General features: G+C 65.1%; 54 protein-coding genes (1 of these 54 cut by a window edge). 29 read left to right on the top strand and 25 right to left on the bottom strand.

Annotated features, from left to right (window positions below; all coding sequences use genetic code 11):
* The 5 genes from CEY08_RS12810 to CEY08_RS12790 form a co-directional block, all read left to right on the top strand.
* A protein-coding gene (locus CEY08_RS12810) for a CaiB/BaiF CoA transferase family protein (RefSeq protein WP_076813306.1) crosses the window boundary here: on the top strand, positions 1–449 show its final stretch. Its footprint begins 742 nt before the window's first position; the window shows 449 of its 1,191 coding nt (coding positions 743–1,191); its start codon lies beyond the left edge, outside the window; the stop codon is at positions 447–449.
* A 52-nt stretch (positions 450–501) separates the two neighbouring features.
* Complete coding sequence (locus tag CEY08_RS12805; protein ID WP_076813308.1) at positions 502–1,461, top strand: Bug family tripartite tricarboxylate transporter substrate binding protein; 960 nt, start codon at positions 502–504, stop codon at positions 1,459–1,461.
* Positions 1,462–1,514: 53 nt separating this feature from the next.
* Positions 1,515–2,720: a 3-sulfinopropanoyl-CoA desulfinase gene (gene acdA, locus CEY08_RS12800; protein ID WP_076813310.1), complete on the top strand. Its 1,206-nt coding sequence runs from the start codon at positions 1,515–1,517 to the stop codon at positions 2,718–2,720.
* 494 nt (positions 2,721–3,214) lie between these two features.
* The gene (locus CEY08_RS12795) at positions 3,215–4,669 is read left to right on the top strand and encodes a DUF1254 domain-containing protein (RefSeq protein ID WP_084738533.1); all 1,455 of its coding nucleotides are present in this window, start codon (positions 3,215–3,217) and stop codon (positions 4,667–4,669) included.
* A gap of 119 nt (positions 4,670–4,788) precedes the next feature.
* Positions 4,789–5,568: a hypothetical protein gene (locus CEY08_RS12790; protein ID WP_088607687.1), complete on the top strand. Its 780-nt coding sequence runs from the start codon at positions 4,789–4,791 to the stop codon at positions 5,566–5,568.
* Positions 5,569–5,572: 4 nt separating this feature from the next.
* Here the strand turns inward: CEY08_RS12790 and CEY08_RS12785 are convergent, their stop codons facing one another.
* Together CEY08_RS12785 and CEY08_RS12780 are read right to left on the bottom strand one after the other, a co-directional pair.
* Complete coding sequence (locus tag CEY08_RS12785; protein ID WP_076813316.1) at positions 5,573–6,520, bottom strand: sensor domain-containing diguanylate cyclase; 948 nt, start codon at positions 6,518–6,520, stop codon at positions 5,573–5,575.
* Between the two features lie 139 nt (positions 6,521–6,659).
* Positions 6,660–7,433, bottom strand: coding sequence for an APH(3')-II family aminoglycoside O-phosphotransferase (locus CEY08_RS12780; RefSeq protein ID WP_076813318.1), 774 nt, complete (start codon positions 7,431–7,433; stop codon positions 6,660–6,662).
* A gap of 173 nt (positions 7,434–7,606) precedes the next feature.
* Between CEY08_RS12780 and CEY08_RS12775 the strand changes: the two genes are divergently transcribed.
* Positions 7,607–8,146 (top strand): O-acetyl-ADP-ribose deacetylase, encoded by a 540-nt coding sequence (locus tag CEY08_RS12775; protein WP_042793470.1) that lies wholly within the window; start codon positions 7,607–7,609, stop codon positions 8,144–8,146.
* Here the strand turns inward: CEY08_RS12775 and CEY08_RS12770 are convergent.
* A complete protein-coding gene (locus CEY08_RS12770) occupies positions 8,140–8,778 on the bottom strand; it encodes a hypothetical protein (protein ID WP_197723186.1) in 639 nt (212 codons plus the stop codon). The two genes, CEY08_RS12775 and CEY08_RS12770, sit on opposite strands and share 7 nt — an antisense overlap.
* A 363-nt stretch (positions 8,779–9,141) precedes the next feature.
* Between CEY08_RS12770 and CEY08_RS12765 the strand changes: the two genes are divergently transcribed.
* Together CEY08_RS12765 and CEY08_RS12760 are read left to right on the top strand one after the other, a co-directional pair.
* Positions 9,142–10,584, top strand: a complete 1,443-nt coding sequence (locus CEY08_RS12765; protein WP_076813322.1) for a DUF1254 domain-containing protein — start codon at positions 9,142–9,144, stop codon at positions 10,582–10,584.
* Between the two features lie 87 nt (positions 10,585–10,671).
* Complete coding sequence (locus tag CEY08_RS12760) at positions 10,672–11,463, top strand: hypothetical protein (RefSeq protein ID WP_076813325.1); 792 nt, start codon at positions 10,672–10,674, stop codon at positions 11,461–11,463.
* A gap of 23 nt (positions 11,464–11,486) precedes the next feature.
* Here CEY08_RS12760 and CEY08_RS12755 read toward each other — a convergent pair whose 3' ends face one another.
* Positions 11,487–12,404, bottom strand: coding sequence for a helix-turn-helix transcriptional regulator (locus CEY08_RS12755; RefSeq protein ID WP_076813327.1), 918 nt, complete (start codon positions 12,402–12,404; stop codon positions 11,487–11,489).
* A 312-nt stretch (positions 12,405–12,716) separates the two neighbouring features.
* On the opposite strand from CEY08_RS12755, the gene CEY08_RS12750 reads away from it, so the two are divergent.
* On the top strand, positions 12,717–13,268 hold the full coding sequence (locus CEY08_RS12750) for an OmpA/MotB family protein (RefSeq protein WP_076813329.1): 552 nt from the start codon (positions 12,717–12,719) through the stop codon (positions 13,266–13,268).
* A gap of 46 nt (positions 13,269–13,314) precedes the next feature.
* On the opposite strand, the gene CEY08_RS12745 is transcribed toward CEY08_RS12750, so the two are convergent.
* On the bottom strand, positions 13,315–14,259 hold the full coding sequence (locus CEY08_RS12745) for a LysR family transcriptional regulator (protein ID WP_076813331.1): 945 nt from the start codon (positions 14,257–14,259) through the stop codon (positions 13,315–13,317).
* A 156-nt stretch (positions 14,260–14,415) separates the two neighbouring features.
* On the opposite strand from CEY08_RS12745, the gene CEY08_RS12740 reads away from it, so the two are divergent.
* The 6 genes from CEY08_RS12740 to CEY08_RS12715 all read left to right on the top strand — a co-directional run bounded on the left by CEY08_RS12740 (position 14,416) and on the right by CEY08_RS12715 (position 20,476).
* Entirely contained in the window at positions 14,416–15,324 is a 909-nt protein-coding gene (locus CEY08_RS12740; RefSeq protein WP_076813334.1) for a dioxygenase family protein, read from the top strand.
* A 26-nt stretch (positions 15,325–15,350) separates the two neighbouring features.
* A complete protein-coding gene (locus tag CEY08_RS12735; RefSeq protein WP_076813337.1) occupies positions 15,351–15,653 on the top strand; it encodes a YciI family protein in 303 nt (100 codons plus the stop codon).
* A gap of 70 nt (positions 15,654–15,723) precedes the next feature.
* Positions 15,724–17,412 (top strand): GMC family oxidoreductase, encoded by a 1,689-nt coding sequence (locus tag CEY08_RS12730; protein ID WP_076813339.1) that lies wholly within the window; start codon positions 15,724–15,726, stop codon positions 17,410–17,412.
* Between the two features lie 56 nt (positions 17,413–17,468).
* A complete protein-coding gene (locus CEY08_RS12725) occupies positions 17,469–18,611 on the top strand; it encodes an alpha/beta hydrolase family protein (protein WP_076813342.1) in 1,143 nt (380 codons plus the stop codon).
* Positions 18,612–18,638: 27 nt separating this feature from the next.
* Complete coding sequence (locus tag CEY08_RS12720; protein ID WP_076813344.1) at positions 18,639–19,598, top strand: Bug family tripartite tricarboxylate transporter substrate binding protein; 960 nt, start codon at positions 18,639–18,641, stop codon at positions 19,596–19,598.
* 14 nt (positions 19,599–19,612) lie between these two features.
* On the top strand, positions 19,613–20,476 hold the full coding sequence (locus CEY08_RS12715) for an NAD(P)-dependent oxidoreductase (RefSeq protein ID WP_076813346.1): 864 nt from the start codon (positions 19,613–19,615) through the stop codon (positions 20,474–20,476).
* 29 nt (positions 20,477–20,505) lie between these two features.
* Here the strand turns inward: CEY08_RS12715 and CEY08_RS12710 are convergent, their stop codons facing one another.
* The 10 genes from CEY08_RS12710 to CEY08_RS12665 form a co-directional block, all read right to left on the bottom strand.
* Complete coding sequence (locus CEY08_RS12710) at positions 20,506–21,246, bottom strand: TetR/AcrR family transcriptional regulator (protein ID WP_232033886.1); 741 nt, start codon at positions 21,244–21,246, stop codon at positions 20,506–20,508.
* A gap of 131 nt (positions 21,247–21,377) precedes the next feature.
* A complete protein-coding gene (locus CEY08_RS12705; RefSeq protein ID WP_076813349.1) occupies positions 21,378–22,157 on the bottom strand; it encodes an SDR family oxidoreductase in 780 nt (259 codons plus the stop codon).
* On the bottom strand, positions 22,154–23,698 hold the full coding sequence (locus CEY08_RS12700; RefSeq protein WP_076813351.1) for a class I adenylate-forming enzyme family protein: 1,545 nt from the start codon (positions 23,696–23,698) through the stop codon (positions 22,154–22,156). Before CEY08_RS12700 ends, CEY08_RS12705 begins: the two co-directional genes overlap by 4 nt.
* 23 nt (positions 23,699–23,721) lie before the next feature.
* Positions 23,722–24,609 carry an ABC transporter permease gene (locus CEY08_RS12695; protein ID WP_076813353.1) on the bottom strand — a complete coding sequence of 296 codons (888 nt, stop codon included), beginning with the start codon at positions 24,607–24,609 and terminating at the stop codon, positions 23,722–23,724.
* Between the two features lies 1 nt (position 24,610).
* Positions 24,611–25,582: an ABC transporter permease gene (locus CEY08_RS12690; RefSeq protein ID WP_076813355.1), complete on the bottom strand. Its 972-nt coding sequence runs from the start codon at positions 25,580–25,582 to the stop codon at positions 24,611–24,613.
* Positions 25,583–25,591: 9 nt separating this feature from the next.
* Positions 25,592–27,235 (bottom strand): ABC transporter substrate-binding protein, encoded by a 1,644-nt coding sequence (locus CEY08_RS12685; RefSeq protein WP_042793480.1) that lies wholly within the window; start codon positions 27,233–27,235, stop codon positions 25,592–25,594.
* Positions 27,236–27,268: 33 nt separating this feature from the next.
* Positions 27,269–27,715, bottom strand: a complete 447-nt coding sequence (locus CEY08_RS12680; protein WP_042793481.1) for a PaaI family thioesterase — start codon at positions 27,713–27,715, stop codon at positions 27,269–27,271.
* The gene (locus CEY08_RS12675; protein ID WP_042793482.1) at positions 27,712–28,725 is read right to left on the bottom strand and encodes a quinone oxidoreductase family protein; all 1,014 of its coding nucleotides are present in this window, start codon (positions 28,723–28,725) and stop codon (positions 27,712–27,714) included. Before CEY08_RS12675 ends, CEY08_RS12680 begins: the two co-directional genes overlap by 4 nt.
* A 31-nt stretch (positions 28,726–28,756) precedes the next feature.
* Positions 28,757–29,866, bottom strand: a complete 1,110-nt coding sequence (locus CEY08_RS12670; RefSeq protein WP_076813357.1) for a M14 family metallopeptidase — start codon at positions 29,864–29,866, stop codon at positions 28,757–28,759.
* Positions 29,866–30,735, bottom strand: coding sequence for a VOC family protein (locus CEY08_RS12665; protein WP_076813359.1), 870 nt, complete (start codon positions 30,733–30,735; stop codon positions 29,866–29,868). The genes CEY08_RS12670 and CEY08_RS12665 overlap by 1 nt, the downstream gene beginning before the upstream one ends.
* A 210-nt stretch (positions 30,736–30,945) precedes the next feature.
* On the opposite strand from CEY08_RS12665, the gene CEY08_RS12660 reads away from it, so the two are divergent.
* The 8 genes from CEY08_RS12660 to CEY08_RS12625 all read left to right on the top strand — a co-directional run bounded on the left by CEY08_RS12660 (position 30,946) and on the right by CEY08_RS12625 (position 39,206).
* Positions 30,946–31,782, top strand: a complete 837-nt coding sequence (locus tag CEY08_RS12660; protein WP_042793485.1) for a transporter substrate-binding domain-containing protein — start codon at positions 30,946–30,948, stop codon at positions 31,780–31,782.
* A gap of 13 nt (positions 31,783–31,795) precedes the next feature.
* On the top strand, positions 31,796–32,533 hold the full coding sequence (locus tag CEY08_RS12655; protein ID WP_076813361.1) for an amino acid ABC transporter permease: 738 nt from the start codon (positions 31,796–31,798) through the stop codon (positions 32,531–32,533).
* Complete coding sequence (locus tag CEY08_RS12650; RefSeq protein ID WP_076813363.1) at positions 32,523–33,341, top strand: amino acid ABC transporter permease; 819 nt, start codon at positions 32,523–32,525, stop codon at positions 33,339–33,341. Before CEY08_RS12655 ends, CEY08_RS12650 begins: the two co-directional genes overlap by 11 nt.
* Positions 33,328–34,194: an amino acid ABC transporter ATP-binding protein gene (locus CEY08_RS12645; protein WP_076813366.1), complete on the top strand. Its 867-nt coding sequence runs from the start codon at positions 33,328–33,330 to the stop codon at positions 34,192–34,194. The genes CEY08_RS12650 and CEY08_RS12645 overlap by 14 nt, the downstream gene beginning before the upstream one ends.
* A 62-nt stretch (positions 34,195–34,256) precedes the next feature.
* Positions 34,257–35,471, top strand: a complete 1,215-nt coding sequence (gene metC, locus CEY08_RS12640; protein ID WP_042793489.1) for a cystathionine beta-lyase — start codon at positions 34,257–34,259, stop codon at positions 35,469–35,471.
* Between the two features lie 122 nt (positions 35,472–35,593).
* Entirely contained in the window at positions 35,594–35,944 is a 351-nt protein-coding gene (locus tag CEY08_RS12635) for a VOC family protein (protein WP_042793490.1), read from the top strand.
* A gap of 8 nt (positions 35,945–35,952) precedes the next feature.
* Positions 35,953–36,882: a CysB family HTH-type transcriptional regulator gene (locus CEY08_RS12630; protein ID WP_042793491.1), complete on the top strand. Its 930-nt coding sequence runs from the start codon at positions 35,953–35,955 to the stop codon at positions 36,880–36,882.
* 119 nt (positions 36,883–37,001) lie between these two features.
* Complete coding sequence (locus tag CEY08_RS12625; RefSeq protein WP_076813369.1) at positions 37,002–39,206, top strand: rhodanese-like domain-containing protein; 2,205 nt, start codon at positions 37,002–37,004, stop codon at positions 39,204–39,206.
* A 43-nt stretch (positions 39,207–39,249) separates the two neighbouring features.
* Here the strand turns inward: CEY08_RS12625 and CEY08_RS12620 are convergent, their stop codons facing one another.
* From CEY08_RS12620 to CEY08_RS12595, 6 genes are all read right to left on the bottom strand, one after another.
* A complete protein-coding gene (locus CEY08_RS12620) occupies positions 39,250–40,626 on the bottom strand; it encodes a 3-deoxy-D-arabino-heptulosonate 7-phosphate synthase (protein ID WP_076813374.1) in 1,377 nt (458 codons plus the stop codon).
* Positions 40,627–40,689: 63 nt separating this feature from the next.
* The gene (locus CEY08_RS12615) at positions 40,690–41,175 is read right to left on the bottom strand and encodes a GlcG/HbpS family heme-binding protein (RefSeq protein WP_042793494.1); all 486 of its coding nucleotides are present in this window, start codon (positions 41,173–41,175) and stop codon (positions 40,690–40,692) included.
* Between the two features lie 117 nt (positions 41,176–41,292).
* Positions 41,293–41,910: a response regulator transcription factor gene (locus CEY08_RS12610; RefSeq protein WP_376785069.1), complete on the bottom strand. Its 618-nt coding sequence runs from the start codon at positions 41,908–41,910 to the stop codon at positions 41,293–41,295.
* Between the two features lie 17 nt (positions 41,911–41,927).
* Entirely contained in the window at positions 41,928–43,367 is a 1,440-nt protein-coding gene (locus CEY08_RS12605; RefSeq protein ID WP_088607685.1) for a sensor histidine kinase, read from the bottom strand.
* Between the two features lie 60 nt (positions 43,368–43,427).
* Positions 43,428–44,588 (bottom strand): HPP family protein, encoded by a 1,161-nt coding sequence (locus CEY08_RS12600; protein WP_408609551.1) that lies wholly within the window; start codon positions 44,586–44,588, stop codon positions 43,428–43,430.
* A 94-nt stretch (positions 44,589–44,682) separates the two neighbouring features.
* The gene (locus CEY08_RS12595) at positions 44,683–45,135 is read right to left on the bottom strand and encodes a MarR family winged helix-turn-helix transcriptional regulator (protein WP_063640701.1); all 453 of its coding nucleotides are present in this window, start codon (positions 45,133–45,135) and stop codon (positions 44,683–44,685) included.
* An 80-nt stretch (positions 45,136–45,215) separates the two neighbouring features.
* Between CEY08_RS12595 and CEY08_RS12590 the strand changes: the two genes are divergently transcribed.
* Complete coding sequence (locus tag CEY08_RS12590) at positions 45,216–47,003, top strand: chloride channel protein (protein WP_076813379.1); 1,788 nt, start codon at positions 45,216–45,218, stop codon at positions 47,001–47,003.
* On the opposite strand, the gene CEY08_RS12585 is transcribed toward CEY08_RS12590, so the two are convergent.
* On the bottom strand, positions 46,989–47,882 hold the full coding sequence (locus CEY08_RS12585) for a LysR family transcriptional regulator (protein WP_042793497.1): 894 nt from the start codon (positions 47,880–47,882) through the stop codon (positions 46,989–46,991). The two genes, CEY08_RS12590 and CEY08_RS12585, sit on opposite strands and share 15 nt — an antisense overlap.
* A gap of 128 nt (positions 47,883–48,010) precedes the next feature.
* On the opposite strand from CEY08_RS12585, the gene argC reads away from it, so the two are divergent.
* Positions 48,011–48,943, top strand: a complete 933-nt coding sequence (gene argC / locus CEY08_RS12580; protein ID WP_063640911.1) for an N-acetyl-gamma-glutamyl-phosphate reductase — start codon at positions 48,011–48,013, stop codon at positions 48,941–48,943.
* A gap of 49 nt (positions 48,944–48,992) precedes the next feature.
* On the opposite strand, the gene CEY08_RS12575 is transcribed toward argC, so the two are convergent.
* Positions 48,993–49,898: a LysR family transcriptional regulator gene (locus tag CEY08_RS12575; RefSeq protein ID WP_042793498.1), complete on the bottom strand. Its 906-nt coding sequence runs from the start codon at positions 49,896–49,898 to the stop codon at positions 48,993–48,995.
* Positions 49,899–50,029: 131 nt separating this feature from the next.
* Here CEY08_RS12575 and CEY08_RS12570 point away from each other — a divergent pair, with 131 nt between their 5' ends.
* The 4 genes from CEY08_RS12570 to CEY08_RS12555 are packed head-to-tail and all read left to right on the top strand — an operon-like array spanning position 50,030 to position 54,422.
* Positions 50,030–51,607 (top strand): ATP-dependent acyl-CoA ligase, encoded by a 1,578-nt coding sequence (locus tag CEY08_RS12570; protein WP_279627150.1) that lies wholly within the window; start codon positions 50,030–50,032, stop codon positions 51,605–51,607.
* Between the two features lie 36 nt (positions 51,608–51,643).
* Positions 51,644–52,957: an MFS transporter gene (locus CEY08_RS12565; RefSeq protein ID WP_063640698.1), complete on the top strand. Its 1,314-nt coding sequence runs from the start codon at positions 51,644–51,646 to the stop codon at positions 52,955–52,957.
* Entirely contained in the window at positions 52,954–54,102 is a 1,149-nt protein-coding gene (locus tag CEY08_RS12560) for a thiolase family protein (RefSeq protein ID WP_076813385.1), read from the top strand. The genes CEY08_RS12565 and CEY08_RS12560 overlap by 4 nt, the downstream gene beginning before the upstream one ends.
* Positions 54,099–54,422 carry a PhlB family protein gene (locus tag CEY08_RS12555; RefSeq protein WP_042793501.1) on the top strand — a complete coding sequence of 108 codons (324 nt, stop codon included), beginning with the start codon at positions 54,099–54,101 and terminating at the stop codon, positions 54,420–54,422. Before CEY08_RS12560 ends, CEY08_RS12555 begins: the two co-directional genes overlap by 4 nt.
* Before the next feature lie 12 nt (positions 54,423–54,434).
* Here the strand turns inward: CEY08_RS12555 and CEY08_RS12550 are convergent, their stop codons facing one another.
* A complete protein-coding gene (locus CEY08_RS12550; RefSeq protein WP_076813387.1) occupies positions 54,435–55,277 on the bottom strand; it encodes a TlpA disulfide reductase family protein in 843 nt (280 codons plus the stop codon).
* Positions 55,278–55,304: 27 nt separating this feature from the next.
* On the bottom strand, positions 55,305–56,069 hold the full coding sequence (locus CEY08_RS12545) for an IclR family transcriptional regulator (RefSeq protein WP_042793504.1): 765 nt from the start codon (positions 56,067–56,069) through the stop codon (positions 55,305–55,307).
* Positions 56,070–56,158: the final 89 nt, after the last annotated feature.

Raw genomic sequence — 56,158 nt, 5'->3', positions numbered from 1 at the left:
TGTTCGACGCCGCCGACGGTCCCATGATTCTTGCCGTGGGCAACGACGCCCAATTCCGGCGCTTTTGCGAAGTCGCGGGCCTGGACGGCCTGGCGCAGGATGAGCGCTACGCCTGCAATGCCGCACGTGTCGCCCATCGCGACGAACTCTGCGGGCGGATACAGGAAGCCCTGGGCCAGCGTCACAGAAGGACATGGCTGGAGCAGCTGGAAGCCGTGGGCGTGCCTTGCGGCCCGGTCAACGATCTGCGCGACGTATTCAATGACCCGCACGTCCAGGCGCGTGGCGCGCACTTGCGGATGCCCTGCGCCTGGGCCCAGGGTGGCGAGGTGAACCTGCTGGCCAATCCGCTGAAGCTGTCCGCCACACCCGTCACTTACCGCATGCCGCCGCCCCGCCTGGACGAGCATGCGCAGCAGATCCTGGCCGATTGGGCCGGGTCGCATTGAAGACCTTAGACAACACCGCCCCGCACGAGGGCGGATTCACCAGGAGAGAGGCATGGATAGGAGACAGCTTTTAATGCTTGCGGCGTTGACGCCGCTGAGCCCGGCGTTCGCCCAGACCAGGTATCCGTCGCAGAGCATCAGATTGATTGCGCCCTATGCGCCGGGTGGCACCGTGGACATCCTGTCGCGGCAACTGGCCGAGCCCATGCGCGCCAGCCTGGCCCAATCGGTCATCGTGGAAAACCGCGGCGGAGCGGGAGGCACCCTGGGCGCGGACGCGGTGGCCAAGGCGCGCCCGGACGGCTACGCGGTCCTGTTCGGGGCGGTGCACCACGCTATCGCGCAGTCCGTCTATCCGAAGCTGGGATACGACATCCGGGACATGACCGCAGTGGGCTTCCTGGGCCGCGTCAACCATGCGCTGATCGTCAACAAGGACTTGCCTGCGGGCAACGTGCAGGAGCTGGTGGCTTTGTTGAAGGCCAATCCTGACAAGTACAGCTATGCCACGCCCGGAGCCGGCACCATGCAGCACCTGATGGCCGAGTACTTCAAGAACGTCACCGGCACCCAGATGACGCACGTGCCTTATCGCGGGTCGGCGCCGGCGATCGTGGACATCATCGCCGGCAACGTCCACATGATGTTCGAGACCATGCCGTCGGCCATCCAGCACATCCGGGCGGGCAGCGTGCGCGCGATCGCCGTGACGTCCAAGGTGCGTTCGCCCAGCCTGCCCGAGGTGCCGACCGCCGCGGAGAGCGGAGCAGCCAACTACGACGCGACCAGCTGGTATGGCATTTATGCGCCTCCCGCCACGCCTGCGGAAGTGGTGCGCGTGCTGAACGCTGCGGTCAACGACGCGTTTGCGGACCCGCGTTTCGTGGAAAGGTGGATCGCGCTGGGCGCCGATGCGGGTGGCGGAACGCCAGAGGAACTGGCCGCGCTGACGCGCAGTGAAGTCTCGCGCTGGGCCGAGGTAGCACGGCGCGCGGACATCAAGGTGGGTTGACGCCGGCAGGCCTGATGGCCGAGCCGGAGGCTTGTACGTAGCAAGGATGAACGATGACTGAACTTTCCCAAGAACAAGCGGCGCTGCAGCAACGGGCGCGCGAGCTGGCGCAGGCCACATTCAAACCGACGGCCGCGGCCACCGACCTGTCCGAACAGTATCCCTGGGACAACGTCCGCCTGCTGCAGGAGGGCGGTTTCATGGGCATGACGATTCCGCGCGAGTACGGCGGACGCGGGTTGGGGTATCTCGACACCGTGCTGGTAGTGGAAGAAATGGCCAAGGCCTGCGCCACCATGGGGCGCATTACGGTCGAAGCCAATATGGGCGCCATCGGGGCCATCATGCAATACGGCACCCATGAACAGAAGACGCTTGCCGCCCAGTGCGTGCTCGCGGGCGACAAACCCGCCATCTGCATTTCGGAGCCCCAGGCCGGCAGCGCGGCCAGCGAGATGGGCACCCGGGCGGTTCGCCACGGCGATGACTACATCATCAATGGCGAGAAGTACTGGATCACTGGGGGAGGCGTCTCGCGCCTGCACCTGATCTTTGCGCGCGTTTTCGACGAAGACGTGGATCTGGGCATCGGCGCCTTCATCCACGTGCGCGAGCCGGGCGCCACGGATGATGGCCTGGAAATCGCCAAGCGCTCTTATGCCATGGGCGTGCGGGGCATTCCCGAGACCTATCTCAGGTTCCACGACCTGAAGGTGCACAAGTCCATGCTGGTGGTGCCGCCGGAAGGATTGAAGCGTGGTTTTGCCGGCCTGATGCAGGCTTACAACGCCCAGCGCGTCGGCGCGGGCACCGTGGCGCTGGGCATCGCGCAGGGCGCCTTCGAGGAGGCGGTGGACTATGTCAAGCAACGCCAGCAGTTCGGCCGGCCCATCGCCGAGTTCCAAGGCCTGCAGTGGATGGTTGCCGACATGGCCATCCAGCTGAACGCCGCGAGGCACATGCTGCATGCCGCCGCGCGCAGCGGCACGCCACGGACCTTTGGCTTTCCGGACCTGTCGCTGGCCGCGCAAGCCAAGATCTTTGCGGCCGAGACGGCGCAGCGCGTGACCAACGACGCCCTGCAAATGCATGGCTCGTCCGGCTACGGGCGCGACTTGCCGATGGAGCGCCATGTCCGCGATGCGCGCATGTTCACCATCGCGGGAGGCACGGCCCAGATCCTGCGCACGCAGGTGGCCTCGGCGGTGCTGGGGATGAAGCTGCCGCAGACGCGCGACGGTTATCTGCGGGGGCGGTGAGGATAGGGGGGCGCGGCGCAGGGTGGGGCGCCCCGTTCACGCCACGATCTCCTGGGCGACCCATGTGGACGTGAAGCACTCGTCGTGCCTGTCGGTCTGCACGGGCCTCAGGCCGATCTTGCATGCAGAATATTCCGCTACTTTTGTGTATAGCCGTGATAATCTAGTTCGCGAATTTATCGCTGCGTTGACGATTGGGACGTTCAAGTTGCTTATCAATTTATTGTTAAGGAACCCGCATGGCGCTCAAGGCGGTTTGCTCGATATTCGTTGCAGTCTTGCTAGTTTCGGGTTGGGGCTCTGCCCCTGCTCAACAATCCTCCCGCTACGGCCAACCCTCGCAAATCCCATTGCGTGAAGGGTATCTTTCCCAGGCCGATTTCTCACTGCTCAAAAGCGAGTTGCTCTACCAACGGCGTACTTCGACCCAAGCCGGAAGCCCGGCGACGTCGAGAAGCTGAAGCAGGCTGTTCCAGTCAAACCGGGATGAAACGATGAAACGCACCTATTTGGCAGCTTTGGGCCTGAGCTTTGCCATGGGCTTGCCCGCACTGGCTGCGGAACCGTCCGCCCCGCCGTCTTATTCATTCAATAAGGGCTTTCCAACCGCTAAGGCCAGTCAGCTCGCTCGCGACGACGCCACTTTTCAGCGCGCAATCGTTGCCTACCGGTTCTGGTATCCCACGGTATCGATGGAGGGCATATTCAATGGCAATCGGTCCGTGGGTATCGAGGATGGCAAGCAGTGGGGCATCGCTGCAACCGGACCACGGCAGGTCGGCTTTACGCTTAATTCCGACACACCCTACGGTTCCGGGGTGTTGGATTTGAAAGATGGCCCGATGGTGATCGAGCTGCCGCCAGGCCCATTTATCGGCCTGGTGGATGACCACAACCAAGGGTGGGTGCTGGATATGGGCCTGCCGGGCCCGGATGCAGGTAAGGGCGGCAAGCATTTGGTCCTGCCTCCCGGGTACACGGAAAAGATTCCGGAGGGCTACCACGTCGGCCACTCCAAATCCTTCAAGAATCTGGTCGCCGTACGGGCGCTACCCGCCGAAGGCGATCTGCAGAAAGCACTGGAGGGCCTGCGCGCGATCAAGATCTATCCTTTGGCCGACGCCGACAAACCCCAACCGCTTACCGCGGTGGATACTTCCAAGAAGGCGATGGACAGCACTTCCTTGCGCTGGGAAGACAACTTCCAGTTCTGGGAACGGCTCCATGCCATCATCCAGACCGAAGCCTTGGTGCCTGAGTTTCTGCCCATGTATGGCCTGTTGGCGGAGCTGGGTATTGAAAAGGGGAAACCGTTGCAACCCGATGCGCGCACCAAAGGCATCCTGTCGCGCGCCGCGCGCGATGGCCGCGATCAGATGCTGGTAAGCGCCTTCGCCAGCACGAGACCGGACCGAAAGAACTGGCCGGATCGACAATGGGAATGGGCGGGTCTGGTGCCTTCCAATGCGCAGTTCGACACGCCTGGGGGTATCGATCTGGACGCGCGTGATCGCTGGTTTGCGCAGGCCATTGTGACGTCTCCGGCAATGTTCCGTCGCGATGCCGGCGCCGGGTCGCTGTATTGGCTGGGCGCGCGCGATGGCACAGGGGCGTATCTGGACGGCAGCAAGAATTACAAGCTGACAATTCCTCAACCTGTACCGGGCAAACTGTTCTGGTCGATCACGGTATATGACGCCGCGACGCGCTCGCAGGTCCAGACGGACCAGGACATGGCGGCCCTTCGTTCGTTGTTCGAACTGAAGGATGTGGACAAGACCAAACCTCTCGATCTCTACTTTGGGCCGAAGGCGCCCAAGGGGCGTGAAAACCGCTGGATCAAAACGCCTGCGGGAAAGGGCTGGTTTGCTTATATCCGCATTTACGGCCCTGAGCCGGCCGCCTTCGACAAAAGTTGGAAGCCGGGAGATATCCAGCTCGTAAAGTGAGGCAATGCGCGCCGCGGAACATGCCAACCGGGCGACTTGCCAGGAGGTTTAGCGGCTAAGCGTAGCCAGATTTCCCAATCGGCGGTTTAAGCACGGCGTCGTCTTCCGGGGATGCATGCATGTTGAAAAAAATGGTTGTGGCGGCGTTGGTATGCGGGGTCAGCCAGATTGCCAACGCACAGTCGGCCGACGACACGAACAAGAGCAATAATCCGCTCAACCTGGCGCCTTCGCTCAATTTCCAGAACTACTACACCCCGAAACTGTTTGGCACCGGGGCACACACCAATGATTTTCTGGTGCGCCCGACATTGCCCATAGCTCCTGGCGATTGGGTAGGGGTTCCACAGATTTTGCGCACGACATTGCCTGTCAGTACCCGGCCGCAAGCCGATGGCAGCTATAAAACCGGCCTGGGCGACCTGAATGTGTTTGATATTTTCCTGCTCAAGCAGGGAGAGATAGATGTCGGGATTGGGCCCTTGCTTACCTTGCCAACGGCCACCAGCCAGGAGCTCGGGGCGGGGAAATGGTCGGGCGGATTGGCCGCAGTGGCAGTGCAGACCAGCAAAGAAGGGCTGCTCGGCGGTTTGGTGCAGTGGCAACATTCGTTTGCCGGCCAGAGTCAGCGCGATACTGTGCACACGGCAACGCTGCAACCATTCATCATCCGCAACCTGCCACAAGGATGGTACTTGCGGTCCACCGGAATATGGACTTTCGACTTGCAGAGGAACGACTATTACATTCCGCTAGGGCTGGGGGCGGGCAAAGCGTGGCGGGTTGGAAACAAAATCTTCAACGCATTTGTCGAGCCGCAGTGGACCATTGCGCACCGAGGAGAGGGGCTGCCTCAGTTCACGGTGTTCGCGGGAATCAATATTACTTTTGGCAGGTGAGGAACTAGCCTTCGAGCTGCACATGCTCTGTGCGATTACGTCCATTGTTCTTGGCGGCATAGAGTTGCTGGTCCACGGCCTTGATGAAACTTGCGGGTTCGACCTGTCCGCCCGGCACCACGGTGCCCGCTCCTATGCTGACGGTGACGCGCCTGCCATGCGGCGAGAGCGCATGCACGATGGACTTCTTCTGTAGCAGCCGCTGGCAGCGTTCCGCGACTTTCCGGGCCACGTCGGCGTCGGCTTCGGGTAGCAGGACGACAAACTCTTCGCCGCCGTAGCGCGCGACCAGATCTCGAGGGCCGTCCAGTGCCAGGGCCAGCGTCTGGGCGATTTCCACCAGGCACTTGTCACCCTGCGTGTGGCCGTATAAGTCGTTGTACTGCTTGAAATAGTCGACATCGAACAACAGCACGGACAAAGGCCGGCGTTCGCTACGCGCCTGCTGCCATTCCAGGTCGAAACTACTGTCGAAGCGACGCCGGTTGGCGATATTCGTCAGGCCATCCTTGAAGGACAGGGCCTCCAGCTCTTTCTGGAGGCTAAGCAGCTTTTCCTCGGTCTTCTTGCGTTCGGTAATGTCGAACATGAACCCGATCAGTGCTTCGGCTTCGCCTTGGTCATTACGGACCACATGCACGACGTCGCGAATCCACACGTAGCCGTTGTCCTTGGTCAGCGCGCGGTAGTCCGCCTCATGGTCCAGGCCCGCCTGGGATTGCGTGACGCAGAAATTCACCACATGTTCGCGATCATCCGGGTGCATGCGCATGGCCCAGTCTTCCACGCTGACCCAGCTTTCCGGGCTCCAGCCCAGCAACTCTTCGATCTGGGGGCCGATATAGGCGAATTTCATCGTTGCCCAATCGATCTTCCAGGGAATCGCCTTGGTCGACTCCAACAAGGTTCTGTATACGGCGTTGTCGTCAAAAAGCGTGCTTGCGTCGGCCATGCCACCCCGTCCTCGATTTTTATAGACGAGCCACTTTAGCCTGTAGCGGCCGACTGCGGTAGCGCCGGCTGCTTCGAGCGCAATCGGGCGCGGAAATGGTGTGCGGCGGTAGCGGTGGCCGGAGCTTCGGACGAGCTGCTCAGAAGAACTCGTCCAGCAGACAATAAAACGCAATGCGCCGCTCGTCGGGCAAGACTCCATATTCCCGAAAGAATGGGGCGACCCATGCGGCCCCAAGATTGCGCTCGATGCTGCGGGCAGCAAGCGCCAGGTCCTGGAAACGATCACTGATTCCGAGGCGGCCGCAGTCCAGAAAGCCGGTGAACTCACCGGCGTCAGCCATGAAGTTGGGCAGGCAGGCATCGCCGTGGGTCACCACCAGATCGTCCGCGCCCATTGGCCTGGAAGACAACAGTTCTTGGAGCAGGTCCATGGCGGTTTGCCCCTGGCGCTGTTCATCGAAATTCGTCTCATCGACCAGGCCGGCGCGTGCGCGGTCCTGGGCGGCCGCGATGCGTGCGTCTAATCGGTGGTCGAAGGGACATTCCGCAACAGGCGTCTGATGCAGCCTGCGTAGCGCCGCGGCCATGATGCCCACGATTTGCTCCGGGGCGAGGTCGGTTGCGCTGGCCAGGTCATGGCCGGGCAGCGCGGTCATGAGCAGCCAGTGGCGGTGGTTTTCCGTTGCCGTGTCCAGCACTGAAGGGGCGGGCAGGCCATGCTGATTCAGCCAACGAAGACGAGCAATCTCGTCGGGAAGCTCGTTGAGCATGCCTACCGGCTCGGACTTCAAAAACAGATCCTGTCCCTTGCCCGGGCGGATGCGGAAGACGTCGGCGCCTGACTCTCCTATGTTCTGGCGTTCGATAGTTGCGTCTGTGTAGCGGTCGCGCCATTTGGCGGGAGTATTCATTTCCTCGTTTGTCCTTAGAACAGCGGGATGCGCGCGACACCGGCGGTAGCTATCGTGGCAGACGCTGTTTCACATACAGTTGAAGCGGCCAGACTACAATTTTGGAGTCACCAGCAGGCGAAATTGTAGTCTGATAGTGTTACGCCTTCGGTCGCGCTTGCAAGGAGAAAAATATGCCTACAACCCTGCGTGCCATCCAGTCGGATATTACGAAGCTGCATGTGGATGCGATTGTCAATGCAGCGAACTCTTCCTTGCTAGGCGGCGGTGGAGTCGACGGCGCCATCCATCGTGCCGCAGGCCCGGACTTGGTGCAGGAATGCAGGCTGCTTGGCGGCTGCAAGACGGGCGACGCAAAGGTGACCAAAGCGTATCGGCTTTCCGCTCAATACATTATTCATACGGTGGGGCCGGTGTGGCGGGGCGGGGATAGCGGGGAACCGGCATTGCTGGCCAGCTGCTATCGCCGATGCATTGAGCTGGCGGAAGAACGAGCCATTGCTTCGATTGCGTTTCCCTGTGTCAGCACGGGTATATATGGCTATCCCATTGAGTTGGCGGCGGAAACCGCTATCAGGAGCGTCCGGGAAAGTTTGTCCAGGGACTCATCTCTCAAGGAGGTGATCTTTTGCTGCTATTCGTCGGAAGACCTGCGGCAGTATGAAAATGTCTTCGCGCAACCGGCATTTAGAGAGCCCGGGGGGAATCAATAGCAAGGAGGAAGGGGATAGTAGCCGCAGCGTGGGTGCGCATAATAGGAGGCCGAGGCAGCTGCCGCGCCTGCGTACCAGGCGCTACGGTAAGCCGTGCGCCGGGCCACGCCAGCGAACGACAAGGGCGTAAACGGCAGGCCGATAATATCAATGAACACCGATGCCGGGCCTTCCGCGTCGGTCAGGTTGCCTTCCAGAATTTCCACTGCGAAAACCAGATTGTCGCCGTCGAGCTTCGGGGACTTCAACGTGACGACTGCGTCCGTCACCGCCGAGCCGCTTCTGTTCAGGACCGAGATGGTGGCGTTGGGAGGATCGATTGCAAAATTGTTCGATCCGACCGCCCATTCATCAAGCAGATGTGCGGTTTGCACATGGCCCGCCGCTCGTACAGGCCGGTCCGCGAACATGATGGAATTCGGCGCAACGCCCGAAAGCACGAGTTTCCCATTTTCCAGCCGAGCGGCGCGAGCATTAAGCACGATGAGCGCCGGTTCGATCTGGGGCTTGCCGACGCCTATCTGCTTGGCAGCCGGCGATGTAATGGCATCCTGCGCGAGGCCCGTGTCCGTGACCGCGAGGCTGACGCTGCACAGCACCATTATCGACACAAATAGCTTTTTGACATGCATGGCGTTCAGCCCTCTGGTTACGAAACCGGGATGTCCGAGCAACGATCGGATTGGCGCTGGCCGAAACGTGATCGTTGAACCGTCGCGCAAAGCTTAGCGAGGGGGCTCTGGGCCTTGCCACTCATTTCGCGCCAAGCAGGCTTCGGTCGTAGGACGCTTGGCGCAAAATGAGTGGCGTCGCGTTTTGCTCGTCATTAGTCTCTGTGTCCAGAGATTTGCCACTCAAGTCGGCATTGCTGTCGGCGCAAGGCGTACTGGCTTCCCTGAGGATGGGCGACGCGGCCCGTTCGAATCAGCTGCCTGGCAATACTTTCTGAAGCGTATCCCGATTGGCTTTACAACTTTATTTGTTGGAGCATTCGAATGAAGCTATCACGTCGGAAGTTCAATACCGCTGGAGTTGCTCTGCTGGCGGCTGGCTCATTGCCGGGCTCGGCGCGCGCCGCAGGAGGGTTTGTTGCGGATTTTCCCGAGGCGGAAGACCAGTTCTCCGCGGCGATTGACGCCTATGTTTATGCCTACCCGCTCGTCACGATGGAAATGACCCGACGGGTTATCACCAATGTGGAGGCGCCGAAAGGCACGCGGGCGCCTATGGGGCATCTCATCAAATTGCGTCATTACCCCGACGCCAAGTTTCGCGACGTCACCGCGCCCAATGCCGACACCTTGTACACAACGGCGTTCTTCGACGTGGGCGATGAGCCGTGGGTTGTAAGCCTGCCGGACTTGCAAGATCGATACGCGCTGTTTCCGATGCTGGACGGATGGACCACCGTTTTCGACGTACCAGGAAAGCGCACCACCGGTACGGGCGCGCAGACCTTTGTGGTCACCGGGCCGCGGTGGGAGGGAACCGTGCCGCAGGGCATGGTCCAGTACAAGTCTCCCACGAGCATCGTCTGGCTGCTCGGTCGAATCTACTGTTCGGGAACCCCGGAAGACTACGCGAAGGTCCACAAGCTTCAGGATGAAGTGAAGCTGTGCCCGCTGAGCGCCTGGGGGAAGGACTGGCAAGCGCCCAAAGGGAAGGTGGACCCAGCGATCGATATGAAGATGTCGGTGCGCGAGCAGGTCAACAGAATGGATGCGGTGGAGTATTTTTCGCTATTTGCGGAACTGCTTAAGCGCAATCCCCCATCTACCGTGGATGGTCCGATACTGGAGAGACTGGCATCGATCGGCATCGTGCCCGGCAAGGACTTCGACAAACGGAAGCTTGACGCGGACTTTGCCAAACGTCTGCCCGCCGCTGCATTCGGGCAGATCATGGCGCATTTCAAAAACAGCAAAGGCGATATCCAGGAAATTGACGGTTGGGGCTTTACCACCAAGACGGGTATTTACGGCACTGATTACATCCAGCGCGCCCTGATCGCTGCCATCGGGCTGGGCGCGAACCGTCCGCAGGACGCGGTCTATCCCACTTCTTTACGGTCTGACAATGGGGCGATAAAGCGGGCTTACGACGGAGCGGAAAGGTACGTGCTGACGTTCAAGAAGGGCCTGACTCCGCCCGTGTCTGGATTCTGGTCCCTCACGATGTACGACGCGGACTATTTCTTCGTGGACAATCCGCTGAACCGTTACTCCATCAGCGCCCGTCAGCCCTTGAAGGCCAAGGCGGATGGCTCGATTGATTTGCTCATACAGAACGAGTCGCCCGGTCCGGATCTGGAATCGAATTGGCTGCCCGCGCCCAAGGGAAAGTTCATTCTGATGTTGCGGCTCTATTGGCCCAATGAAAGCGATCCCTCGATCATCAACGGATCATGGTCCGTCCCGCCGGTAAGAAGAGTGACCTGAATAGTGGCTTAGGACCACGCCCCAATGGCTGGTGTTCCTGCACGGCGGATGGCATCCGCCGTGTCTTGCTTGTCGGATTAAGTGCGAATGAGAAAAAAAATCATGAGTTGGCTGGCTTGCGGCCTGGTATATGCGGGGCCCGGCACGGCAGCTGAAGGAGGGCAGGGCGACGGAAGACCTGAGGCCACTGTCATGGCGGCTCCGGCGCAAGAGTGGAAGTTATCGATGACGCCTTACTTCTGGGCGGCAGGACTATCCGGAAAGCTCTCTGGAGCACGATCTCCGGTCATCGACGTCCACGCGGATTTTGGCAAACTGTTTGATGATCTCGACTTCGGTGCGATGCTTATTGGCGACGCTCGCAAGGGCCGCTATAGCATTTTTGGCGATCTTATTTATACGAAGATTGGTTCTCAAGGAGATACGCCACACGGCGTCCTGGCTACCAGCGCGGATGTGAAGACGTCGACTTTTGCAGGCTTGCTTGGAATGGGCTACTCCGTCCTGGAGGACTCTCCCCATCAGTTGGACGTGGTCGCCGGCTTGCGCGTCTGGTCAGTGGACATGGACGTTACGCTCAAGGGTTCATTGCTGGACGGCAGGAAGCGCAGCGACGGCGCCACCTGGGTCGATGCCCTGGTGGGTGTGCGGGGAAACTACATTCTGAGCCAGAAGCTCTACCTCACTGGCTGGGGGCTGATAGGCGCCGGGGGGGCGGAAGCGGATTGGGACGTTGGCCTGGGGCTAGGCTACAACCTGACAAAAACCGTCTCGGCGGCCATTGGCTATCGTGCGGTTGGCGTGGATTACAGCAAAGGGGATTTCAAGTTCGACGCGGTACTGCAAGGCCCGATGGCCGGCATCACCATACGCTTTTAAGATCCGGCGCCTTGTCAGTATGGCTATTTCGCGAGCAGTCTTTGACGATATTCGTGCGGGGCCAGGCCGCTTGCCTTCCTGAACGCACGGGAAAAGTTGGCGGGCGATGAATAGCCGAAATCCATCGCAATCTGCGTGATGGAAACGTTGGTGCCGCGCAGGAGCTCTTCGGCCCGCCTCAGGCGAACGACATTGGCCAGCTCGCGAAAGTCCACGCCATTATCGCGGCGTAGTACGCGTTGCAGCGTGCGCACGCTGGTGTCCATGGCCTTTGCCGTGCTTTCTATGGATAAGGTGCCGGCTTGGACTTGGGCTCGGATGTACGAGACTACAACTCCCAGGTAATTGTCCACGCCGGCGGGTTCGGCAAGGGCTCGACCCACATCTTCGATGGTGATTAGCGTGGTCCTGGCTGGTCCGCGGCTCACTCGATTCAGTTTGTCGGCCTCGATGCAGACCGATATCTCCGGCGCATCGAAGACGACCGGACAAAGAAACGTATCGCCGAAAAGTGTATCGCTTTGCGGGCGCGGAACATCCAGTTCGATTCGATGCGGAAAGTAATCCGTGCCCAAGTAGGACTGTAGGATGCTGAGCACCACGGCAATGGTGCCACTGGCAACGTGCGAATATCCCCGCCGTCCTCGCGTGGCGTGGGTATAGCTGATCCTGGCCATTGCGCCTTCTAGCCGAAGTTGCATCCTGTCGCCTGTACCGTGGTAGTTCAGCGACGCCGCCGCCCTCACAAGCGCTTCACCCAGCGTTTCAGCCGCCAGCACATACTTGCCCCAGTGGCCGAAATTCGTCAGTGACAGGATGGGCGCGGCAAGCAGGCCTATGTTTATTTCCTTGGCACGCCTTTCGATTTCCCAAAGGTATTCCGTCACGACGATCTGCGGAATAAAGCACTCCTGCTGCTCGATGACTTCGATATCGAGCATGATGGATTGCTTGGCAAGCTGCAGGATTCTTTCCCCATAAACCTCCCGCACTAGTCCAGACACCCCAGCCAAAACTCTGACCGACTTCACTGGGGGAGCACCTGCGCCGAAATTCCTGCCCATGCGCCCGGATATTGGCGTCATATGAGTGGTGAGGTTCTTCACTTGTGCCTATTGTCCACGTGTAGTTGCGGGAACCTATTGGCGCCTCCGGGCAGGCAGAAATCGGATAAGAGGCGCCCAGGAATAATACCTAAGCTGGCGCCATGCGTGGTGTCGTTCGATCGATTTTGACCCAGGTGGAGAATGGAAATGAGGCTTCACAAAACTACTTTGGCCCTGTGCGCGGTGTTGGCGATTTCCGGTTGTGTAACCAAGAAGGCCTATGACAATGAGGCCCGGATGGCGGCGGAGTATGCGGCTTTGAATCAAAAGCTCTCGGCCGAACTGAGTGGCGATCGTGCGGAGATCACGCAACTGCAGGGCGAGCTGAAGGTGACGATGGTCAATGAAATACTGTTTCCGGAAGGCGGATGGAGGCTTAGTGCAAAGGGCGAGCAGACGCTGGCCAAGATCGCTCCCACGCTCTCCGACCTGCCGGGCAAGCAGGTCGTGGTCCAAGGTTTCACTGACAATGAACCGATCGGGCCGCAACTCAGGGGGCAATTCCCGTCCAATCTGGAGCTGTCTTCGGCCCGCGCGGACAACGTGGCCCATTTCCTGACTGAAAAAGGAGTGCCGCCCAACTCGATTTCCGCGCAAGGGTTTGGCGAAGCTCGACCCGTTGCAAGCAATTCGACGCCAGAGGGCAGGGCCAAGAATCGACGTGTGGAGATTGTCATTACGGCGGCTGGGCGTCCCTGACCCGGTTGGATATGTTCTTTACAACCGCTGTCCCCCCGGTCGTTGGCTAGCCAGATGCGACCGGGAGAACGCCATCGAATGCCGTCCATTTGCGGTGATAGTCCATCCGGTCGAAGTGCGCGACCAGGAAGTCGATGAATGTCCGTACCTTGGCTGACATGTGACGCCGGCTCTGGAAGGCAATGTTGACGCTGAGCTGCGGCAGGTCCCAGTCATCCAATACCGAGACCAGCCGCCCGGCCACCAGGTCTTCGTAGAGTATGTACTTGGGTTGGACGAGGATGCCCAGGCCGCTGAGTGCGGCCGCGCGCAACACCTGGCCGTCGTTCGACTCCAGCAATCCCTGGACCCGAAGGCTGCGCGTCTCGTCGCCGCGGCGGAACTTGAGTTCATTTGGGCAATTGGCGTAGGTATAGAGGAGGAGCGGACGCTGCGCCAGGTCTTCGACGCTTTGCGGCGCGCCGTGGACATTGAGGTAGCCGGGCGAGGCTGCGAGAATGCGGCGCGTGGCCGCCAGGCGCCGGATGGTGGTGTTGGAGTCGCGCTCGAACTCGCGTGTGCGGATCGCGACGTCGATGTTGTTGTCGATCAGGTCATGGTACCGGTTGGAAACCTCGACATACACGCGCACGTTCGGGTAGCGGGCTGTGTACTCCTTCAGCAGGGGGGCGATGTGTTGCATCGAAAAGGATAGAGAGGCCGTGACACGCAGCGTGCCCGTGGGGTTGAGAGCGGTAGCGCTGGCCGCCGCCTCGGCGTCCTTGATATCGGACAGTACGCTTTTGCAACTCTGATAGAAACTCTCGCCGGCCTCCGTCAAGGTGAGGCCGCGCGTGCTGCGCTGCATGAGACGGGCGCCAACCCTGGCCTCCAGCGCCGCCAAATGCCGGCTCGCCGCCGCGTTGGACATATTCAACGCTTCCGCCGCGCGCGACATGCTGCCGAGCTCCGTGGTCTGCACCAGCAATTCCATTTCGGTCCAACGGTCCATTACGTCTCCTGTCGCCGCTCGTATGGCGGCGTTACTCATGCGCGTATAGGGGAAACCCTGGCTTTTCCGCCTCGCGGAAAACGCATTTACGGCAAATTGATTGCGTTAAGTTGATCAAGTGTACAAAATTGATGGCATAACTCAACGGAGACGAGAGTGATCAACCTCGACGAAGACAACATCACTCGGGCAGTCATTGGCATGCACGCTGACGCAGCCCCGCGGCTGCGCGAAATCATGACCAGTCTGGTGCAGCACCTGCACGCCTTTGGGCGCGATGTGGCGCTGACTGAAGCGGAATGGTTCGAAGGCATTCGCTTTCTTACCGAAGTCGGGCATATCACGACCGAAACGCGCCAGGAATTCATCCTGCTGTCGGACACGCTGGGCTTGTCCATGCTGGTGACGGCATTGAACAATCGGAAGCCCAAGGGGTGCACGGAGGCAACTGTATTCGGGCCCTTCCATGTCGAAGACTCCCGACGGGTGGATTTAGGGGGCGACGTGGCCAATGGCGCGCCGGGCGAGCCCTGCCATGTGCGTGGCGTGGTCGTGGGCCTGGACGATCGCCCAGTTTCCAATGCCGAGCTGCAAGTATGGCAGGCGGACGAGGCCGGCTTCTACGACGTGCAGTACGGGGAAGACGCGCCGCAGCGCGCGCGCGCGACGTTGGTGGCCGACGAGCTTGGACGTTTTCACTTCCGGACCATCCGCGCCGAAGCCTATCCGATTCCGCATGACGGGCCGGTCGGCAAGATGCTGCAGGCACTGGGGCGCCATCCTTGGCGGCCGGCACATCTGCATTTCATGATTACCGCGCCTGGCTACGAGCGCCTGATCACGCACGTGTTCCGCAACGGAGATCGCTATCTCGATTCGGACGCCGTGTTTGGCGTGCGTTCTTCGCTTATCGCGGACTGGGTGGAACACCCGCCCGGGTTGGCGCCTGACGGATCGCACTGCGACACGCCGTTCTACACGCTGGATTTCCGTTTTGTGCTGAATCCCGCCTCGGCGGCAACGGCTTCCGACGAGCTTGCGCGCGACGGCTACGTCAACCCCTGAAATTCCTTCAGACAAGGAGAGTTTCTTTGCTATTCGCCTTCCACTTGATCGACCGTCCTGATGCCGGGGACTTGCGTCAACGCATCCGGCCTGAGCACAAGATCTATCTGTCGGCCGTGGCGGACAAGATCGCCTTTGCCGGACCGCTGACTCGGGACGATGGGCACACGATGCTGGGTAGCCTGCTCGTCATTGACTTTGAAAACCGGGCAGCAGCCGAACGCTGGATGGCGGACGAACCCTTTACCAAGGCCGGACTGTATGAGAAGGCGTCAGTCTTGCCGTTCGTCAACCTTTGGCCACAAATGGCGGGCTTTCCTCCGGCCTGAAGATCATGGCAATCAAGCTTATCGTGATGTGGAAGGTGGACGACGCCAGGATTGGTGCGAGGCCGGAACAATGAGCGCGGGCAAGGAGTACGACTTTCTGATCGTCGGGGGAGGCACGGCCGGTTCGGTGTTGGCGGCTCGCCTGTCGGAGAACCCCGCGCACCGGGTCCTGTTGGTGGAAGCGGGGGCCGATGTCACGCCGGGGCGGGTGCCGGCGGATATCCGGGACCCCTTTCCAACGGCCACGCTCAATCCGGACTACTTTTGGGGCGGCCTGACAGCACGAGGCGTGGACAGCGGCATGGCCGCGCCTTATCCGCAGGCCCGAGTACTGGGAGGCGGGTCAAGCATCAACGGTTTGTTCGCGCTACGCGGTGTGCCTTCGGACTATGAGGGTTGGGCGCGCGCGGGAGCCGGGGATCTTTCCTGGGATGCGGTATTGCCGTATTTCCGCCGGATCGAAAACGATCGTGACCGCCCGGGTCGGCAAACAGGGGCCCATACCATCGAACGCACGCCACAGGCGCTGTGGCCCCCGTTCGCGCGCGCCATGGGGCGGGTCGCGCAGGATGACGGACTTCCGTTCGTGCACGATATCAACGAGCAGCCGCACGATGGTTTTTTTGCCATGCCGAACGCGATAGACGGGGAACAAAGGGTCGGCGCCGCAAGCTGCTATCTGTCCCAGTCGGTCCGCGCCCGGCCAAACCTGGAGATCATGGCGGACACGCAAGTGGCGCGACTTCGCCTGACAAACGGCCGGGTGAGCGGCGTGGAAGCGCTGCGCGGCGGTCGGCCTGTAGCGTTGCAGGCGCATAAGGTGATTGTGTCGGCCGGAGGGATATACTCGCCCGCCATCCTCTTGCGTTCCGGCATCGGTCCGGCGGCAGATCTGGAAAGCCTGGGCATCCCCGTTGCGCTGGACCGCCCGGGTGTAGGGCGCAATCTGCAGAACCACCCGTATATGTTCTTCGCGCTGAGCCTGCCGCGGGGCAAGCGCGTGGCGCAGAACTGCAGGCGCTTCGCGATCGCGGGGCTGCGCTCGTCCTCGGGCTTGCCTGGCACGGACGGGGGGGATCTCTTTAACTTCGTGATAGGCCGCGTCAGCGGCGAGTCATTCGGGCCGAGTTTCGCTTTAGTGGGCAGTGCGCTTTATGGCCCCCGGTCGCGTGGTTTCGTGCGGCTCAGTAGCGGCGATCCGCAAGTACAGCCGGAGGTGAACTTCCGTTTCCTGTCCGATCCCACGGATCCGCCCCGCCTGGTGCTGGCGGCACGCCGGGCGGAACGGCTACTGCGCGCGCCGGAAGTCGCTGCGCATTATCACGAGGCGTTCCTGCTGCCGGGAGCCCTGGCGGTGAAACAGTTCAATCGTCCGGGACTTGCCGGCAAAGCGTTGTCGATTGCCGCGCAAGCGGCCGCCAGTGCGCCGGGACGGATCCGGCGCGCGATTTTCAAAAGGGCGTTTGGTAGCGGCGCGCCGGTAGCGTACGCCGGCGGCGGGCGGGACATTACGGAAGGCGAAATCCTGTCGTCAATCTCGCCGATGGGACATCCGGTCGGTACCTGCGCCATGGGTGGCGAGACGGATGCGATGTCGGTCGTGGATCCGGGTTTCCGAGTGCACGGCGTTCGCAATCTGTACGTGGTCGATGCGTCGGTCATGCCACGCATCCCCAGTGCCAACACCAATCTACCCACGCTGATGCTGGCCGAGATGGCCGCCGAGCGCATAGGAATGCTGGAACCGCCGCATGCGTGATCCCGTCAGGCAGCCCGTGCCCATCCCTCCCGCTATTCATACACAAGGACTTTCAGATGCTTGAATACTTCAAGGTTTACTCATGGAATCTTGCGCTGTCGATGGCGCTTGACGCTGGCGCCAACATGGACGAAGTCGATCGCGCCTGTCGCGCGTTACGGCATGTCGACGATGACCAGAAGCACGCCAACGATTTCTTCCAGGCTTGGGCCGACGGCGGGGCCAGGCTGGCGCGTGCGGCAGAGAAAGATGAACGAGCCGGGAATCTGCTGTCGGCGGGTGAAAAATACCGGCGGGCCTGCGTCATGTACATCACGGGCGAGCGCATCCCTGCGCACGATTACCCGCCGCGCCTGGCGGCATACGACGAGCTTCTGCGGACCTTCGGTAAATACGTCGAGTGCACGGGGGTGACTTGCGTAAGGGTGGAGATCCCGTTTGAGGGCTCGTTCTTGCCTGCGTTGATGGTGTCCGCGGGGAGTAACGAGTCGCCCGCGCCGTGCATCGTGCACTTCAATGGCCTAGATGGCGTGAAGGAGTATCTGTATCTATGCGGCTTGCCTGCCATGCTGGCGCAGCGCGGCGTGTCCATCCTGCTGGTCGATAACCCCGGCGTGGGCGAAGCGCTGCGCAAGAACAATCTGTACAACGGGCCGGAGGCCGAGCTACCCGCTGGCGCCTGCGTCGACTATCTGGAGTCCCGCCCGGACGTGGACAAGGAGCGCATCGGCATGATGGCGCTGAGCCTGGGCGGCTACCACGCGCCACGCGCGGCCGCTTTCGAGCCGCGCTTTTCGTGCTGCGTGGCCTGGGGCGCCAACTATGACTGGGGCAAGCGCTTTCGCGCCCGCATCGAGGGCAGCTATTCGGCGCAGAAATCGGTTCCGCACTACTTCGACCACGTGAAGTGGGTATTGGGGCAGCAGAGCATCGAGGACTGCCTGACTATCACCGACCGCTACACCCTGGAAGGCGTGCTGGAGCGTGTTCGCGTGCCGGTCTACATCACCCATGGTGCCGACGACCGACAGATTCCCGTGGCAGATGCCATCCGGACCTTTGATGAGTGCGTGAACGCACCCGAGCGGGAGCTGCGCATTTTTTCGGCTGAAGAGGGCGGCGAGCAGCATTGCAGCATCGGCAACATGAGTTTGGCGACCAACGCCATGGCCGACTGGATTGCCGGCGTCCTGAAGTAAGTTTGTGATCAAGAGAGGAGACATACCATGTTGAAGACTATTTCCCGACTGCTTGCGCCGCTGGCGCTGGCCGCCGCGGTCCTGCCCCTGGCGGCGATTGCCGAGCCCAGTCTGACCCGCATCATCGTGCCTGTGGGCGCAGGCAACCCTTTCGACTCTTCGGCGCGTGCACTGGCGGAGGGGCTGGCCAAGATCAGCGGCAAGAGCGTGATCGTCGAGAACAAGGCAGGAGCGGGAGGGCGTATCGCCACGACCGAAGTTGCCCGCGCCGCACCCGATGGCGCAACCTTGTTGTTCACCACCGCTGGCCATGCTACCAACGCCGGGCTGTATAAGAACCTGCCGTACGACGCCGTCAAGGACTTCACGCCCATCACCATCGTGAGCCGGTCGTCCGGCTTCGTCCTGCTCGTGCAGGCCGACTCGCCCTATAAGACGGTCCAGGACCTGATCGCAGCGGCCAAGGCGCGTCCCAACCAGATCAGCTATGGGTCATTCGGCATCGGCAATACCACCCACGTGATCGGGGCCTTGTTTGCCCGCGCGGCCGATCTGAAGCTCTTGCACGTGCCGTACAAATCGCCGGTGTCCGACTTCCTGGGCGGACACGTGAACATGGTGTTCATGGGGGCATCGACGGCGTTGCCGCTGATCAAGGACGGACGCGTGCGGGCGCTGGCGATATCGTCGGAGGCGTCCGATCCGAACTTTCCTGGCGTGCCCACTTTCCGTGAGTTGGGCTATGAGGACGTAGACGTGCCCGCCTGGTCTGGTGTACTGGCACCACGGGGCATGCCGGCCGAGCAAGCCCAAGCCCTATTCAAGCAGATCGCGGAAGCGGCAAGGCAACCTGTATTCCAGGACTATCTGAAACTCAGCCAGGCCCAATTGGTATTGATGACCCCCGAGCAGTTCGCGAAGGCATTGGAAGCCGATGTTGCACGCTTCCGCAAAGTGCTGCCCGAGCTGGGCATCGAGGCTGAGTGAGGGAGAGTCAGACCATGAGGATACATTTGATCGGGGCCGGAAAAATGGGTCTGCCCATGGGCAGGCATCTGTTGGCCGCGGGCCATGCGGTGAGTGCCGAAGACCTGGACGCGACGCGTCTGCAGGCCGCCGTCGCGTCGGGCATGAAGGCGGCGCAAGGTGCCACCGGGATGGCGGAGGCGGAGGTGTTGCTGTCCTCGCTGCCTCATGACGGCGCGTTGTGGCAGGTTGCCGGGGAAGTGGCGCGGCACGCGCGGCCGGGGACGCTCTACGTCGACACAAGCACTGTCTCGCCGGAGATGTCCGCCCGCGTGGCTGAACTGCTGCAGGGCAGCCGGATCGTCTACTTGCGGGGTACCGTGTCTGGAAACAACGTCATGGCTGAAGCGGCAAATTTGACATTGCTGGTGTCTGGCCCGAGGGATGCCTACGAACGCTTGCTACCGCTGTTCAAGCTGTTCGGACCCAGCCAATATTGGCTGGGCGAGGGCGAAGAGGCGCGCCTCATGAAGCTGGTCGTCAACCTGATGATTGCGCAGACCAGCGCCATGCTGGCGGAGTCTCTCGCGCTTGGCGCCAAGGGCGGTCTGCGTTGGGAAGACATGTGGGAAGTGCTGACTCACAGCGCGGTAGCGTCGCCGATCGTCAAAGCGAAGTCCGCGCAATTGGTGTTGCGGGACTATACGCCCACATTCACCGTGTCCCAGATGGTCAAGGATGTGAAACTGATTCTGGCTGAGGCCGAGCGCTTGCAGGTCGCGTTGCCGCAGACTGCGTTGACCCTGCAGTCGCTGCACGCCGCGGCGGCGCATGGCGACGCCGACGCAGACTACGCGGCCATCATCCGTTGCGCGGAGCGGGCCGCTGGCTTGGCATAGGCGGCTGCCGGCATGGCCCAGAGGGCCGGTCAGGGGGAAGGCGGCAACAACGCCCGGAAACCCGCGCTGAAGAAAGGCAGCATTCTTTGGAAAGCGGCCTCGACGTCGCTGGCCTTGATCAGGCCGGAAGACAGGTTTTCCACGCGTCCCGGCTCCGCGACGATTGAAACCATGGCGCCCACCATGAGACTGAACGCGTAGTAGAGATCTACCTGCGGCATGCTGGGAAAGGTTCGCTCGAGTTCGTTCAAGTACTGGCGTGCGACCGGATCGTAGTGCTGGTCGATGACCTTTGCAAACTCGGGAGAGTTCGCATGGCGGGCGATGAACAGGGAGTAGTTTTTCCAGCCTCTGCCGCCCGCCGCGCTGCGTTCGACGAAGGGCCATACGTATCCCGTCACTATGTCTTCCACCGGTACCGGCTTGCCCTTGGCCTTGGCGCGCGCCTGATCCAGGGCAAGAATGCGCTCGTGCGCCATATAGGCCGCGCGTCGCTTGATGACGGTGCTGAAAAGCACGTCCTTGGTGCCGAAATGGTAGGTCACCAGCGCGATGCCGCAGCCCATGGCAACGGCCACATCCCGCATGGATGTTCCGTGAAAACCATGGGCGGCGAACAGCTCCTCCGCGGCGTCCAACATGCGCTCGCGGGTCTCATCGCCATCCCGCCGCGCGTTTACCCGGGCAACGCCGGGTTGGCGCGCCGGGGTGGTCTTCTTGCGAGAGGATGTGCGTGGTGCAGGATTCGCCGTCATTGCGGGGCGGAACACCAAAAAGCCTGGTGCATATTCAACGCCAGTATTTTGTTATTCAAATGTCTCCGGGAGAGTCTACTGGACTATGCACTAAAAATCTCGCATGGGCGACAAGCCCGAGCAACGCGGCGGCGTGTGCCGCAACCCTACAACCGCTGTCCCCCCGTCGCGTCTATGCTCTGACCGGTAATCCAACGGCCCTCATTCGACGCCAGAAAGGCCACGATATCCGCGATATCGTCTGGCTGCCCCACGCGGCCCAGCGCGATGGTCTTTGCGATCAGTTTGCTCTGCTCAGGGTCGCGGGCGCGCGCGTTGAGGTCGGTGGCGGTGGCGCCGGGCAGGACGGCGTTGATGGTGATGCCGCGCTCGCCCAGTTCGCCCGCCAGCAGGAGGGTGAGCGCTTCCAGGCCTGCCTTGGCTGGCGCGTAGACGCTCATTTCGGGGTAGGCGGCACGTGTGCCCATGGACGAGATGTTCACGATACGGCCGTGGTCGCGCAGGAAGGGCAGGGTCTGCTGTATGAGGAAGAAGGGAGTCTTCAGATTCACTTGCAGCACCCGGTCGAACGCTTCCGGCGTGACCTCGGCCAGGCGGGCGCGCAGGCCCACGCCCGCGTTGTTGACCAGGATGTCCAGGCCGTCGTCATCGTAGCGTTCCTTGAGCGCGGCGCGCAGATCGCGGGCCAGTGTGGCGGCGGCATCGGGCTGCGCCAGGTCGGCCTGCAAGCTCCAGGCCTCGCCGCCGGCGTCCCGGATCTGGCGCACAACGTCCTCGGCCGCATCGCTGGCGGCGTTGTAATGCACCGCGACACGCGCGCCGCGCCGCCCCAGGGTGAACGCGATGGCGCGGCCGATGCCGCGGCTGGCGCCGGTGACCAATGCGGTCTTGCCGGCCAGGCTGTCGAGGGAAGGGTTGTTGCTCATGCGGTTTCCGTTTCGGGTTGGGTCCATGCTTGCTGCGCCTCGAGCTGGCGCGCCGCGATCAGCAGCGCGTTGCGGTCGACCTTGTTGGTGCCGGCCCATGGCAGTTCGTCCACGAAGCGGATACGCCGGGGGTGCTGGTAGGCCGGGCCGTGCGCCAGCGCATGGCGCTTCAATGCGTCGGCGTGCAGTTGGCTGCCGTCGCGACGCACGACGAAGGCGACAGGAATGTGGCCGCGCTCCTCGTCCGGCAGCGGCACCACGCAGCTCTGGCGCACGTCGGGATGGGATTCCAGCAGCTTTTCGACCTCCACGGGATAGATGTTCTCCCCGGAGCACACGAACATGTCGTCGGCGCGGCCCACGAAGTAATAGAAGCCGTCTGCATCGCGCCGCAGCACGTCGCCGCTGTTGTACCAGCCGTCCTTGAGCACCTGGGCGCTCTTTTCGGGCAGGTTGTGATAGCCGCTGAGTACGGCGGGGTTTTTTATGAGGAGCACGCCCTGGTCCGGGCTGGGGCCGTCCGCCAGGCGCACTTGCGCGGGGTCCAGCGGATAGCCCAGCGACAGCGCCGGTGTGGGCAGGCCGTCGGGATGCGGCCCGAACACCGCGGGGCCGGCCTCGGTGGTGCCGTAGCCATGTGTCACGCGTACGCCGGGCAGGGCACGCTGGATCCGCTCGAGCAGTGCCACGGTCATGGGGGCGGAACCCAGCATTACGCGGGTGAGCGCCGACAAGTCGCGCCCTTGCAGCAGCACCGGGTCTTTCACCAGCCGCGCGAACATCGTGGGTACCGCGGTGAGGACGGAGATGCGGTAGCGCTCGAGCGCGTCGGCGTAGGCGGCGGCATCGAAGGCAGGCTGGACCACGAGCAGGCTGTTGCTGGCGAAGGCGCGCTTGGCCATGAACAGGCCGTTCATGTGAAAGAGCGGCTGCGCCAGCAGATAGCGTTCCTGGGTGTCGGCGCGCGCGACCACGGCGGCCGAGGTGGCGGCCAGCGCCCATAGCTGGCCACGGTGTGTCAGGGGCACGCCCTTGGGCTTGCCGGTCGAGCCGGACGTGTACAGCATCTGGGCGATATCGTCGGCTTGCGGGGTGACGAAGCCGAAGTCCGTGGGGGCAATCTGCGCGGCATAGCCTTGCGGACCGGTATCGTCGAAGTCCAGCACCGGCACCTTGGCTTCGAAGGCGGCGCGGCGTGGGCCATCCACGAATGCGAGCGCGATGTCTGCATCGCGCAACACGTAGTCGATGTTCTCTTGCGACTGCTTGATGTTCACGGGCACGGCCATGTATCCCGCCCGCATGATGCCAAAGTAGGCGATCAGGTACTCGGCGCGGTTGAGCGAGGCGATGGCGATGCGGGTGCCCTGCGGCAGGCCGCGAGCGGACAGCCAGGCGGCGACGCCGCCGGCCAGGTGGCGGACTTGCTCGTGGGTGTAGCGCTGGGGGGCGTCGGGCTGGCGGAGGTCGATGATGGCGGGCAGGTCGCCGGGCAGCGCCGGATCGGCCAGATGGCCCAGGTTGAGCAGGGAGTGCGTCATGGTAATTTCCGAAAAAGGGCAGATCAGCGCTTTTGCAGCTTGGGATTGAGCGCATCGTTCAGGCCGTCGCCGACCAGGTTCAACGACAGCACGGCAAGCATGATGGCCACGCCGGGCACGGCGCAGATGTACCAGGAGGACCGGATCAGGCTGCGGCCTTCGCCGACCAGCCGACCCCAGCTGGCGATGTTGGGATCACCCAGGCCCAGAAAGGACACGACCGATTCGTACAGGATGGCGCCGGCCACCACGAGCGAGGACATCACGATGACGGGCGGCAGGGCGTTGGGCAGGATCTCGGCCGCGACGATGCGCACAGGGCTCATCCCGAGCGCGCGGCAGGCCTGCACGAATTCCCGCTCCTTGAAGGACAGGAACTCGGCACGCGTCAGGCGCGCGATCGGCGGCCAGGACACCAAGCCCACCGCCAGCGTGATGTGTTCGATGCGGGGGCCCAGGATGGACACGACCGTCAGCACGAACACAACGTTCGGGATGATCTGGAACAACTCGGCCACGCGCATCAGCCCTTCGTCCACCCAGCCGCCAGCCCAGGCTGCGGCGGCGCCCACGCTGACTCCGATCAGCGTGGCGGTGGCCGCGGCCACCAGGCCGATCAGCAATGTTGCGCGCGCGCCGTGCGCGATCATGGCGGCGATGTCGCGCCCCATGGAATCGGTGCCCAGCGGATAACGCCAGGATTCGAAAGGCCAGATTTCCGGCGCGCCGACGATGCGCAGCGGATCGGCGGGATACAGCCAACCGGCGCCTGCCGCCAGGAAAGCCACTAGCGCAAGCAGCACCGCGCCGGCGACGGCGCCACGGTTGCGGGCAAAGCGCGCGGCGAACGAGGCGTGGCGAGAGGAGGGCGCCGCAGGCGGGGCGGGAGCAAGAACGGGGGAGGTGGACATGTCAGGCAGCCTTGATGCGCGGGTCCAGCCGCGTGTAGAGCAGGTCGACGGCGATGTTGGCGATGATCACCACGAAGGAGCTGAGCACCAGGATGCCCAGGACGACGGGATAGTTGCGGCTCATGACGCTGTCGAACAGTACGGCGCCGATGCCGGGCCAGCTGAACACCGCTTCGACGACGATGCTGCCGCCCAGCACCGCGCCCAGTTGCAGCCCCAGCAGCGTCACGATGGGAAGGAAGGCGTTGCGCAGCACGTGACGCAGCACCACGGCGCGGCGCGTCAGGCCTTTTGCATAGGCGGTGCGGACGAAGTCCATGCGGCTGACTTCCAGCATCGATGCGCGCATGACGCGAGCGTAGGCAGCGGAGTAGAACAATCCCAGCGCCAGCGCCGGAAGCGCCAGGTGGTGCAGCACGTCGAGCGTCTGGCGCCACGCGCCGCCCGCCAGCCCGATGGTGACCATGCCGCCCACCGGGAACCAGCCGAGCTTTACCGAGAACAGCACGATCAACATGATGCCCAGCCAGAAACTCGGCGCGGCAAAGCACAACACCGCGAAGACGGATACCGCGCTATCCCACCACGTGTTGACCTTGACGGCCGACACGATGCCGGCGGCCATGCCGACGAGGACGGCAATGGCCAGGCTGGCGCACATGAGCAACAGCGTGGCCGGCAGATGCGCCAGGATCACGTCCAGCACCGGCAGATTGTGGCGGTAGGAATAGCCCAGGTCGCCGCGCGCCACCGAGCCGATGTACTTCAGCAGCTGCACGGCGGGCGGCTGGTCCATGCCATAGGTCACGCGCAGGCGCTCGATGAGCGCCGGATCGGTGACTTGCTGCTCGGCCGTCATTACGTCCAGGAAGGTGCCAGGCACGGATTGGATAAGCGCGAAGTTCAGCACCACCACGCCCAGCAGCAGCGGGAGAGCCTGGGCGAGCCGGCGCAGGATCAGTCGGATCGGCATGCGCGCGCCTCAGCCCTGCAGCCAGACGTCGGCCAGGGTCTCGCCCTGGACGTTCGCGCCGGTGGTGAAGTTGCGCACATTCTTGCCGGCCAGAGTGAAGGATTGAATCTCCACCAGCGGAACGTGAGGCACGTCGGTGGATGCCAGCCGCGCGAACTGATGCGCCAGCGCGCGGCGGGCGTCCGGGGCGGTCTCCTGGGTCAGCTTGGCAACCAGGGCATCCATCTCGGGGTTGGAATAACCGGTCGCATTGCGGAAGGCGGCGCCCTTGACGATGCCGTCCGTGGTGTAGAACTGGGTGACGGTGGGCACCAGTTCCAAGGGCGAGGTGAAGTTGGAGACCGCGATGTCGTAGTCATAGTCGCCGTAGATGCGCTTGAGCGCCGTGGCGCGGTCCACGGAATCCAGCTTGACCTCGATGCCCACGTCCTGGAGCGCCTGCTTCAGGTATTGCCCGAGCTTGGCGTTTTCTTCGAACCAGGCGGCGGCCACCAGGTTTACGGTGAAACGCTTGCCGTCCTTTACGGGCAGGCCGGCAGCGTCCAGCAGTGCCGCGGCCTTCTTGGGATCGAAGGGATAACGGGGAACGTCCTCGGTGTAGAACAGCGGGTTGCTGCTGAACACCGGCGCGATGGCGGGTTTGCCGCGGCCGTAGTAGATGGTGTCGACGATGAACTGGCGGTCGATGGCATGCAGGATCGCCTGGCGCACCTCACGGCGGTTGACGATATCGCGGCGCTGGTTGAACTCGGCGGTTACCGTCCAGGCCGAATTCTGGTAGCCGCGCGTGTCGACCACCACCTTGCCGGTCTTGAGCAGGCGATCGATGTCGCGGGCCGGGACGGGGTTGGAGTAGGCCAGGCCCAGCTCGCCCGTTTCAAGGGCGGCGCCGCGCGTGGCGGGGTCGCTCCACCAGCGGATGATGAGACGGTCCAGGTTGGGCTGGCCCGCGTTCCAGTAGCTGTCGTTACGCAGGTATTCGACGTGGCTGCCGCGCACCCACTTGCCGTACTTCCAGGGACCGGTCCCGACCGGCGTATTGTTCAGCGGATTGGTGATGATGTCCCGTCCGTCGTACAAGTGCTTCGGCACCAGCAGCTGGAACTGGCCCGCCAGCGTGGACTTCAGGAAGAAGTCCGGCACGGGCGCATCAAAGCTCAGCACCACGGTCAGCGGGTCGGTCGCGGTGGCGCCGGTCAGCGACTTGAGCGCGATCCCCGCGGAGATCGGCTTCCAGTGCTGCAGCACGTTGTAGACGACGTCGGCTGACGTGAATGGCGCGCCGTCGTGCCAGGTGACCCCGTCGCGCAGCTTGATGGTGTAGCTGCGGAAGTCCGGGGCGGGGGTGACGGACAGGGCGAGCGCGGGCTGGAACTTCAGGTCGGCGTCCAGCTTGAGCAGGCGCTCGAGGATCTTGGTGGCCGTCTGGAAAGGACTGGACCCTCCACCGCCCGGCACGAACAGGGCTTGGGGTTCCAGGCCGCCCCAGCTGGCGACCAGCGTGCCGCCCTTGCGGGCGGGACCTGCGTCCGCGCCGGGCTGGGCGGTGGCGGCAAGCAGCGCCTGGGGCGCGAAACCCAGGCCGGCGGCCAGGCCGCCGGCGGCGCTGCGGGTGAGGAAGGCGCGCCGTCCGGGGCGCTGCGCAGTCGTCATGATGTATGTCCTTTAAGTCCTATGGAAGCCGGCTCAGCCCTGGCTGAGCGTGGCGTAGGTGGCGCGTCCGATGGCTACCAGCGCGCCCTGGTCGTTGTAGAGATCGACGTCCGCCACCCCAACGCTGCGGCCGTTGCGCCGAACCCGGGCCACGGCGGTCAGCGAGGTGTTCACGGCAGGGCGCAGATAGTCGACGCGGAAGTTGATGGTGGGCAGGCCGCGGCCCAGCAACATGCCTACGGCGAAGTCGCCCACGGTATCGATTACGGCGGCGAGCGGTCCGCCATGCCATTGGCCGCTGGCCGCGCCGCGTTCGAACTCCGGGCGCATGGGAGCCAGCACGGTCAGTTCGCCCTGTTCGTGCTTGACGTCACGCACGGACAGGCCGAGCCAGGCGATGAAAGGCGAGCCGTCGAACTTCGCCTGGATGGCGGCGGCATCGAGCGTGCCGGGGGGCAAGGTGTTGGGATTGGCGCTCATGCCGTCACCAGCACTTTGCCGACGATCTTGCGGTCCTCCAGCGAGGCCAGCGCTTGCGCGCCCTGTTCCAACGGCCATTTGCGGTCCACATGGACATGCAACCGTCCGTCGCGCACCAAGGCCAGCAGTTCGTGCAGGTCTTCGCGCTCCCAGCCGTTGGAGCCGCGGATCTGCAGCTCGAAGGTCCAGATGTAGCGCAGGTCTTCCTTGGGATCGAATCCCGCCGTGGCGCCGCAAGTCAGCAGGCGTCCGCCCAGACGCAGGCAGCGCAGCGATTTGACCCAGGTGTCGCCGCCAGTGAAGTTCACCACCACGTCCACGCCGCCGGGTTTGCCGCTGCGGCGGCGTGATGGCTTGCCGAAGCGTTCCTGCACGGCCTTGAGGAAGTCTTCCTCCGTGTAGAGAATGATGTGATCTGCGCCCAGGGCGCGCAGCGCCTCGGCCTTTTCGGGGCTGCCGGCGCAGGCGATGACTTCCGCTCCCGCGAGCTTGGCAAGTTGCACCGCGCACACACCGACGCCGCCGCTTGCGCCGAGGATCAGGACTTTCTCGCCGGGCTGTACCTGGCCGATCCGGTTCATCATGCGCAGGGCGGTGCCGTAGGCCACGGGCAGCGCGGCCGCCTGGTCGAAGCTCACTTCGTCGGGCAGGCGCAGCAGCTGGTGTGCCGGCACGCGGCACAGTTCGGCCAGGCCGCCGTGGATGGTCTCGCCCACCAGTCCGCCGTCGACGCGATCTATCGGGTCGACGAGGACACGATCACCCGGCTTCCAGTCGCGCACGTTGGCGCCCGTCTGTTCCACGATTCCCGCCACGTCCAGGCCGATGATTACGGGAAAGGGCAGCTTGATGCCGGGCATGCCGCGGCGCGTAAACACGTCGTGATAGTTCAATGAGGAGGCCTGGACGCGGATGACTACGTCATCGGGACCGGCGACGGGATCGGGGAATTCGGTTTCCAGGCGCAGCTTGTCGGTGCCGCCGTGTTCACGCAAAACAATGGCTTTCATGGGTGTATTGAGGTTGGGGTAGAGAATGGAATCACCACGCCGCCAGGCCGCTTATCGCCTGGCGCGTGATCTGCAGGCCGTGGGCCACGACATTGCGGCGCCAGACGCTGGAAACAGGGACGAACGCATCGATCAGGTCGGCGCGCAGTTGGGCGTCGCGCGCGGCATCGGGGGCTGCGCAGGCCTGGAAGCGCAGCCATTGGTCCAGCCGCAAGGCCGGACGCATCTGCGGCCCGCGGGTGCCGAATTCGACGACGGCTCCCGCCAGCGGTCGATCGCCGAGCGCTTGCTGCACGCCGCGGAACACCAGCCCCTGGTAGTCGGGCCGGGCCAGGCCGTGCGGGCGCTGCCCAAGCACGCGGTCCGCGCCCCACCATGCGGCGGCCTGTGCCTGTTCCGCGCTGCCGTCGGGGTTGAAGCACAGAAAGAAGGGCTCGCCATACTCGCCGATGCCGGTATGCCAGTCGATGAACGCCACCCGCTCGCTAGCGCCCAGGTGTTCGTCGACGATGCGGCGCAGCGTGCGGTTGGACCATTCGGGCCCGCGGCCGCCGTAGACCAGGCCGTCCGGATGCGTGTACTGGCCGCTGGCCGTCACGTTGAAGAGCGCGTCCGCGCCGTGTTCCTGGCGAAAGCGTTCCAGCGCCTGCGCACCGGCGTCCAGTTCGGCTTCGGTCCAGTGCCGTGGGATCAGGTGCGGGTGCAGGGTGGCGTAATGCGGATTGGCCGGCGCCGGCTGAGTGTGATCGATGAAGTTGCGGTTCAGGTCGACATTGTTTTCGGTGGTGCGTGTGTCATGGGCGTAGCCATAGGGGTTCAACGCGTGCACCAGCACCACGTTGACGTCGTCCGGCAGCGGCAGGCCGCCATCCACCTGTAGCCAAGCCAGCTGCACGGCCGAACCGGCAGCGCCTTCCAGACCATGCGTGCCGCTGATGGCCAGGTGGGTGCGGGCGGCGTCGGGCCGCCCCAGCACCGCGACGTCCACCGTCAGCGGCCGGCCTTGCGGGTCCCTGGCCGTGGGATGCTCATGGCGTGACAGCGCTGCGCCGCGCGCGGCGGCCGCCGCGACGAAGGCTGCGCGCGCCGCAGCATAGTCGGCGCAAAAGCAGGACCAGTAGTCTGGCAGGGGCTGGCCCATCATGCCTCCTGCACAAAGACTTGAAGCGCGCCGGCGGCATGCTCGGGCGCCACCGCCAGTTCGCCTTGCGCATTGGCGCGGAAAGGGACCTTCCTGGCGTCGAACCAGGCCCGCGTCTGCTGGATGTCGCGCACGCCGATGATGGACCCGGCAAACCAGCCGCCCTGGCTGCTGGCGGGCAGACCGACGGGCACGCGCACGTGCGGGAAGCGCTGCTCGAAAGCTGCGGGCGTGAGGAAGTCGATGCGCAGGCTGCCGCGCCGCACTTGCAGGCCGTTGTCAGGCAACTCGCTGATCGCGATGGCCCCGAGGGCGCGCTCGTAGGCGGGGCGGAGGGTGCGCGGGTCCGGGTGCACGGCGATCAGGGCTTCGATGCGGCGCGCGCCGTTGGCGTGATCCTGCCATTCGGGGCGGTACACAAGATGGCGCGTGAGATGGCCGCAGGTGAAGAAGTCGGGCACGGCGAAAAGACCGGCCGGAAACTGGGTGTTGTTCCAGGCGGCGTCTTCGCTGCCTTCTGGCAGGTGCACGGGCCGGCCCCCGCGCTGAGGCGGCTCGGCGTCTATGCCCAGGCGGGCAAGCTCGGCGTGCACGGCGCTGCTATCGGTGGTTTGCAGCGCGACCGACACCGGGCCCTCGTAGGCGTCATCGAAGCCGGCGAAGCGGGACTGGTCCCGTAACTCGGGCGGGAAGGCCAGCAGCTCCAGGTAGTTGGCGTCCAGGATCAGGGTCTGGTTGCGCGTGCCGCGATGGTGCCGGCCCTGCGGCGCCAGAGAGAAGCCCAACTGCTGGTATTGCTCGGTGGCGGCCTGAAGATCATGCACCCGGATGATGTAGTGGTCCAGTCCGGTGACTGAGGGTATGGACATCGCGTTTCCTGATTTTGCTTGACGGAGACGGGCAGTCTGGCCGATGCGGGCGGCTGCCAGAACGATTGAATTCGCATGTGGATATTTGTTTTCTGGTGGCGCGCGGGCGTGGCGTCCGTTCGCATATTCATATCTGAAAGTCTTCTTTGTCCTGGACTGCGCCGGCACGCAGCATGGAGGTCCGTTCAATGCACACCTATCGATAAAGACATGGCAACTCGCAATACACCGGGCCGCGCCCGCATCGCAATCACCCTCGCGCTGGCCTTGGCCGCCGCAGCGGCGCAGGCCGACGCTACCCTGGACAAGGTCAAGGAACGAGGCACGGTCACCATAGGCGTGCTGGCCAATGGCGGCGTGTTCGGCTCGCTGGATCCCGCCACGCAACAATTGGTGGGTTGGAATCCCGAACTGGCGCGTGAGCTGGCCAAGGGCTTGGGCGTGAAAGCGGAATTGGTGCAGGTGCAGACCGCCACGCGCACGCAGTTCCTGATTTCGGGCAAGGTCGATCTGCTGATCGCATCCATGGAGCTCAACCCCGAGCGCGCCGAGATACTGGGTTACGCGCCGACCCCATTCTTCCGCGTGGGAGGCACGGCCGCCACGCTGAAGACCAGCGGTATCGCCAAGTGGGAGGACTTGCGAGGCAAGCCCGTGTGCGTGTCGCAAGGCAGCAGTTTTGCGCGGCCTTTGTCGGCCGACTACGGCGCGGTGGTCAAGGGCTACAAGAGCTCTTCGGATTCGCTGCTGGCGCTGCGCGGCGGCCAGTGCGTGGCGGCGGTGCATGACTCGACGCTGATCCAGCCCTTGCTGCGCAGCAATCCCGAATGGAAGGACTATCACGCGCCCATCGCCTCGGAAGTGCTGCCCGCGAACTCAGTGGTCTGGACGCGCAAGGGCGAGACGGACACCATCGCCGCCGTGGACAAGGTGATCCAGGACTGGCATCGCACGGGCTGGCTGATCGCAACGGAAAAGCGCCTGGGCATCGCTCCGCCGCAGCCGCTGCTGCAGGAGCTGAACGCGAAGTACAAGCAGGGAAGCTGAGGCGGGCGCGGGCATGTTCGAATCGGCATTGCAAGCCTGGGTCGGCTTTTTCAAGCCGCTGGGCCTGAACTATGGCTTTGTGCTAGACGCGGGCGAGTTGTCCGCGTTTGGCCGGGGGCTATGGGTAACGCTGCAACTGTGTGCATGGACCATCCCGGTCAGCCTGTTGTTCGGCGTTCTCATCGCAGCGGGCCTCACCAGTGGCAGAGCCTGGCTGGCCAGGCCGCTGCAAGCGTTCGTGGAAGTCACTCGCAATACGCCCACGCTGGTGCAGCTGTACTGCGCCTTCCTGGTGCTGAACATGCTGATCACGCAAAAGCTGGGCGGCGGCAGTCCGATAGCGCCGTTCGCGTGGGTCGTGATCGTGGTGGCGCTGCACAAAGGGGTATTCCACGCAGAGGCGCTGCGCGCGGGGATCGAAGCGGTGCCCGAGGTAACGATGGAAGCGGCGCGCTCGCTGGCGTTCTCGCGCCGCCAGATACTGACGCAGGTGCAGTTGCCGCTGGCCGTGCGCTTTGCGCTGCCGGCACTGGTCAATAACCTGGTGGACCTGGTGAAGATGACCGCCATCGCCTCGGCCATCGCAGTGGGCGACGTGACCTATGAGTCCATCATGATCTGGTCCTACCGCGACAACGTGCTGGAACTATTGCTGCTCATCCTGCTGTATTTCGGCCTGCTGACCTGGTTGGTCGGCTTGGTCGGGAAATGGCTGGAAGAACGCTTGAGGATGCCTGGCTATGGCCAATGATCTTGTGTTGCTGACGCGCCGGTCTGGGGCAACGGGCCTTTGGCTGCCGGCGGTGTTGCGCGATCCCTGGCTTGCGCTGCTGTTGGCGCTGGCGGCGCTGAACCTGGCCTGGGCGGCCACGGGGACGGCGCCCGCCGCCGTGCTGGCGTTGTGGCATTGGTGGCCGGCCTTGTTGCGGGGCTTGGCGATGAACATCCAGATCAGCGTGCTGGCGATGGCGCTGGGCACGCTGGCTGGCTTGGTGGTAGGCGCGGTTTCGCTGTCGCCATCGCCGTTGTTGCGTCGATTGACGCGCGCCTACGTGTTGCTGTTTCGCAATGCGCCCATCCTCGTGCTGGTTTACTTCACCACCTATGTGTTTCCCTTCGAGTTGGCGCTGGGAGGGTGGCGGCTGCCATTTCCCGACTGGCTCAAGGTGGTCATCGGCCTCGGGCTGCCAGCCAGCGCGAATGTGGCGGAAATCTTCCGGGGCGCGATCCAGTCCATTCCCAGCGCCCAATGGGAGGCGGCCCAATCCCTGGCGTTTCGGCGCGCGCAGATCTTCCGGATGATCGTCCTGCCGCAGTGCCTGCGGCGGATGCTGCCGTCCTGGATGAACCTGTATGCCAGCATCACCATGAGCACGTCGCTGGCCTCGCTGGTGGGCGTGCACGACCTGGTCGATGCCGCCACGGTAGCCAGCAATACCGTGTCGCGCACCGATTTCACGATATTGGTGTATTTCACGCTATTGGCGCTTTTCTTCGCCTATTGCTATCCCATCGCGCGCTGGACGCGGTATCTGGAACGACGCCATGAGCATTATTGAATTCGAGGCGCGCGCCGCCGCTTTCCCTTCCGCGGCCGAGACATCGCTAGTGAGCCTGCATGACGTGCATCTGGCGTTTGGCCAGACCGAGGTGCTCAAGGGCATAGACGTCGAAGTCAAGCAGGGCCAGGCGGTGTCCATCATCGGACCTTCGGGCTCCGGCAAGTCCACCATCCTGCGCTGCATGACGGGACTATTGCGCCCGCAACGCGGGCGGATCCAGGTGGGCGGAGTGCGCGTCGATGCCCTGAAGACCGAGTCCGAACTTATCGCGTTGCGCAAGCGTGTGGGCTTTGTGTTCCAGCAGTACAACCTGTTCCCGCACTTGAGCGTGCTGGAGAACCTGACAATCTCGCCCATCAAAGTGGGCGGGCTGCCTCGGGCCGAAGCCGAGGCGCGGGCTCGCGAGTTGCTGGCCAAGGTGCGGATGGAGCACAAGCAAAACGCCTATCCCGGCGAGTTGTCGGGCGGCCAGCAGCAGCGTGTCGCGATCGCGCGCGCGCTGGCGCTGCGGCCCGAGCTGATTCTGTTCGATGAAGTGACGTCGGCGCTGGACCCGGAAATGGTAGGGGAAGTCCTGACGGTGATCCGTGAGTTGGTGCAGGACGGTCTGACCTGCGTGTTGGTGACACACGAAATGCGCTTTGCGGAAGAGATCAGCGACGTCGTGTACTTCACGGAGGCCGGCCGCATCGTGGAGTCAGGGCCGCCGGCGCGGCTGTTCGGGGCCCCCGCCAGTGAACGCACGCGCGCTTTCCTGCAACGCGCGGTCGGTGCAACGCCGCTGCGCGATGCCGCGCCCGATCCCATACAGACCTATTTGCATATCGATCCGCTGCGCCTGGCGGTGTGAACCTTGATGGAGTTGCGCATGACTTTTGCATACCTTGTGCCTGCATATCCGGAGGCGCGCTCATGAGCCTGTCAGATGCCCGCATCCAGACCCGGCTGGTGCATGCCGGCTTGCCTGAACTGACTCAGGGCTCGGGACCGGTGAATGTGCCGGTGGTACGTACCAGTACCGTGCGCTTTGCGGATACGGCTACGCAGGCTGCCCTGGGCCGGCAGCGCGCTGCCGGCGAGCGGATAGCCACCTATGGCCGCCACGGGCTGGACACTCATCAGGCGCTGGAAGAGGCAGTGGCATCGCTTGAGGGAGGCTACCGGACGGTGCTGGCGCCCTCAGGCCTGTCCGCCATCGTGCTGGTGTTGCTGGCGACGTTGGCGCCGGGCGAACACGCGCTGGTGGCCGACAGCGTCTATTCGCCGGTGCGCAAGGTGGATCGCGCGCTGCTCCAGCGCTACGGGATAGAGGTGGAGTACTTCTCCGCCACGCGGGACGCCCTGGAGCCGCTTATCCGTCCGAATACGCGCCTGCTGTATCTGGAATCGCCCAGCTCGCTCTTGTACGAAGTGCAGGACCTGCCGGCGTTGGCTGCGGTCGCGCGGCGCCACGGCGTGCTGGTGGCGGCGGACAATACCTGGAGCGGTGGTCTCTACTATCAGCCGCTTGCCCTGGGCGCGCACCTGTCCATCCAGGCGGCGACCAAGTACCTGGCGGGCCATTCCGACGTGATGATGGGCGTGGTGACCGTGGACAGCGCTGAATTGGCCGCGCGCTTGGGCGCGACCCACGACGCGCTAGGCCTGTCGGTGGGGGCGGATGATGCCTATCTGACCTTGCGCGGCCTGCGCACGCTGGATGTGCGGCTGGCCCGGCATTATGAAAACGCGCTGGCCGTGGCTGAATACCTGGCGCGGCACGACGATGTGGCAAACGTCTATTACCCCGCGCTGGCGCAAGACCCCGGCCACGCGGTGTGGCGGCGGGACTTCAGCGGCGCCAGCGGCCTGGTGTCGTTCGCATTCCGTCATCCCGATGCGTCGGCTGCCTCGCGTTTCATTGATGCCTTGCGCTATTTCTCCATCGGCGCGTCCTGGGGCGGCTACGAAAGCCTGGCGCTGGAGGCCGCGCCGGAACGCCTGGCCGAGCATCGTTATTGGCGGGATGGCCTGCCCGCGTCGTCCGTGGTGCGGCTGCACTTAGGCCTGGAAAGTCCGCTGGATCTGATCGGTGACCTGGAGCGCGCGTTCGCGGCCACGCGCGAGGCCTTGCGGCGCAGCGCCTGATGCATATGCAAATGAGCGGTTTTCTTTAGGGTTTCCGGCTATGTAGAAGCAACGTTTACCTCTTTGTCCGTCAGTACCCGCGGCCACTAGAATTTGCCTTGTTCCATGATTGGCGGCAGGGCATGTCTACTATTGTTTCCATCGGATCGGTGCAGCTTCCTTTTCTTGCTCAACGGCAGGAGGCGGTACGCGAGTTCTATCGGCATATCATCGGCCTGGACGAGGTGGCCGGCACCGGAGGCCAGCGCTTGTTGTTCGCGCTGGGCGAAGCGACCTTGTCGCTGTCGCCGGTGGAAGAGGTCAGCCGTGAAGTGAAGCCCGACTACCTCGCCCTCAGGACCCGCGCCTATGACGACATCCTGGCGCGCCTGCGGCGGGCGGGGCACCATCCTGTGTGTTCCTTGCCCAATGCCGAGCCGCGCGTGATGTACGTGAAAGACCCCTCCGGCAATCAGCTGGCTTTCCTGGGCTGAGGCGCGCAATGAACTTCCAGCAATTGCGCTCCGTGCGCGAAGCCGTCCGGCAGGATTTCAACCTGACGGACGTTTCCGAGAGCCTGCATACCTCTCAACCCGGGGTCAGCCGCCAGATCCGCGAGCTCGAGGAAGAGGTGGGCGTGGACATCTTCGTGCGCTCGGGCAAGCGGCTTATCGGCTTGACTCCGCCCGGCGAACTGATCCTGCCCCTGGTCGAGCAGATCCTGCAATGCGCGGACAACATCCGCCACGCTGGCGCGGAGTATGCCGACAGCCGCAGCGGTGTGTTGTCCATCGCGGCGACCCATTCGCAGGCGCGCTACGCCTTGCCTCCCGTCATCAAGGAGTTCCGCGAACGCTATCCCGAGGTGGTACTGCATCTGCACCAGGGTTCGCCCAAGCAGGTGTCCGAAATGCTGCTGGAAGGCGAAGCCGATATTGGCGTGGCCACGGAAGCCGTGGCCGACTATCCGGGGCTGGTAAACCTGCCGTGCTACCGCTGGAGCCACAGCATCATCGTGCCTCGCGGCCATCCGCTGGAGCGCCAGGAGGACGGTGTCAGCCTGTCACAGCTTTCGCGCTATCCCATCATCACATACGGACGCGGCTACACCGGCCGGGCGCATATCGACGAGGCCTTCGCGCGGGCGGGCATCACCCCGGATATCGTCATGACGGCGATGGACGCGGACGTGATCAAAACCTATGTGGAACTGGAGCTGGGGGTCGGCATCGTCGCCTCGGTGGCTTGGGACGCCGAACGCGACACGCGCCTGCGCGCCATCGACGCGCGCCATCTGTTCGAGATCAACCTGACGCGGCTGGCGATACGTCGTGGCGCATGGCTGCGGGGCTACGCGTTTCATTTCGTGGAGATGTTCGTCCCCACGCTGACCCGTGAAATCGTGGAGCGCGAGTTGAAAGGCGAAGCCTGAAGCGCAAGCCGCAGGCGAACCACCGCTCGGCGCATATCCATAGTTGCATCCCTTCGTTCCCGCCGAAACCTGGCGCACGTAGGCTGATCCTTTCTTCTCCTTGGATATCGGGTCAGCACATGAGCACATCTATTCATCCGTCCGCGGCAGCGCACATTCACGCCGAACGGGCGCAGGCCGTGCGGGAATTCATCGCGCAGGCGCGCAGGCTCGCGCCTGACGCGGCCAGCGCCACGCGCGCGCAGCTGGCGGAGGTCGCAACATTGCTGGAGGCCTTGGGAAGGCGCCGCGAGCTCTTTCCGGAAGACGCGTTCGCGGTGGTGCCGGGCAGGCCGACCGCCATCTACCGGCTGTCCGAAGACCTGGACGGCGGCTACGCGCTATACCTTTCCCTGGGCGCGCCGGGCAAGGCGCAACCGCCGCACGACCATACGACCTGGGCCATCATTGCCGGCGTGCACGGCAATGAGCGCAACGAGGTGTATGCGCGTGAACGCAGCGCGGACCCGTTGCGCGACGTGCTGACTCACGTAGGGCGCGTGGACGTGCAGCCGGGCAGCTCCATTGTGCTGGGGCCGCAGGACGTGCACACCATCGAGCTGGTGGGGGATCAGCCAGGCGCGCATTTGCACTTCTATGGGCTGGCGCTTGATCGCCTGCATGGCCGTGTCGTGTTCGAAAGCACGGCGGGGGGCACCTACCGCAGGTTTTCACCGCCCGCCGCCATCTATCACGCGCGCATTTCGGGCCAGGCCTTGCAGGATGAACTGCGCGGTGCAGCCGAGATCGCGGTGCTGGACGTGCGCGAAGCCGGCCGCCATGCCCGGCGCCACCTCTTGCATGCCGTGCCCGCGCCCTTATGGCGGCTGGAGCTGCTGGCCGACCGGCTGGTGCCACGGCGCGATACCCACGTCGTGTTGGTGGACGATGACGAGACGCTGGCGCACCAGGCCGCGGCGAAGTTGGCGCGGCTGGGCTGGACGGACATTTCGGTGCTGGCGGGCGGCACCGACGCCTGGGAACGGGAGGGGCGGGAACTGTTCTCGGGGACCAATGTGCCCAGCAAGGCATTCGGTGAAGTCATCGAGCACGAAAAGCGCACACCCTGGATAGACGTGGACGAACTGGACGAGCGGGTGGCGCGCGGCGAGGACATCGTCGTGGTCGACAGTCGCACGCCCGAGGAATTCCAGAACTTCACCCTGCCTTTCGCCCACAGCCTGCCCGGCGCGGAGCTGGTGTACCGCATCGGCGAGCTGGCACCCGATCCCAACACCTTTGTCGTGGTGAACTGCGCCGGACGTACCCGCAGCATCGTCGGCGCGCAGACGCTGATCGACGCGGGCATACCCAATCGCGTCGCGTCCCTGCGCAACGGCACCATGGAGTGGCTGCTGTCGGGCCGCGACCTGGCCTATGGACGGCGCGCCACGCTGCCAGAGCCGGCGGAGCAGACGCAGGCCGCGGCCCGCCAGCGGGCGGAGGGCGTGGCGCGCCGCGCGGGCATCGCGCATATCGACAGCGCCACGCTGCGGGCATTCGAAGCGGAGCAGGGCGCGCGCACGCTCTATAAATTCGACGTGCGCACCCGGGAGGAATACGAAGCCGGCCATCTGGAGGGCTGGCGCTGGGCGCCGGGCGGCCAGTTGGTGCAGGCCACGGACGAGTACCTGGCCACGCGCCGCGCCCGGGTGGTGCTGGCGGACTGGGACGGGGTGCGGGCCTTGACCACTGGCGCCTGGTTGGCGCAGCTGGGCGCGGTGGAGGTGTACCTGTATCAGCCGCCCGCCTTGGCTGCGCGGCAAAGCGGACCCGAACCGCGCCGGGTGTTGCGGTATCGCCCCGACGTGCCCGGGCTGCGGCCGGATGCGCTGCGATCCGCGTTGGAGGACGGCGCGGCCGTGCTGTTCGATGTGGATTCGCGGCTAGCGTATGAGCGCGGTCACGTACCCGGTTGCCGCTACGCAGTGCCCGATCGTCTGAGCGAGTTCCTGCCTGAAAACCCGGAGCTGACCATCGTGCTGACCTCCGCCGACGGCATATTGGCGAGCGTGGTCGCCGCCGAACTGGCGTGGCGCAGCCAACGGCCGGTGCGCTATCTGCTGGGCGGCACGCGCGCCTGGGCGGCGCAGGGCCTGGAGCTGTCCCGCGGCGCGGCAGGCGTGCTGACCGCGGACGACGACCAAAGCATCAGCCCCTATCTGTTCGACGACCTGGCTGCGCGGGACCAAGGCTTTCGCGAGTACCTGGATTGGGAACTCGGCCTGGTGGAGCAACTGGAGCGGGACGGCAGCAAGGATATCCGGCTGATCGGGCAGGCCTGAAGTGCCTGGTCAATTGGCCGACTGCCTGCGGTCGGCGCCTGCGTCAAGCCGCGATGGCGTTGATCGCGTCCGTCAGGTCGTCGGCGTGCACCATCAGCTCGCGCGCCTGGCACAGCGTCGGGTATTGGTGCAGCACGCTTGCCCACTGCGGCGACTCCAGCAGCAGTTGCCAGACGGGCGCGAGAGCCTGGGCGGCGTTCTGGTCTTGCGCCGCGCGGCTGGCGTATTCCAGGCTGGGCGGCGCGGAGAGCAGCTGCATGCGGCTGGCGGCGCTGAGCAGGCGCGGGATGGATTCGGCCGGGCCGTCGCAGAAGTAAAGCACGGTCGCGTCGAGCCGCGGGCCGTCGACGGGCAGCCCGCGCAGCGACGCGCCGCGCAAGGCAAACCGGCCCTGGCGAGTGCTGAATGCGTAATCCGTCTGGGGATCTGCGTGCGCCAGCAGGCGCAGCCCACGCAGCAAGCGCGGGAAGTCGGTGGCGGCGGCGTCGGCCGAAGCCTTGGCTTCCAGCAGCAGGCAGAGGTCCCAGGCGGGCGGCGCGTTTTCGTCCGCGCAGCGGCGCAACAAGGCGGCATCCCATTCACTCTTGGCTCGTTCGGCGTTGGCGGGGATGGTTGGCGGAACACGCATCGAGGACACGGCCTGGTATGCCTGCCGGCCTTCCGCGTCGTTGAGCCGGCGGGCCAGGGCTTGCAGCGCCTGCAGGGCCAGCGCCTCGACGGCGTCGCCGCGCCGCCGCGACGCGTTGTCCTCGGCCAGGGCGCCGGCGCTGCCGGGACGCGGGCCTTGCTGCTCCCAAAGCGCGCGGTAGCGGCGAACTTCGTCCTCGGCGGCCAGTTCGTCCAGGCGCCGCAAACGTTCGAGGGCGGGGCTGGCGGGCAGTCTGTCCAGCGCCGCCGCGGCGGACGGCTGGCCGGTGGCCGAGCTCAGGGCGAGCAGATGGCGCGCTGCGGCGGGCAGCGTCGTCCATGATTCGGACACCGCTGCCGCGTGCAGGGCTGCCATTGCTTCGCGAGCTGGGCCGGCGGGCATGCGCTCCACCTTGGCGGGATGGGCTATAGCGTTGGCGGCGGCGATGATCTCCCGTCGATCCTGGGCGGCGCGGGCGGACAGGGAAGCGTACTCGCGCACGGACGCAAGGCGATGCCGCAGCAGCATGGCCTGGAACACCGGATCGCCGTCCGGTTCGCGCAGGGCGTCGCGGATCAGGCGCTCAAGGGCGTCGAGAAAGGCGTGCTTGAGCGCGGGCGGTGGCGTGCCGCCGGCTTCGAGCGACAGGCGGGCCCGTTCGATGGCGACAGCCAGCGCGGTCGCGGGCGAGGCGCCCTCGGTGGGAATACGGGAGATGGCCGGCACGCTGTAGCGCCGGGCGGTCCGGCGCAGCGTGGCGTCGAGCAGGGACTGGGAGGGCGGCTGGGGCATGGCGCCCCAAGGCTACCGCGATGCCGCCGGCGCGGCAAATGCGCCGCCCTGTCCGGCCGGCGCTTACTTGAACAGCGCGGCGTTTTCTTGCAAAGCGGTGTCGGCGCATTGCGCGTCCAGGTTGCCTCCCGGCGCGCCGGCCACGCCGATGGCGCCGATCACGGCCGAGCCGGCCTTGACCGGTACGCCGCCGCCCAGCACCAGGAAACCCGGAATGTCCGTCAGGGTGGCCGCCGCGGGGTTCTTCTGGACGTTTTCCAGCATGGTCAGCGTGGGCGTCTTGGCCGATGCAGCGGTGAACGCCTTCGCGCGGCTGGCTTCGATGGTGTGCGGGCCGGCATTGTCGGAACGGGCGAAAGCCTTGAGCAGGCCGGCGCGGTCCACGACCGAAGCGCTGACGTTGTAGCCTTTGGCCTGGCAGGCGGCGACGGTGGCCGTCGCCAACTTCTGCGCGTCGGCCATGGACAGGTTGCTTTCGTTGAGCACGGCGGCGTTGGCGGCGCCGGCGCAGGCGAACAGCGTGGCGAGGGCGATGAATTTGGGCGACATGTCTGTGTCCTTTGTGGAGTCGATGACAGGAGCAGACAGATTAAAGACGGGGGCCGATCCGCGGTATTCGGTCGGCTACGCTGGGGCCTCCGTAGCGCTACGGAGGCGGCCGGCGGATCAGGGGGCGGGATCCAGCAGGCCGGCGTATTCGCGGATCAGTCCGGCCAGGTTTACGGCTTCCAGCTTGGCGAACACATTGGCGCGGTAGGTTTCGACGGTGCGGGGAGACAGGTCGAATTCGCGCGCGATTTCTTTGTTGCTCAGGCCCAGGACGATGCGCTCCAGCACGTCGCGCTCGCGGCCGGAGAGCCTGTCCAGGCGCTCCTGCGCGGCTTGGGTGACCGCAAGCTTTTCGCGGCTGGCGATATGGGTGCGCACGGCTGCCTGCACGGCGTCCAGGAAGACATCATCGTCTACCGGCTTTTGCAGGAACTCCATGGCGCCGCCCTTGAAGGCGCGGCGGCACAGGTCCACATTGGCGTGGCCGGTCAACATGACCACCGGCAGGTCCGATTGCTCCGCCAGGCGGCTCAGCACGTCCAGCCCGCTGATGCCCGGCATGCGGATGTCCAGCACCACGCAACCGATGGACTGCGGGGGCAATGCCGCCAGAAATGCCTGGGGGTCGCCGAAACCTTCGCTGCGCAGGCCGACGCTGCGCAGGAGCAGCGCCAAGCCGTCGCGCACGGCGTCGTCGTCGTCGACCAGATAGACCAGCGGGGATTGTTCGAGCATGGGAGATTCCTGCGTAGTCATGCGGCGGCGCCCGCCCTTGGCAGGCTGACCGTGAAGCAGGCGCCGGCCGGGCTGAGATTGCGCGCGGCGATGCGGCCGTCCATTGAGCCGGCCAGCGTGTCGCACAGCGCCAGTCCCAGGCCCATGCCCTGCGGCCGCGTGGTGTAGAAGGGAGCGAACAGCCGGGGCAGCGCGTCGGCGGCAATGCCGGGGCCGGTATCGCTGACGCTGAACAGGTAGGTGTCGCCCTCGGCGCGGCCCTCCAGCGAGATCTGGCGCGGGCCGGAGACGTCTGCCAGGGCGTCGGCGGCGTTCTGCACCAGGTTGTGCAGGATCTGCTCCAGCGCGACGCGGTCGCCCAGCGGGCGGACGCCGGGAGTGGCGTTGTGCCAGCTCAGCCGTATGCCTTGCCGGGCCAGCTCCGGTTCGCGCAGGAAGCGCAACGAAGCCACCAGCGCATCGGGGTCCAGCGCTACGCGCCGGGCGGGCGAGCTGGGCTGCACCAGCGCGCGCATGCGGCTGATGATGTCCGCGGCGCGCTTGGCCTGCTCGGCGCTCGCCACTAGCGCATGGCGCACGGCGGGCCGCTCCTCGTCGTCATCCAGCAGCCGTTCGGCAGCGCGGGTCTGGGCCAGGATGGCGGTCAGTGGCTGGTTCAGCTCGTGGGCGATGCCCGCGGCCATTTCACCCAGCGTGCTCAAGCGAGCCATGGCGCCCAGGCGCAGTTGCTCCTGTTGGCGGCGGGCCTGCGCGCGCGAACGTTGCCAGGCAGCGGCGCCGGCAACCAGTAGCGCGCTGGCCAGGCCCCAGGCCAGCCAGGTGGGCCAGGGCCAGGCGTCCGGTGTCAGCTTGCGGGTGCTGCGCATCTGGAAGGGCTGGCTGGCAGCGCCCAGTGGCTTTTGGAGGGCCAGCGGCCAGCCAGGCGCGCCGGTATTGGGCTGCTTGTCCAGCAGGGTCAGGGGCGTCTGGCCTACGGTCAGGGTCAGCGTGGCCAGCCCGGGGGGGAAGTCGCCCGCGGGAACGAGCTGGCTGGCGTCCAGCAGCAGACTCCAGCCGGAAGGCGCCACCAGCCAGTAGCGGGCGTTGTCCACCGGCAGCGTCACGGGCCGGGCCAAGGCACGCGCCCGTTCGACGGCGGACGCCAGACCCGCCGGCTCCGGCAGGCTGCCGGACCAGGCCCCGCCAGGCAGATAGCCCAGCCCCAGCAGTTGCGGCATTGCCGGCCGCAGACTGGGGTAAAGGCGTTCCGGAGCAGGGGGATGGGATAGGGCGGCCAGCGTGGCCAGCACGGCTTCATGCTGCACCGTTTTCTGGCTCAGCATGCGCTGCGCCACGCTGGTGCTCTGGGTGAAGCGATCGTACTGGTCTACGTAGTCCTGCCGCCCGATCCAGAAGGCGCCCAGGGCGAACAGGACCAGCCAACAGAAGAAGGCGCGTGCGCGCGATAAGGGATTCACGCGTGAAATTATGCCTTGCGGCCGAACCGGGCAGGAATCCGTAGGGCTACGGAGGGGGGCTCAGGCGGCCAGCCGCTGGGCGTCCGGCGTCCCCACAGGCGAACTGGCCGCTACCGCGATCTGATAGAGCGCCGCCACCAGGTCCGATTGCGTGACCAGCCCGACCAGATGGCGAGACTCGTCCAGCACCGGCACGCAATGCAGGCTGTCCGACATGGGGCGGGCCAGTTCAATGACGGGCAGGCCCGGGGTGGCGAAGGGCACTTCACTACGCATGCAGTCGGCCACCAGCAGGTCCGCCGCGGCGCTGGCGTCGGGCGCGACCGCCGTCAGCCGGGTCCTGCGCGCCAGTACGTCGCCCTGGCTGATCATGCCGGCATAGCCGCCGGCGGGATCCAGCACCGGCAGCGCCTGCAAGCGGTGCTTGTCGAACAGGCGGACGGCATAGTCGAGCGGGTCCTGTGCCTGCACCGTCACCACGTCGCGCGACATGATGTCGGCGCAACGCACGTCGCCGAAGCGGCGCACGCTGGCGCGCATTTCCGCGGCCAGCACGATTTCTTCCAGGTCTTCCTTGCTGATGTCCAGCAGTTCGCCGCGCTGCGTCAGCGCTTCGTCCAGGTCGGCCAGGCTAAAGCCCAGGCGGGCGCTGGGCGCCAGGTCACGTGTGTGGTGGCCCACGGCGGGGTCGGCGTGGCGGCGCGGATAGTTGCGCTTGAGCGCGCCATTGAAGACTACGGCAATGCACAGCAGGATGGCGGAGTTCAGCGCCACCGGCCAGAGCGCGAAACCATAGCCCAGGCTGGCGACCGAGGGGCCGCCCAGCACCGCCGTCAGCGCCACGGCGCCGCTGGGCGGATGCAGGCAACGCAAGGAGAACATGGCGCCGATGGCCAGCGCGACCGCAACGGCGGCGGCTACGCCGGGCACGGGAATGAATTGGGCGCAGAACACGCCGATCAGGGCCGATACCAGGTTGCCCGCCATGATGGACCAGGGCTGGGCCAGCGGACTGGCGGGGGCGGCGAACAGCAGTACGGCGGACGCTCCCATCGGGGCGATGAACCAGGGGCTGGCGTCGCCCAGCGCGTGGCGGCCCACCCATTCCGTGCAGAACAGGCCGAGCAGCGCGCCCAGCACGCCGTAGAGTTTCTCGCGTCCGTTGACGCCCACCGGCGCTGGCGCGAACGAGCCCAGCCAGCGCTTGATTGCTACACCCAAAACGATCTCCTCGCGCATCCAAAATATGTCGCGGGGCGACAATTTATCATGCGAGGCAAAGCTGCGCTGCATAAGCTTATGCGGCCAGGAAGGATCAATCCTGGCTGGGATCGTCCCCGATGCGGGTCAACAGGCGCGTCAACAGCGGGCGCATGGCGCGCAATTCTTCCAAGTGCGACGCGGACAGGTCTTCCAGCATGCGTTCCGCCTTGGCGGTCAGCACCACCTCGACGCGGCGGCCGTCCTCGGGGTCGCCCTCGCGGCTGACCAGGTCCAGGCGGGCCAGCCGGCCCACCAGTTCGGCGGCGGTATGCGGGCGGATCAACAGGCGTTCGGCAATTTCTCCCACGTACAGGCCTCGGCGGCCCGGCGTGCTCTTGCGCGTGCCCTTGATGGCGAGCAGGGCCTGGTGCTGTTGCGGCATCAGGTCCAGGCCGGCTGCGGCGTTTTCACTGAATGCGGCAAAGCGGCGCAGCGCATAGCGGAAGTCGGCCAGCAGCTCATAGTCCGTGGCGGATAACTGAGTAGGGGGCGGGAGCGGTTTCACCCGGCCGATTCTAATATATATCGTGATACGATATAAATGACATTTCGCAAATCCCTGCGGAATTCTTCCCGTCTTCGTACATGTCTTCCACTTCTTCCTCCGCCCGGGCCGCGCTGCGGCTGGGCGACTTCACCACGGACAAGCGCGTCGTCCTGCTCATGGGGCTGGCGATTCCCGTCGGCCTGGCCAGCGTGGGCGCCGCGTGGGCGCTGTTGCGCCTGATCGCGCTGTGCACCAATCTCGCCTATCACCATCGGTTCTCGTTTGCGGATACTCCCATTGCCGCGAGCGATCTGGGCCTGGCTTCGGTGGCCATACCGGTGGTCGGCTGTCTCATCATCGGGCTGATGGCGCGCTATGGCTCGGAGAAGATCCGCGGCCACGGCATTCCGGAAGCCATGGAAGCGATCTTGATCGGCAAGAGCCGCATCCAACCCAAGGTGGCAGTGCTGAAGCCGGTTTCCTCGGCGGTGTCGATAGGCACGGGCGGCCCATTCGGCGCCGAGGGTCCCATCATCATGACGGGCGGCGCCATCGGCTCCCTGCTGGCGCAGACCATCCACCTGGACGACGGCGAGCGCAAGACCCTGCTGGTGGCCGGCGCCGCCGCGGGCATGACGGCCATCTTCGCCACGCCATTGGCGGCGGTGCTGCTTGCCGTCGAGCTGCTGTTGTTCGAATGGAAGCCGCGCAGCTTCCTGCCGGTGGCGATGGCCGCGCTGGTGGCGGCGGCCACCCGCGCCTTCGTGTTGGACGCGGGGCCGATATTCCCATACTCGGGTTCGCTGCCGTTCACGCCCGCGCACCTGCTGGCCTGCGCCGCCGTCGGCGTGCTGGCCGGACTGGGTTCGGGCGTGCTCACTTCGATGGTCTACGCGGCGGAAGACTTGTTCGAAAAGCTGCCCCTGCATTGGATGTGGTGGCCGGCCTTCGGAGGCCTGGTCATCGGCATAGGCGGGCTGATCGAGCCTGCGGCGCTGGGGGTGGGGTACGACAATATCCGCCATCTGCTGGCCGCGGACCTGGCATTCCAGGGCGTGCTGCTGCTTCTCGTGGTCAAGGTCATTATCTGGTCCGTCGCCTTGGGCTCTGGCACGTCGGGCGGCGTATTGGCGCCGCTGCTGATTTTTGGCGGTGCGCTGGGCGCCTTGGCCACGCCGTTGCTGCCGCAGGCCGATGCGGGCTTCTGGGCGCTGCTGGGCATGGCGGCCATGATGGGCGGGACCATGCGCGCGCCGTTGACCGCGACGCTGTTCGCGGTGGAACTGACGGGTGATATGGGCGCGCTCTTGCCGGTACTGGCTGCCTGCGTCTTTGCTTACGGGGTCACGGTGCTGCTGTTGAAGCGTTCCATCCTCACCGAAAAAATCGCGCGGCGCGGCCACCACGTGAGCCGTGAGTACCGCGTGGATCCCTTCGACCTGCTGCGCGTCAGCCAGGTCATGACCACGCCGGTGCAAACCCTGTCGGCCGACTGGACCGTGGCGCAAGCCATCGCGCATTTCACGACTGCGCAGCCGGTGCACACCAGCTATCCGGTGGTGGACGCCCAGGGCGCGGTGGTAGGGGAAGTTACGCGCGCCGACTCGCTGGCCTGGACGCTTGACGAAGATCAGTCCGCGCGCACGCTGGGCGAAGCCTTGCAGGGCCGCGAGCTGATCTTTGGGCATCCGGAGGAACTGGCCAGCCAGCTTGCCGACCGCATGGCCTTGTCTGGCGCGGGGCGCGTGCCCATCCTGGACCGGGCCAACGGCCGGTTGGTGGGCATCGTCGGACGCAAGGACCTGTTCCGTTCGCGCGCGCGGCGGTTGCGCGAAGAGAGCCAGCGCACCGCGTACTTCCGCCGCACGCCCTCACCGGGAGGGTGAGGCGCGCAGTTCCCACAACACGTCCAGCACATGCTGGGTGGCTTGCTCGATATCTCCGGCGCGGTGCGCGATGCCTAGCGGCCGCCAGAGCGCGGGCCGTAGCGCGCGCATGTCGATGCGGGGATCCGGCTGCGGCGCGGTGGCCTCATGCGGCAGCAGCGTCGCTCCGTAACCCGCGGCCACCAGGCTCTTGATTGCGTCGTTGTAGTTCAGCTGGATGCGGGGGCGCGGATTCAGGCCGGCGGCCGCGAACCATTCCGCGGTCAGGCGCGACAAGCGCGTGCTGGCGTCGTTCAGGATCAGCGGGCGCTCGGCTAGCCAGGCCGGCGTCAGGCGCGCGGGCGCCTTCCAGCCTGCGGGCAGGAAAGCCATCACGGGATCGCGCCGCCAGGGCCGTAGCACCAGCCCCTCCAGTGGCGGTTGAGGCAGTGCCACCAGACCCACGTCCAGCGAGCCGTCGGCCAGACGCAACAGGGTTTCCTGGGAGGTCAGCACGGCCACTTGCACATCGATGCCGGGGTGGTTGCGCCCCAGCGTTTCCAGCGCTTGGGGCAGCAGATGCGCGATGGCGCCCGTGGATGCGCCCAGCCGGACCCGTCCGGCCAGCCCCTGCACTTGCCGCTGCACATCGTCCAGCGCCTGGTCGGCGTCGGAAAGCAGGCGACGCGCCCGCTCCAGCAGGGTTTCGCCGATGGGTGTCGGCCGCACCTGGCCGCGCTTGCGTGTGAGCAGGGGCGCGCCGATGCGTTCCTCCAGGTCGGCCACGTGCAGGCTGACGGTAGGCGGCGCCAGGTGCAGGGCGCGGGCGGCATCGGCGAACGAGCCCAGGTCGGCGATGGCGACCAGGGTGCGCAAGCGGTCCAGGCTGATTTCACGCATGACGATCGTTCAGGATTACTGAATTGAACGATCATGATATTCGACTTTTGTTATCCACGATCCCGTCCGATGATGGAGTCCTGCGTCGGGATGGTTCCGGCGTTCCCTTGATCCAGGACGTACGCGCCATGACTCAACCTCTTGTTTTCATCGACGGCGACCAGGGCACGACAGGGCTTCAGATCCACGAACGCCTGCATGGGCGCACGGATCTGCGGCTGCTGACGCTGCCCGCGGCCGAACGCAAAGATCCGCAACGCCGGTCGCAGGCGATCAACAGCTGCGACATCGCCATCCTGTGCCTGCCCGACGAACCGGCGCGCCAGGCCGCGGCTTCCGTCGTCAATCCGCAAGTGCGCGTGATCGACGCCAGTTCCGCCCATCGCACGGCGCCGGGCTGGGTCTACGGTTTTCCGGAGATGAATGCCGGGCAGGCCGGCTTGATCGCCCAGGCCCGGCGCGTGAGCAACCCGGGTTGCTATCCCACGGGTGCCGTCGCCTTGCTCGGTCCGTTGGTGCGGGCGGGATTGGTGCCGGCCGATTATCCGGTGGTGGTGCACGCGGTGTCGGGCTACTCGGGCGGCGGGCGTGCCGCCGTGGACGCCTACGAGGCCGCGGATCGCGGGGCCGGACCTGCGCTGCAACTGTACGGCTTGGGCCTGGCGCACAAGCACACGCCGGAGATCGAACGGCATGCGGGCCTGACCCAGCGGCCGGTGTTCGTGCCGGCCTATGGCGCCTATCGGCAGGGCATCGTGCTTACCGTGCCATTGCAACTGCGTCTGCTGCCGCCGGGCGCCGACATGCGGCGTTTGCATGCCTGCCTGCAACAGCATTACGAGGGCGCCGCGCACGTGCAAGTGGTGGCTCCGCAGGATGCGGCGGCCCATACGCATCTGGACCCCCAGGCGCTGAACGGGACCAATGATTTGCGCCTGGCCGTCTACGGCAATGCGGAGCATGGACAGGTGCTGCTGACTGCAGTGTTCGACAACCTGGGCAAGGGGGCGTCGGGCGCTGCGGTGCAGAATCTGGACCTGATGCTCGCCGCGATCCGCTGACCGACAGGCCAAGGCCGTCCATGGTGGGCGGATCCTGTCCGCGCCGGCATCATGCAGGATCGGGATCCGCCAGTGTGTCCACCACCAGGCGCCGCAGCCAGGCGGTGCCGGGGTCGCTTTCGAAGCGGGCGTGCCAATGCACGGTTACGGACAGCATGGGCAAGGCGATGGGCAGCGGACGTATCTGAAAGGCGTCGTCCCGGTTGAACCAGATCGCTGCCCGCAGGGGCAAGGTCATGGTGAGATCGGTGCGCCGCACGATCTCGGCCGCGGCGGAAAAATGCGGCAAGGTCAGATAGGGCCTGCGTGGCAGGCCGGCCTCGCTCAGGACGTCGTCCAGCAGGCGATGAGCGCTGGCGCGGGAGGCCACCAGGATGTGGTCCAGGCGCTTGTATTGGCTGCGTGTCAGCCCGGCCGACAGTACCGGATGGCCGCGCCTGCCCATGCAGGTGTAGCGCTCTTTGAACAGCTCGGCATGGCAGGTTTCGCTGCCCAGCCCGGCCAGATTTCCGATCGCGAGGTCGACCTCGCCCTCTTTGAGCGCCTGCGGCAGGCGTTCCAACGGAATTTCCAACACCTCGACTTGCAGGCGCGGCGCCAAGGCATGCACCCGTTCCATCAGCGCCGGCAGGAACACCATTTCGCCGATATCGGACATGGACAGCCGAAAGCGCCGGGCGCTGCTGGTGGGCTCGAAGCGCTGCCGCAGGTTGACGGCTTCCGCGAAGCTGTTCATGCCGCGCTCTATCGGTTCGGCAAGCGCGAACGCAACCGGCGTGGGCTGCATGCCGGAAGCCGTGCGCGCGAACAGAGGATCGTCGAATTTTTCACGCAGGCGCGCCAATGCGTAGCTGACGGCGGGCTGGGTCAGGTTCAGGCGCTGCGCGGCCCGCGTGACGCTGCGCTCATGCAGCACGGTCAGGAAAACCCGCATGAGGTTCAGATCGAAGTCCATGCATGCCCCTTATATCAGCTTGATTTATAAGATAAATAATATCCATAAATTTGACATATAAATAGTTGATTCCTAGACTAATTTCACAAGGCTAGGGCAGCGCTTGCCGAAGGCCGCACCATAGGGGAAGCATTGCCATGCACGCGTTGACGCTGCCGTCGTTGTTGTTGGAGCAGGGCGCCCGTTGGGGCGATCGCACGTGGGTGCAGGCGCCAGGAGGCTCGCTGCGTTATGGCGATGCGCCCGCGCATGCGGCGGCCTGGGCCGCGCGTTTGGCCTCGGCCGGCGTCGCCCGGGGCGACCGGGTCGGGCTGATGGCCGGCAACCGGCATGAATTCCTGTCCATCGTGCTGGGCTGCGGCTGGCTGGGCGCCGTCGTGGTGCCCATCAATACGGCGTCGCGGGGCATGCAGCTACAACACATTCTGGCCAACAGCGGCTGCAGATTGCTGGTGGCCGATGCGGCATCGTGCCCTGCGTTGGCTGGGCTGGACATGCAATCCTTGGACTTGAGCCGCATCTGGTTGCTGGATGGGAATGCGGATGCGCCGCCGCTGCCGGTTCACGCGTGTCCGCCGCCCGCGTTGCCGGACGCCCCGCTGGCGGCAGCGGCCGAGATCGGGCCGGGCGATACGCTGGCCATCCTGTACACCTCGGGGACGTCGGGCCTTTCCAAAGGCGTGTGCTGTCCGCACGCGCAGTTCTATTGGTGGGGCAGGATTGCCGCGCGCAACCTGGAGATCGCCGAAAGCGACGTGCTCTACACGAGCTTGCCGCTGTTCCATACCAATGCGCTGAATGCCTGCTTCCAGGCGCTGGTCACCGGCGCCACCATCGTCTGCGACGAGCGCTTTTCGGCCAGCCGTTACTTCGACCGGCTTGAGGCCACGGGCGCTACCGTGACCTACCTGTTGGGCGCGATGGTGCCGATGCTGCTGGCGCAAACGCCTGCGGCGGCGGAACGGCGCCACCGCGCGCGGATCGCGCTGGCGCCGGGCGTTCCCGAACGTTTCCATGCGGCGTTTGCAGAGCGCACGGGCATTGCGTTGCTGGAAGGCTATGGGTCCACCGAGACCAACTTTGCGCTGGGCGGCACGCTTGCCGAACAGCGCCCCGGCACGATGGGACGCGCCGCCCCTGAATTCGACGCGATGGTGGCCGACGAACACGACGCCATGGTGCCGGACGGCTCCCCGGGCGAATTGCTGCTGCGCGCGCGCATGCCATACGCCATTGCCACCGGCTACTTCGGCATGGACGACAAGACGGTGCAGGCGTGGCGCAATCTCTGGTTCCACACGGGAGACCGCGTGGTCCGTGACGCGGACGGCTATTTCCGGTTCCTGGACCGCATGAAGGACGCCATCCGCCGACGCGGCGAGAACATTTCCTCGTACGAGGTGGAGCAGGTGTTGCTGGCTCATCCCTCGGTTGCAGCGGCGGCGGTCTATGCGGTGCGTTCGGAGTTGGCCGAGGACGAGGTGATGGCGGCGCTGGTCTACAAGGCCGGGCAGGCAGTCCCGCCCGAGACCTTGCTGGATTTCTGCCAGCCTCGCATGCCGTACTTTGCCGTGCCGCGCTACCTGCGCGTGCTGGAGGATCTGCCGCGCACCGAGAACGGCAAGATCCGCAAGTTCCACTTGCGGGATGAGGGGATTACCGGCGACGCCTGGGACCGTGACGCCGCCGGCTATCGTGTGGCGCGCTGAGCGCCATTGGTCCATTCAAACAGACAAGGGGCGGCAATGACGATGGCATACAAGGGTGCGGCGGCGGCTGCAGGCGACGATGCGCATAGAAGGCGTACGCGGCGCGTGGTGATGGCCTCCGTCGCGGGCAATGCGATGGAGTGGTATGACTTCTTCATCTACGGCACGGCGGCGGCGCTGGTGTTCGGCGAACTGTTCTTTCCCAAGGGGACCGACCCGCTGCTGGGTACCATGGGCGCCTTTGCGGGCTTTGCGGTCGGTTTCCTCGCGCGGCCCCTGGGAGGCGTGATCTTCGGCCATATCGGCGATCGGTACGGCCGCAAACTGGCGCTGGAGTGGACCCTGGGCCTGATGGGGGCTGCCACTTTCCTGATCGGGCTGCTGCCCACCTATGACCAGGTCGGCTTCTGGGCGCCGGTGGCGATGGTGGTGTTGCGCATCCTGCAGGGCGCGGCGGCCGGCGGGGAATGGGGCGGAGGCGTGCTGCTGATCAGCGAGGCGGTCGGGGGCAAGCGCCGCGGCTACTTCTCGTCCTTCAGCCAACTGGGCGTGGCGGGCGGCTTCGTGCTGTCGTCGGCTGTCTTCATGCTGGCGCAACAGCTGCCGAAGGACGCCTTCATGAGCTGGGGCTGGCGCTTGCCGTTTCTCCTGAGTGTGCTGATCTTCGGGGTGGGCTTGTATATCCGCAAGCACATCCCCGAAAGCGAAGAATTCGTGCAGGCGGCCAAGACCGCCAAGCGGGGCATGCCGGCGGTCGAAGTGTTCCGCCGCTATCCGCGCCAGGTCTTTACCGCAATGGGCCTGCGCGTGGCCGAGAACGGCGGGTCGTACATCTTCCTGGCGTTTGCGTTGGCCTACGGCAAGTTCCTCGGCATCTCCAACGACATCATGCTGGGCGGTGTGCTGGTGTCGATGTTCATCGAACTTGGAACGCTGGTGTGGTTCGGCCATCTCTCCGACCGCATCGGCCGGCGCACGGTGTACCTCATCGGTTCCGCCGGCCTGGTGCTGGTGGCATTCCCGTTCTTCTGGCTGGTGCAGACCAAGGAGCCCGTGTGGATATTCCTGGCTTTCTTCCTGGGCAACACGATCTGCCACGCCGCCATGATCGGGACCCAGCCAGCCTATTTTGCCGAACTGTTCCCCCCGGAAGTCCGCTATACCGGCCTGGCGCTGGGGCACGAACTTGCGTCGGTGTTTGCGGGCGGACTCTCGCCACTGATTGCCATGGCGCTGCTGCGCAAGTATGAATCGGCAACGCCCGTGGCGTGGTTCCTGGTGGCCATGGCCGCGATCACGGTGGTGACCTTGCTGCTGACGCGCGAACCGGCGCGCCCGGAGTCGGCATGACGGCGGCTCGTGGCCCGGGCATCGTCGGCGTGGGCGAAACGCCGTCGTTGCGCCACCCCGGTCCCGAGACCAGCACCGCCGGCCTGATGGCCGAGGCGATTGCCCAGGCGCTGCGCGGCGCGGGCTTGGCGCCAGGCCATGTGGATGGCTTGGGGGTGGCGTCGTTCACGCTGCGCCCCGATCGCGCGATCGATCTGGCGTGGCAGCTGGGACTGCGGCTTAACTGGTGCATGCAGGATGAGATGGGCGGCGCTAGCGCCATCAATTTGTTGCGCCAGGCCTGGCTCGCCTTGGAGGCCGGGCAGGCCCGGACCATCGTGCTCGTGGCCGGAGACCATTTCTCGGGCGCTGATTTCGCGGGACTGGTGCGCGGCTATAACCGCAGCGCTCAGGATTACCTCAGCCCGCTGGGCTGCGAGGGGCCGAATCCCTTGTTCGCCATGCTTACCCAGCGCCAGATGGCGCGGACCGGCCTCACACGCGAGGACTATGGCGCGCTGTGCGTGGCGCAGCGGCAATGGGCGGCAGGCAACCCCAATGCGGCGTATCGCCAGCCCCTCACCCTGGAGCAGTACCTGGCCGCGCCCATCGTCGCGGCGCCTCTGGGCCGCCTGGATTGCGTGCCGGTGGTGAGCGGCGCTTGCGCCTTGGTGCTGAGTGCGCGCCCCGCAGGAACCCGAGTGCGGCTGCTGGCCAGCGATGCCCGCTACAACGGGGACCAGCAGGAAGGAGACGGGCTGCAAACCGGCATCGCGGGGTTTGCGCCGGGGCTCTGGCAGCGCGCCGGCCTGGGTCCCGAACATATGGACGTGGTGAGCGTCTACGATGACTATCCGGCCATGGCGCTCGCACAGCTATGCGATCTGGGTTTTGCGGGGGCGGAGGATCTGCCGGGATTCATCGCGCGCCGCCTGGCGGCTCGCGACCTGCCGGTCAATACCGCGGGCGGCCAGCTGTCCGCGGGGCAAGCGGGCACGGCCGGCGGCATGCATGGACTGGTCGAGGTTGCCCGCCAGTTGCTGGGACAAGCCGGTGAGCGGCAGGTGCGCGCCGCGCGCCACGGCGTGGCGACTGGCTATGGCATGGTGCAACTGCGATATGGCATGTGCGCCAACGCGGCCGTGTTGGCCCGGGAGGAATCATGAGCGTCAACGTCAGCCAGTGCTGCGCTTGCGGCCATCTGGTCTATCCCGCCCGGCTTTGGTGTCCGGCTTGCGGCCACGGGCAGGCGCGGGCGGCGGCGGTGGAAGACGCGGTGCTGGAGGCTTGGACCGTGTTGCCGTCTAGGGATGGCGCGCCCGCCGCGATCATCGCTACGGTCCGGGCGCTGCCCGCAGGACCGGTGCTGGTGGTCCGCCTTGAAGAAGCCCCCGGCCAGGCCGGCCAGCGCCTGCGGCTGTACGAACACGAGATGCAAGGGCGGCCCTTGCCTTGGGCCCGCGCCTTGGCGGGCCATGAAGCCTGAAACGCGCGCGCCTCAGTCGCCGCTTGCCGGCGTCTGGATCGCGTCCAGGCGTTGAGCCAGCGAGGCTGCCGACAACTCGCCGACGCGCAGGTCCACCAGACGTCCCTGGGCATCCAGGAACAGCGTGGCGGGCAGGCCGCGGTTGCTCATGTCGCGCGAGGCAGCGCCTTCGGGGTCAAGCAGCACGTTGCGCAGCGACGGCGCATGCTGCGCCAGGAACTGCGCAACGGCGGGCGATGCCTCGGCCTGGTTCAAAAAGACGAAATTCACGCCGGGATGCGCGGCCTGCGCCGCGGCGAAGGCCGGCATTTCGCGGCGACAGGGCGGGCACCAGCTTGCCCAGAGATTGATGACGGTGGGTTTTCCATGGAAAGCCGCGAGTTCGGCTGGCGCGCCATCGAGCTGACGCAGCGCCAGCGAGGCAAGTTCGGACGGCGCCTGCGCGGCGGGAGCCAGCCAGCGTCCGCCGCCGACCCAGGCCACGCTGGCCAGCGCCAGCGCGCCCAGCAGCGCGGCGGGCGGGGCCTTGCGGCGCACCGCCGCGTACAGGCCATAGACCCAGGCCGCGGCCAGCCCGGCCATGCCGGCCCAGCCGCCATCGCGCACGTCCAGTATCCGCAAGGGATTTTCCAGGAAGTGCGCAGGGTATCGCCAGACGAAGCCCAACCGCGCGACCACCAGGCCGATGACGAGGGCGCGCCACAGCACCGTGCCCATATCGGGTGATGCGCGGCTTCCGGCCGCGTGCTTGGGGCCGAAGAGTTTGGCGGCCAACAGGCCGATGGCCGCGGCGGCGGCAAGAACGAGCAACTCCGTGGGAAAGACGAGAGGACCGATGCGGATGGCGGGCGTCATGGGCGTACCTGCGGCTGGCGTTGCGGATCAGGCCGCATGCTGCAGCTTGGCGGGCGCCTGGGCGATGCGGCGCGTGATTTCGGTCGCGGCGCGGCAGATCAGTCCGGCCAGATAGTCCTCGCGGAACGCCGCGAAGGCATCCTGGGCGCCAATGATCGTAATGCTGCCCAGCACGTGGCGTTCTTCATCGAAGATGGGCGCGGCAATCCCGGTTTTTCCGGAATCCAGTTCCCCGGACGAGATGCTGTAGCCCGCCTTGCGCACTTGCAGCATGGCGCGGGAAAAGGTCTTCCAGTCATGGCCCAGCCGCAGCATGTCGGGCGACTGCGCGTGTTCATCGTACACGCGGCGCAATTGGCGCGGTCCCAGATTGGCCAGGATGACGCGGGCGGTTGCGCTGCGCAGCAACGGCATGTACCGGCCGCGCCCGAAATTCAGCGCCTGCGTATTGCGGCCCGGCTGCTGGTGCACGTTGATCACCTTATCGTCGTAACGCTCGCTTAGCAGCACGTCCAGTCCTGTCTGGCTGGAGAGTTCCTCGATCAGGTCGCGGCTGACAGTCAGCATGGGGTCGTACTCGCGCATCTGCAGGTCCAGCGCAATGATCCGCGGACCCAGGGCATAGCCCGCAGGCAGGCGCACCAATAATCCGCAGGCGCATAGTTCCCGCACGTAGCGATAGGCGGTGGCGGGCGCGTAGCCGCGCAACTGGCAGATGGCATCCACGTCGAGGACCGGCCGGTCGGGCTGAAAAAGGTCCAGGACATCGAGCATGCGGCGAAGACTGTTCATGGGCGTGAGAGGTGGAAAGGCTGACGTGCTGCGAGGGTGCACCAAGGCAAGCGTATTGGCAAATCGCCTTCGCTCGCGCGGCGCGCACG

The sequence above is a fragment of the Achromobacter insolitus genome (assembly GCF_002209555.1).
Lineage (GTDB): Bacteria > Pseudomonadota > Gammaproteobacteria > Burkholderiales > Burkholderiaceae_B > Achromobacter > Achromobacter insolitus.
This window is presented reverse-complemented; position numbering and strand designations above follow the sequence as displayed.

Bases quoted from the DNA above. Each gene is read 5' to 3' on its own strand.
- CEY08_RS12805 (WP_076813308.1), top strand. From the start codon at position 502: ATGGATAGGAGACAGCTTTTAATGCTTGCGGCGTTGACGCCGCTGAGC.
- CEY08_RS12760 (WP_076813325.1), top strand. From the start codon at position 10,672: ATGAGAAAAAAAATCATGAGTTGGCTGGCTTGCGGCCTGGTATATGCG.
- CEY08_RS12665 (WP_076813359.1), bottom strand. From the start codon at position 30,735: ATGTCCATACCCTCAGTCACCGGACTGGACCACTACATCATCCGGGTG.
- CEY08_RS12545 (WP_042793504.1), bottom strand. From the start codon at position 56,069: ATGAACAGTCTTCGCCGCATGCTCGATGTCCTGGACCTTTTTCAGCCC.
- CEY08_RS12590 (WP_076813379.1), top strand. From the start codon at position 45,216: ATGTCTTCCACTTCTTCCTCCGCCCGGGCCGCGCTGCGGCTGGGCGAC.
- CEY08_RS12660 (WP_042793485.1), top strand. From the start codon at position 30,946: ATGGCAACTCGCAATACACCGGGCCGCGCCCGCATCGCAATCACCCTC.
- CEY08_RS12695 (WP_076813353.1), bottom strand. From the start codon at position 24,609: ATGTCCACCTCCCCCGTTCTTGCTCCCGCCCCGCCTGCGGCGCCCTCC.
- CEY08_RS12770 (WP_197723186.1), bottom strand. From the start codon at position 8,778: ATGCATGTCAAAAAGCTATTTGTGTCGATAATGGTGCTGTGCAGCGTC.
- argC (WP_063640911.1), top strand. From the start codon at position 48,011: ATGACTCAACCTCTTGTTTTCATCGACGGCGACCAGGGCACGACAGGG.
- CEY08_RS12610 (WP_376785069.1), bottom strand. From the start codon at position 41,910: ATGCTCGAACAATCCCCGCTGGTCTATCTGGTCGACGACGACGACGCC.
- CEY08_RS12620 (WP_076813374.1), bottom strand. From the start codon at position 40,626: ATGCCCCAGCCGCCCTCCCAGTCCCTGCTCGACGCCACGCTGCGCCGG.
- CEY08_RS12755 (WP_076813327.1), bottom strand. From the start codon at position 12,404: ATGCTCGATATCGAAGTCATCGAGCAGCAGGAGTGCTTTATTCCGCAG.
- CEY08_RS12655 (WP_076813361.1), top strand. From the start codon at position 31,796: ATGTTCGAATCGGCATTGCAAGCCTGGGTCGGCTTTTTCAAGCCGCTG.
- CEY08_RS12765 (WP_076813322.1), top strand. From the start codon at position 9,142: ATGAAGCTATCACGTCGGAAGTTCAATACCGCTGGAGTTGCTCTGCTG.
- CEY08_RS12625 (WP_076813369.1), top strand. From the start codon at position 37,002: ATGAGCACATCTATTCATCCGTCCGCGGCAGCGCACATTCACGCCGAA.
- CEY08_RS12560 (WP_076813385.1), top strand. From the start codon at position 52,954: ATGACGGCGGCTCGTGGCCCGGGCATCGTCGGCGTGGGCGAAACGCCG.
- CEY08_RS12730 (WP_076813339.1), top strand. From the start codon at position 15,724: ATGAGCGCGGGCAAGGAGTACGACTTTCTGATCGTCGGGGGAGGCACG.
- CEY08_RS12565 (WP_063640698.1), top strand. From the start codon at position 51,644: ATGACGATGGCATACAAGGGTGCGGCGGCGGCTGCAGGCGACGATGCG.
- CEY08_RS12750 (WP_076813329.1), top strand. From the start codon at position 12,717: ATGAGGCTTCACAAAACTACTTTGGCCCTGTGCGCGGTGTTGGCGATT.
- CEY08_RS12615 (WP_042793494.1), bottom strand. From the start codon at position 41,175: ATGTCGCCCAAATTCATCGCCCTCGCCACGCTGTTCGCCTGCGCCGGC.
- acdA (WP_076813310.1), top strand. From the start codon at position 1,515: ATGACTGAACTTTCCCAAGAACAAGCGGCGCTGCAGCAACGGGCGCGC.
- CEY08_RS12785 (WP_076813316.1), bottom strand. From the start codon at position 6,520: ATGGCCGACGCAAGCACGCTTTTTGACGACAACGCCGTATACAGAACC.
- CEY08_RS12795 (WP_084738533.1), top strand. From the start codon at position 3,215: ATGAAACGCACCTATTTGGCAGCTTTGGGCCTGAGCTTTGCCATGGGC.
- CEY08_RS12670 (WP_076813357.1), bottom strand. From the start codon at position 29,866: ATGGGCCAGCCCCTGCCAGACTACTGGTCCTGCTTTTGCGCCGACTAT.
- CEY08_RS12635 (WP_042793490.1), top strand. From the start codon at position 35,594: ATGTCTACTATTGTTTCCATCGGATCGGTGCAGCTTCCTTTTCTTGCT.
- CEY08_RS12685 (WP_042793480.1), bottom strand. From the start codon at position 27,235: ATGACGACTGCGCAGCGCCCCGGACGGCGCGCCTTCCTCACCCGCAGC.
- CEY08_RS12700 (WP_076813351.1), bottom strand. From the start codon at position 23,698: ATGACGCACTCCCTGCTCAACCTGGGCCATCTGGCCGATCCGGCGCTG.
- CEY08_RS12555 (WP_042793501.1), top strand. From the start codon at position 54,099: ATGAGCGTCAACGTCAGCCAGTGCTGCGCTTGCGGCCATCTGGTCTAT.
- CEY08_RS12575 (WP_042793498.1), bottom strand. From the start codon at position 49,898: ATGGACTTCGATCTGAACCTCATGCGGGTTTTCCTGACCGTGCTGCAT.
- CEY08_RS12720 (WP_076813344.1), top strand. From the start codon at position 18,639: ATGTTGAAGACTATTTCCCGACTGCTTGCGCCGCTGGCGCTGGCCGCC.
- CEY08_RS12725 (WP_076813342.1), top strand. From the start codon at position 17,469: ATGCTTGAATACTTCAAGGTTTACTCATGGAATCTTGCGCTGTCGATG.
- CEY08_RS12630 (WP_042793491.1), top strand. From the start codon at position 35,953: ATGAACTTCCAGCAATTGCGCTCCGTGCGCGAAGCCGTCCGGCAGGAT.
- CEY08_RS12715 (WP_076813346.1), top strand. From the start codon at position 19,613: ATGAGGATACATTTGATCGGGGCCGGAAAAATGGGTCTGCCCATGGGC.
- CEY08_RS12650 (WP_076813363.1), top strand. From the start codon at position 32,523: ATGGCCAATGATCTTGTGTTGCTGACGCGCCGGTCTGGGGCAACGGGC.
- CEY08_RS12705 (WP_076813349.1), bottom strand. From the start codon at position 22,157: ATGAGCAACAACCCTTCCCTCGACAGCCTGGCCGGCAAGACCGCATTG.
- CEY08_RS12550 (WP_076813387.1), bottom strand. From the start codon at position 55,277: ATGACGCCCGCCATCCGCATCGGTCCTCTCGTCTTTCCCACGGAGTTG.
- CEY08_RS12645 (WP_076813366.1), top strand. From the start codon at position 33,328: ATGAGCATTATTGAATTCGAGGCGCGCGCCGCCGCTTTCCCTTCCGCG.
- CEY08_RS12745 (WP_076813331.1), bottom strand. From the start codon at position 14,259: ATGGACCGTTGGACCGAAATGGAATTGCTGGTGCAGACCACGGAGCTC.
- CEY08_RS12690 (WP_076813355.1), bottom strand. From the start codon at position 25,582: ATGCCGATCCGACTGATCCTGCGCCGGCTCGCCCAGGCTCTCCCGCTG.
- CEY08_RS12790 (WP_088607687.1), top strand. From the start codon at position 4,789: ATGTTGAAAAAAATGGTTGTGGCGGCGTTGGTATGCGGGGTCAGCCAG.
- CEY08_RS12675 (WP_042793482.1), bottom strand. From the start codon at position 28,725: ATGAAAGCCATTGTTTTGCGTGAACACGGCGGCACCGACAAGCTGCGC.
- CEY08_RS12680 (WP_042793481.1), bottom strand. From the start codon at position 27,715: ATGAGCGCCAATCCCAACACCTTGCCCCCCGGCACGCTCGATGCCGCC.
- CEY08_RS12775 (WP_042793470.1), top strand. From the start codon at position 7,607: ATGCCTACAACCCTGCGTGCCATCCAGTCGGATATTACGAAGCTGCAT.
- metC (WP_042793489.1), top strand. From the start codon at position 34,257: ATGAGCCTGTCAGATGCCCGCATCCAGACCCGGCTGGTGCATGCCGGC.
- CEY08_RS12585 (WP_042793497.1), bottom strand. From the start codon at position 47,882: ATGCGTGAAATCAGCCTGGACCGCTTGCGCACCCTGGTCGCCATCGCC.
- CEY08_RS12780 (WP_076813318.1), bottom strand. From the start codon at position 7,433: ATGAATACTCCCGCCAAATGGCGCGACCGCTACACAGACGCAACTATC.